This is a genomic window from Aeromonas sp. QDB62, assembly GCF_027705695.1.
Classification (GTDB): Bacteria; Pseudomonadota; Gammaproteobacteria; order Enterobacterales; family Aeromonadaceae; genus Aeromonas; species Aeromonas allosaccharophila.
Genome location: NZ_JAPDCD010000002.1, coordinates 168726 through 215080, shown reverse-complemented (window position 1 = coordinate 215080; position 46355 = coordinate 168726). Strand labels below are relative to the sequence as shown.

39 protein-coding genes and 1 riboswitch (1 of these 40 only partly in view) are annotated in these 46355 nt (G+C 61.8%); of the genes, 22 read left to right on the top strand and 17 right to left on the bottom strand.

Annotated features, from left to right (window positions below; genetic code table 11):
- Positions 1 to 204 precede the first annotated feature (204 nt).
- The 3 genes from glgA to rsmC all read right to left on the bottom strand — a co-directional run bounded on the left by glgA (position 205) and on the right by rsmC (position 4051).
- On the bottom strand, positions 205 to 1665 hold the full coding sequence (glgA, locus tag OKC27_RS02065; RefSeq protein WP_042059551.1) for a glycogen synthase GlgA: 1461 nt from the start codon (positions 1663 to 1665) through the stop codon (positions 205 to 207).
- Positions 1655 to 2872 carry a glucose-1-phosphate adenylyltransferase gene (gene glgC / locus OKC27_RS02060; protein WP_270805904.1) on the bottom strand — a complete coding sequence of 406 codons (1218 nt, stop codon included), beginning with the start codon at positions 2870 to 2872 and terminating at the stop codon, positions 1655 to 1657. The genes glgA and glgC overlap by 11 nt, the downstream gene beginning before the upstream one ends.
- 150 nt (positions 2873 to 3022) lie before the next feature.
- Positions 3023 to 4051 (bottom strand): 16S rRNA (guanine(1207)-N(2))-methyltransferase RsmC, encoded by a 1029-nt coding sequence (gene rsmC, locus OKC27_RS02055; protein WP_234663000.1) that lies wholly within the window; start codon positions 4049 to 4051, stop codon positions 3023 to 3025.
- A gap of 280 nt (positions 4052 to 4331) precedes the next feature.
- On the opposite strand from rsmC, the gene dapA reads away from it, so the two are divergent.
- Positions 4332 to 5204, top strand: coding sequence for a 4-hydroxy-tetrahydrodipicolinate synthase (gene dapA / locus OKC27_RS02050; protein WP_182938712.1), 873 nt, complete (start codon positions 4332 to 4334; stop codon positions 5202 to 5204).
- A 78-nt stretch (positions 5205 to 5282) separates the two neighbouring features.
- Here dapA and OKC27_RS02045 read toward each other — a convergent pair whose 3' ends face one another.
- Positions 5283 to 6251 (bottom strand): CYTH domain-containing protein, encoded by a 969-nt coding sequence (locus OKC27_RS02045; RefSeq protein ID WP_182938713.1) that lies wholly within the window; start codon positions 6249 to 6251, stop codon positions 5283 to 5285.
- A gap of 169 nt (positions 6252 to 6420) precedes the next feature.
- On the opposite strand from OKC27_RS02045, the gene OKC27_RS02040 reads away from it, so the two are divergent.
- The gene (locus OKC27_RS02040; protein WP_042059563.1) at positions 6421 to 7101 is read left to right on the top strand and encodes a TIGR00153 family protein; all 681 of its coding nucleotides are present in this window, start codon (positions 6421 to 6423) and stop codon (positions 7099 to 7101) included.
- Between the two features lie 25 nt (positions 7102 to 7126).
- On the top strand, positions 7127 to 8392 hold the full coding sequence (locus OKC27_RS02035) for an inorganic phosphate transporter (protein ID WP_042658053.1): 1266 nt from the start codon (positions 7127 to 7129) through the stop codon (positions 8390 to 8392).
- Positions 8393 to 8483: 91 nt separating this feature from the next.
- Here OKC27_RS02035 and OKC27_RS02030 read toward each other — a convergent pair whose 3' ends face one another.
- Positions 8484 to 10940: a bifunctional aspartate kinase/homoserine dehydrogenase II gene (locus OKC27_RS02030; RefSeq protein WP_182938714.1), complete on the bottom strand. Its 2457-nt coding sequence runs from the start codon at positions 10938 to 10940 to the stop codon at positions 8484 to 8486.
- On the bottom strand, positions 10940 to 12112 hold the full coding sequence (metB, locus tag OKC27_RS02025) for a cystathionine gamma-synthase (RefSeq protein WP_182938715.1): 1173 nt from the start codon (positions 12110 to 12112) through the stop codon (positions 10940 to 10942). The genes OKC27_RS02030 and metB overlap by 1 nt, the downstream gene beginning before the upstream one ends.
- 210 nt (positions 12113 to 12322) lie before the next feature.
- On the opposite strand from metB, the gene metJ reads away from it, so the two are divergent.
- Entirely contained in the window at positions 12323 to 12646 is a 324-nt protein-coding gene (metJ, locus tag OKC27_RS02020) for a met regulon transcriptional regulator MetJ (RefSeq protein WP_005343046.1), read from the top strand.
- Between the two features lie 75 nt (positions 12647 to 12721).
- Here metJ and OKC27_RS02015 read toward each other — a convergent pair whose 3' ends face one another.
- From OKC27_RS02015 to nudE, 3 genes are all read right to left on the bottom strand, one after another.
- Positions 12722 to 13993, bottom strand: coding sequence for an aromatic amino acid transport family protein (locus OKC27_RS02015; RefSeq protein ID WP_111805985.1), 1272 nt, complete (start codon positions 13991 to 13993; stop codon positions 12722 to 12724).
- Positions 13994 to 14430: 437 nt separating this feature from the next.
- The gene (gene cysQ, locus OKC27_RS02010) at positions 14431 to 15243 is read right to left on the bottom strand and encodes a 3'(2'),5'-bisphosphate nucleotidase CysQ (RefSeq protein WP_042053272.1); all 813 of its coding nucleotides are present in this window, start codon (positions 15241 to 15243) and stop codon (positions 14431 to 14433) included.
- Positions 15244 to 15280: 37 nt separating this feature from the next.
- Positions 15281 to 15889, bottom strand: a complete 609-nt coding sequence (nudE, locus tag OKC27_RS02005; protein ID WP_270805903.1) for an ADP compounds hydrolase NudE — start codon at positions 15887 to 15889, stop codon at positions 15281 to 15283.
- A 147-nt stretch (positions 15890 to 16036) separates the two neighbouring features.
- Here nudE and yrfG point away from each other — a divergent pair, with 147 nt between their 5' ends.
- Positions 16037 to 16717 carry a GMP/IMP nucleotidase gene (gene yrfG, locus OKC27_RS02000; RefSeq protein ID WP_270805902.1) on the top strand — a complete coding sequence of 227 codons (681 nt, stop codon included), beginning with the start codon at positions 16037 to 16039 and terminating at the stop codon, positions 16715 to 16717.
- 99 nt (positions 16718 to 16816) lie between these two features.
- On the opposite strand, the gene OKC27_RS01995 is transcribed toward yrfG, so the two are convergent.
- From OKC27_RS01995 to OKC27_RS01980, 4 genes are all read right to left on the bottom strand, one after another.
- Positions 16817 to 17029, bottom strand: a complete 213-nt coding sequence (locus OKC27_RS01995; protein WP_005348798.1) for a hypothetical protein — start codon at positions 17027 to 17029, stop codon at positions 16817 to 16819.
- A 127-nt stretch (positions 17030 to 17156) separates the two neighbouring features.
- Positions 17157 to 17495: a DUF1294 domain-containing protein gene (locus OKC27_RS01990; RefSeq protein WP_270805900.1), complete on the bottom strand. Its 339-nt coding sequence runs from the start codon at positions 17493 to 17495 to the stop codon at positions 17157 to 17159.
- The gene (locus OKC27_RS01985; protein ID WP_234662995.1) at positions 17492 to 18082 is read right to left on the bottom strand and encodes a sugar O-acetyltransferase; all 591 of its coding nucleotides are present in this window, start codon (positions 18080 to 18082) and stop codon (positions 17492 to 17494) included. The genes OKC27_RS01990 and OKC27_RS01985 overlap by 4 nt, the downstream gene beginning before the upstream one ends.
- 86 nt (positions 18083 to 18168) lie before the next feature.
- Positions 18169 to 19431, bottom strand: a complete 1263-nt coding sequence (locus tag OKC27_RS01980) for an MgtC/SapB family protein (RefSeq protein ID WP_075113854.1) — start codon at positions 19429 to 19431, stop codon at positions 18169 to 18171.
- A 211-nt stretch (positions 19432 to 19642) separates the two neighbouring features.
- Here OKC27_RS01980 and OKC27_RS01975 point away from each other — a divergent pair, with 211 nt between their 5' ends.
- The 11 genes from OKC27_RS01975 to OKC27_RS01925 all read left to right on the top strand — a co-directional run bounded on the left by OKC27_RS01975 (position 19643) and on the right by OKC27_RS01925 (position 29746).
- Positions 19643 to 20644, top strand: a complete 1002-nt coding sequence (locus OKC27_RS01975; RefSeq protein WP_075113855.1) for a sulfate ABC transporter substrate-binding protein — start codon at positions 19643 to 19645, stop codon at positions 20642 to 20644.
- A gap of 63 nt (positions 20645 to 20707) precedes the next feature.
- The gene (locus OKC27_RS01970) at positions 20708 to 21283 is read left to right on the top strand and encodes an RBBP9/YdeN family alpha/beta hydrolase (protein WP_075113856.1); all 576 of its coding nucleotides are present in this window, start codon (positions 20708 to 20710) and stop codon (positions 21281 to 21283) included.
- Positions 21284 to 21554: 271 nt separating this feature from the next.
- Entirely contained in the window at positions 21555 to 22394 is an 840-nt protein-coding gene (gene cysT / locus OKC27_RS01965; protein WP_075113857.1) for a sulfate ABC transporter permease subunit CysT, read from the top strand.
- Positions 22391 to 23281, top strand: coding sequence for a sulfate ABC transporter permease subunit CysW (cysW, locus tag OKC27_RS01960; RefSeq protein ID WP_270805899.1), 891 nt, complete (start codon positions 22391 to 22393; stop codon positions 23279 to 23281). Before cysT ends, cysW begins: the two co-directional genes overlap by 4 nt.
- Positions 23282 to 23304: 23 nt before the next feature.
- Positions 23305 to 24372, top strand: a complete 1068-nt coding sequence (locus OKC27_RS01955) for a sulfate/molybdate ABC transporter ATP-binding protein (RefSeq protein ID WP_075113859.1) — start codon at positions 23305 to 23307, stop codon at positions 24370 to 24372.
- Between the two features lie 123 nt (positions 24373 to 24495).
- Positions 24496 to 25443 (top strand): HTH-type transcriptional regulator Cbl, encoded by a 948-nt coding sequence (gene cbl, locus OKC27_RS01950; RefSeq protein ID WP_270805898.1) that lies wholly within the window; start codon positions 24496 to 24498, stop codon positions 25441 to 25443.
- 195 nt (positions 25444 to 25638) lie between these two features.
- Positions 25639 to 26850, top strand: a complete 1212-nt coding sequence (locus OKC27_RS01945; protein ID WP_270805897.1) for a threonine synthase — start codon at positions 25639 to 25641, stop codon at positions 26848 to 26850.
- Complete coding sequence (locus OKC27_RS01940; RefSeq protein WP_270805896.1) at positions 26847 to 27512, top strand: amino acid ABC transporter permease; 666 nt, start codon at positions 26847 to 26849, stop codon at positions 27510 to 27512. Before OKC27_RS01945 ends, OKC27_RS01940 begins: the two co-directional genes overlap by 4 nt.
- Entirely contained in the window at positions 27493 to 28155 is a 663-nt protein-coding gene (locus OKC27_RS01935) for an amino acid ABC transporter permease (protein ID WP_182938723.1), read from the top strand. Before OKC27_RS01940 ends, OKC27_RS01935 begins: the two co-directional genes overlap by 20 nt.
- Positions 28152 to 28913, top strand: a complete 762-nt coding sequence (locus tag OKC27_RS01930) for an amino acid ABC transporter ATP-binding protein (protein WP_058053905.1) — start codon at positions 28152 to 28154, stop codon at positions 28911 to 28913. The genes OKC27_RS01935 and OKC27_RS01930 overlap by 4 nt, the downstream gene beginning before the upstream one ends.
- The gene (locus OKC27_RS01925) at positions 28910 to 29746 is read left to right on the top strand and encodes a transporter substrate-binding domain-containing protein (protein ID WP_058053906.1); all 837 of its coding nucleotides are present in this window, start codon (positions 28910 to 28912) and stop codon (positions 29744 to 29746) included. Before OKC27_RS01930 ends, OKC27_RS01925 begins: the two co-directional genes overlap by 4 nt.
- Positions 29747 to 29896: 150 nt before the next feature.
- On the opposite strand, the gene gbpA is transcribed toward OKC27_RS01925, so the two are convergent.
- Positions 29897 to 31321, bottom strand: coding sequence for an N-acetylglucosamine-binding protein GbpA (gene gbpA, locus OKC27_RS01920; protein ID WP_182938725.1), 1425 nt, complete (start codon positions 31319 to 31321; stop codon positions 29897 to 29899).
- A gap of 65 nt (positions 31322 to 31386) precedes the next feature.
- Positions 31387 to 31472, bottom strand: a riboswitch (cyclic di-GMP riboswitch).
- A 264-nt stretch (positions 31473 to 31736) separates the two neighbouring features.
- A complete protein-coding gene (locus OKC27_RS01915; RefSeq protein WP_182938726.1) occupies positions 31737 to 33419 on the bottom strand; it encodes a methyl-accepting chemotaxis protein in 1683 nt (560 codons plus the stop codon).
- Between the two features lie 272 nt (positions 33420 to 33691).
- Here OKC27_RS01915 and OKC27_RS01910 point away from each other — a divergent pair, with 272 nt between their 5' ends.
- From OKC27_RS01910 to OKC27_RS01890, 5 genes are all read left to right on the top strand, one after another.
- Positions 33692 to 35536, top strand: coding sequence for a M3 family metallopeptidase (locus OKC27_RS01910; RefSeq protein ID WP_182938727.1), 1845 nt, complete (start codon positions 33692 to 33694; stop codon positions 35534 to 35536).
- A gap of 572 nt (positions 35537 to 36108) precedes the next feature.
- On the top strand, positions 36109 to 38493 hold the full coding sequence (gene pgaA, locus OKC27_RS01905) for a poly-beta-1,6 N-acetyl-D-glucosamine export porin PgaA (protein WP_232093599.1): 2385 nt from the start codon (positions 36109 to 36111) through the stop codon (positions 38491 to 38493).
- Complete coding sequence (pgaB, locus tag OKC27_RS01900; protein WP_270805895.1) at positions 38493 to 40451, top strand: poly-beta-1,6-N-acetyl-D-glucosamine N-deacetylase PgaB; 1959 nt, start codon at positions 38493 to 38495, stop codon at positions 40449 to 40451. Before pgaA ends, pgaB begins: the two co-directional genes overlap by 1 nt.
- Positions 40448 to 41698, top strand: coding sequence for a poly-beta-1,6-N-acetyl-D-glucosamine synthase (pgaC, locus tag OKC27_RS01895; RefSeq protein ID WP_182938730.1), 1251 nt, complete (start codon positions 40448 to 40450; stop codon positions 41696 to 41698). The genes pgaB and pgaC overlap by 4 nt, the downstream gene beginning before the upstream one ends.
- Positions 41685 to 42002 (top strand): hypothetical protein, encoded by a 318-nt coding sequence (locus OKC27_RS01890; protein WP_182938731.1) that lies wholly within the window; start codon positions 41685 to 41687, stop codon positions 42000 to 42002. Before pgaC ends, OKC27_RS01890 begins: the two co-directional genes overlap by 14 nt.
- Before the next feature lie 90 nt (positions 42003 to 42092).
- Here the strand turns inward: OKC27_RS01890 and OKC27_RS01885 are convergent, their stop codons facing one another.
- Complete coding sequence (locus OKC27_RS01885) at positions 42093 to 42482, bottom strand: hypothetical protein (RefSeq protein WP_232093600.1); 390 nt, start codon at positions 42480 to 42482, stop codon at positions 42093 to 42095.
- Between the two features lie 151 nt (positions 42483 to 42633).
- Between OKC27_RS01885 and OKC27_RS01880 the strand changes: the two genes are divergently transcribed.
- A complete protein-coding gene (locus tag OKC27_RS01880; RefSeq protein WP_182938732.1) occupies positions 42634 to 43932 on the top strand; it encodes a ferredoxin reductase family protein in 1299 nt (432 codons plus the stop codon).
- 15 nt (positions 43933 to 43947) lie between these two features.
- Here OKC27_RS01880 and OKC27_RS01875 read toward each other — a convergent pair whose 3' ends face one another.
- On the bottom strand, positions 43948 to 46355 hold the 3' portion of the coding sequence (locus tag OKC27_RS01875; protein WP_270805894.1) for a S41 family peptidase. Its footprint extends 775 nt past the window's final position; 2408 of the gene's 3183 nt are visible here — the last part of the coding sequence; its start codon lies beyond the right edge, outside the window — the gene reads right to left on this strand; the stop codon is at positions 43948 to 43950.

Sequence of the window (46355 nt, the reverse complement as noted above, 5' to 3'; positions counted from 1 at the left end):
AGAGGGACTCGAACCCTCACATCCGTGGGACACTAACACCTGAAGCTAGCGCGTCTACCAATTCCGCCACCTTCGCATCACTGCGGAGGGGGATTCTATAGAGTTTTGGGGGAGCGTCAACAGCCAAAGGGGACTTTTTTCGCTGTTGACGCCCAAAGTGGCGCCAAGGGTACAAAACTTCAGCAATTAGCCGACGTTTGGTGCTCAGTAACGGCCCAATGCGCTCTGATACATCAGCTCATACTGGGTGACAGAGTCAGGCCAGTTGAAGCGGGTCTTCATGGCATTGTGCTGCACCTTGGCAAAACGCTCCTTGTCCTGCAGGAAATAGAGCAAGCTGCGGCGCATGGTATCGAGCAGGATGGCGGCCGTTGGATCGTTGAAGCAGAAACCGGTGGCCCGCTCGGGATCGGCATCCCAATCCACCACGGTATCTTTCAGACCCCCCACGGCGCGCACCAGCGGCAGGGTGCCGTAGGCGAGGCTGTACATCTGGTTGAGGCCGCAAGGCTCGAACAGTGAGGGCATCAGGAAGAAGTCGGCACCGGCTTCGACCAGATGAGCCAGCCGATCGTCATAGGTGTTGATGAAGGCGAGCTTGTCCGGATAATCCCGGGCCATGGTTTGCAGTTGCGTGGCGAGCGCAGGATCGCCAGAGCCGACGATCACCACTTGCACCTGATGGTGGAGGAATTTCTCCAGCGCAGGGAGCAGCAGAGGGACACCCTTCTGCTCGGTCAGGCGGCAAACCATGCCGTAGATCGGGAGATCTGCCACGGCCAGTCCCGCTTCCTGCTGCAGACTCTGCTTGCAGATCTGTTTGCCAGCCATGTTGTCGATGCTGTAGGTCGCAGGCAGGAACTCGTCGAACTCAGGATCCCAGTCCTTGTAGTCGCAGCCGTTGAGGATGCCGCAGAGATCGGCCGCCCGCTGCTGGAAGATGCTGGCCATGCCGTGGGCGCCGAGGTGAGTCAGCAGCTCCTGGGCATAGTTGGGGCTAACCGCATTGATCTTGTCGGCGTAGAGCACCCCGCATTTGAGCAGATTGACGTGGCCGTAGTCGTAGTTGATGCGGCGTTCGTAATCGGCGATCTCGGGCATGGCCCAGAACTGCTCGCGGCCAAACACTCCCTGAAACGCCGCGTTGTGAATACTGATCACGCTGCGGGTCTGCTGGAAGAAGGGGTTCTGAGCATGGCGGGTTTTCAGCAGCAGCGGCAGCAGGCCGGTGTGCCAGTCGTTGCAGTGGACGATGTCCGGGGCGAAGCCGAGCTGCTCGCAGGCATGGAGGGCTGCCGCCGAGAAGAAGGCAAAGCGCTCGCCGTTATCCGGATAGGCCTGATTGTTCTCGGCGTAGAGCTGGGGACGATCGAAATATTGCGGGCAGTCGAGCAGATAGACGCAGACGCCATCCAGCTCCATCTGGTAAATGCGATAACCGATATCCGGCAGCCCCGGATGGGTTGGAAGCCAGCGGGACGCGACCAGTTTGGCCTCATCCCGTCGCTTTATCGTCTTGTAGAAGGGCAGCATGATCCTGACATCATGTCCCTTCTGGGCCAGGTACATCGGCAGGGCTCTGGCAACGTCTGCCAGGCCCCCGGTCTTGACCAGCCCCTCAACTTCCGAGGCAACAAACAGGATTTTCAGTGGGTTAATAGCCAACTCTTGCTCCCTTAGGTACCACCACGATACCGCCTTCGGATACGGTAAATCGCTCTCTATCGTGGTCGAGATTTTCACCGATAACGGTGGCGGGCGCAATTTCAACGTTTTTATCTATGATCGCGCGCCGGATGGAGCACCCTTCACCAATCTTCACATCCCCCAGCAGCACGGATTCACTGATGTGGCTGCAGGGGCCGATATTGCAGCGGAAACCGAGAATGGAGCGCTGGATCTGGCTGCCCTGAATGAAGCAACCGGCGGAGATCAGGGAGTTGGCGATCTTCACCTTGCACTCGTCGCTGTCGATGAAAGTGGCGGGCGGCAGCGCCGGATAGTGGGTGTGTAGCGGCCACTTGCGGTTATAGAGGGAGAAGGGGGGATTGTCGGCTACCAAATCCATGTGCGCCTGCCAGTAGGAGTCCAGAGTCCCCACATCCCGCCAGTAGACGCTCGGTCTTTCACCGGGAATGACGTTGGTGCTGTAGTCGTAGACATAGACGGGGGCGCGCGGGTAGAGGCTCGGGATCACATCCTTGCCAAAATCGTGGCTGGAGTTCTCCTCGGCGGCATCCCGCTTCAGCTCGCGGCAGAGGGCATCGGTCTCGAAGATGTAGTTGCCCATGGAGACCAGCGCCTGTGTCGGATCGCCGGGGATGTGCTTGGGCTGTTTCGGCTTTTCCTGAAAACCGATCATCCGTCCTTCGGTATCCACCTCGATCACCCCGAATGCACTGGCCTCTTCGATGGGCATGCGCAGGGCGGCGACCGTCATGGCGGCGTTCTTCTGCTTATGGAAGGTGACCATCTGGCTCACATCCATCTTGTAGATGTGGTCGGAGCCGAAGATGCAGACGTGATCCGGTTCGGCCCGCTCGATAAAGCCGAGGTTCTGGTAGATGGCGTCGGCGGTACCGTCATACCAGCGTTTGCCCATCCGCATCTGGGCCGGGATGGGGTCGATGAAGCGGTCGGTGATGCCGACGATATTCCAGCCCTTCTTCATGTGCAGATAGAGGGATTGGGATTTGAATTGGGTCAGTACATAGATGCGCAGAAAGTCTGCGTTGACGAAGTTGTTGAGGACAAAGTCGATCAGCCGGTAGCTGCCCCCGAAGGGGACGGAAGGCTTGCTGCGGGTGGTGGTCAGAGGCTGCAGGCGAGTACCTTCGCCACCAGCCAGGATCATGGTCAAAATGCCTGCCATCGTATTTCTCTCCCTGAATGAACCACATGAAAAGGTTTTCAACATCCGGTATAAAAACACCCCTTAAGGGGTGTTTTTATAGTGCTCTTAGTACCTTATCAGATCCCGTATGGCGCTCTCTAGCTGTTTTATTGTGCGGCTTACACTTATTTACACTTTGCTCAGATAGACCTTGAATTTGGCATCACTGCTGATCACTTCAGTCCGTTTGAAGTGTGTCTCCAGTATAGGCTGGTAGCGCAAGAAGGCGTTGGCAACAATGGTCAGCGAGCCAGTTGGCAGCAAAAATTCCGGCGCCCTGGCCAGGAACTGCTCGGTCGCCGCATAGAAGGTTTTGAGACCCGCATGGAATGGCGGGTTGGAGACGATGTGCTGGAAACGGGTGGAGACATCGGAATAGACATCGGAAGGGTAAACCTTGCCCTCTAACCCATTGATCGCCAGGGTGCGGCGGCTCGACTCCAGCGCCAGCGCACTGATATCCACCATGTTGACCTTGAGATCCGGATTGCGCTTGGCCAGCACAGATCCAATCACCCCGGCGCCGCAGCCAAAATCGAGCAGATCGCCCTTCATCGGTGGCACTGCGGCCAGCAGCATCTGGGTGCCGAGATCCAGCTCGGCGGCGCTGAAGACGCCGGGCAGTGCCAGCACGGTCAGTTCGGTATCACCGGCCTTGCATTGGTAGCGGCCAAACCAGCTATCCAGCTCGAACGGTGCGACCGGTTTGCTCAGTTCGCCGTGATAGAGGGAGCAGCGGCGCGCCGAGTCACGTTTGACTGGCTTCTCGCCATAAGGGGCCAGCAGCTTGTCGGCGCCATTGATGCCGCCGCGGTTGTCACCGGCCAGGAACAGGTCGGCACCCGCCTCCAGCAAGGGAGTCATCATGGCCAGCAGATATTGCGCCTCGGCCTTGGCCTTGGGCATCAGCAGTAGCAGGGCATCGAAGCGGGGGGCGCCAGCGAGCTGGTGGTCGAACAGGATGGCCTCGCCGAGGGCGGCCTGCTGGCTGCGGTAGTAGCAGTAATCGGTGGTAAAGACGGTCAGGGTCTGGGCCAGGGTCGCCAGCTGGCGGGGGTAGTCATCCTCCAGCGCGCCACAGACAAGTAGCCGCTTGCCGACAAAGAGGGCTTGGTTTCGTTCCAGCATCTGGCTGACGGCACTGATAGGGCTGCTCATCGGGTCTCTCCACGCAATTTTGGGCGGCCATTATACATAGCCCCTTTCGCCTTGACATTTATGCCGTGTTCCCGAAATATGCCCAGACACCATTTTTTGACCAGAGATGACGAAATGCGGTTCAACGGGTTGAAACGAAAGCACAAAAAAAGCCTGAAATTCGGGCCTGCCGACGTTCGCGCGTAACCTCTCATCCCTGAGAAGCTTCAAACCCCGGTTGCGCACATCGTACCGGGGTTTTTTATTGCCATATGCGCGTCATTTAGGAGAAGGAGATCCCATGTTTCAAGGTTCAATCGTTGCGTTGATCACCCCGTTTCGACAGGGAAAGCTGGATGAAGAGGCGCTGCTGCGTCTGGTGGAGTGGCATATCGAGCAGGGCACCCACGGCATTGTGCCGGTCGGTACCACGGGTGAAAGCCCGACCCTGACCCATGACGAGCACTGCCGGGTGGTGGAGCTGGTGGTCAAGCAGGTGGCGGGGCGCGTGCCGGTGATTGCCGGGGCCGGTTCCAACAACCCGGTCGAGGCCATCGAGTACACCCTCCATGCCGAGCGGGTCGGCGCCGATGCCACCCTGCATGTGGCCGGTTACTACAACCGTCCCAATCAGGAGGGGCTCTACCACCACTTCAAGGCCGTCCACGACGCCACCGCCAAGCCGATCATCGTCTACAACATTCCGCCGCGCGCCATTGTCGACGTGCAACCGGCGACCCTGGCCCGTCTGGCCGAACTGCCGCGCATTGCCGGGGTGAAAGATGCCACCGGCGATCTGGCTCGTCCCTGGACCGAGCGCCAGCTGATCAAAAAGCCCTTCGCCTGGCTCTCCGGTGAAGATGCCACCGCCGTCGCCTACAACATCGGCGGCGGTCAGGGCTGTATCTCGGTGACCGCCAACGTAGCCCCCAAGCTGGTGGCCGAGGTGCAGAACCTCACGCTGGCGGGCAAGTGGCAAGCCGCGCGTGAACTGCAAGACCAGCTCATTCCGCTTCATCAGGCGATGTTTGCCGAGCCGAGCCCGGCCGGTGCCAAATATGCCGCTTCCCTGCTCGGTTTCTGTAGCGAGGAGTGCCGCTTGCCGGTGATGCCGCTGTCGGACGCAACCCGCGAGCGCATTCGCAGCGCCATGCAGCAGCTCAACCTGCTGTAATGCAAAACGGGTGAGCCAAGGCTCACCCGTTTTGTTTCTGGTCTTTAGTTCCGACCTTGGGTTCCTACATAGCCCCGCTCAGGCGGTGTGATGCAGCCAGGCTGCGATGGCCAGCTGCAACTCGACATACGCCGGATAGAGGAAGAGATCGGCCAGCTTGGCAGGCCACTCGTCATGCTCGCCCGATTGGGCTTGCAGATGTGCGTGCAGGCTGGTCAGAGCTGGCAGCCAGGGCGCGGCTTGTGGCAGCGTGGCCGCACTGCGGGCGACCAGATCGATCCCCTGACACAGGGCCGCGAGTGCCTGCCGTTGAACGTCTTCATCCTGCGGATGCTCCAGCCAGAGCTGCTCGTGATGTTGCCAGTGGCGCAGCCCCTCGCTTACCCCCGTTATGCCATCCATACCTTCATGCTCGACCAGCGCTTGCAGGGCCAGCGGTTTGCCAAGGCCTGCCAGTCGATAGCCGCGCTGGGCTTTGGATTGGGCGCCGAGGCGCAACCCGCCGAGCTTGGCGAGGCGCAGGGCCAGTGCAAACAGGGCTGTGGTGGCGCCGGACTTGAGCTCCAGTTCCAGTTCGTTGATGGTGGTGCGGCCCTGACTGCCGACTATTTCTCCCTGATCCCAGGCCAGCTCAATCTCGGCGTTCTCGAAGGCGATCAACCAGTGGCGACGCAGGAAGTCGGTGCGAAACTGGGCGACCAGCTGCTGCTGGATACAGTCGCGCTCGGTCAGGGTCGGCCAAATCTCATCGGGAAAGGACGAGAGAGTCGGCAGATCGCCGCTGACGGGGGCGTTGTACTCGGGTCTGGCGTGCAGGCCGCCCACTACCTGGCCGCGGCATTTGATGGTCTGTTCGGCGAAGGCATCGCAGCGGCGGATCCGCAACCCCATCTCCAGCTGGCGCAGGGCAAGGGTCGGCGTATCGAAATAGACGTTGCCGAGCTGCTGTCGGGACGATTCCTTAATTTCAAGAGAATTCAGCAGGTTGGATAACGCGGTTTGAATGTCGCTGGCGACAAAAAACTTTATCTCGATCTCAGTTTGCATAGTCATTCCGGGCTGGCAGGCAACTTTGGGGGGCAGGATTCGGGTCGCGGGGATATAATGCCCGCGATACAACCAGATTAATTCGCGGTTTAATTGAGTGCGCAGTTCGGTTATCCTGCGCGCCTCATAAAATCGTATCGAGTGTTTTTTCACCGACACAGGTTTGGCCATGCCAGTAAATACTATTTTGGGGCTTTTTGCCAAGTCCCCCATCAAGCCGCTGCAGAAGCATATCGTCAAGGTTCACCAGTGCTCCCAGCAGTTGGTTCCTTTCTTTGATGCCGTTGCCGAAGACCGTTGGGAAGATGCCGAGCAGATCCGGCAGCAGATTGCCCAGCTGGAGAAAGAGGCGGACATCCTCAAGCGTGAAATTCGTCTGAAACTGCCTCGTGGCCTGTTTCTGCCGGTTGCGCGTACCGACCTGCTGGAGCTGTTGACCCAGCAAGACAAGATTGCCAACCGTGCCAAGGATATCTCCGGCCGCATGCTTGGCCGTCGCATGGAGTTCCCCTCAGAAATGCGGGCGGATTTCATGGCTTACCTCAAACGTTGTATTGATGCGACCGCTCAGGCCGAGAAAGCGATCGGGGAGCTCGACGAGCTGCTCGAGACCGGCTTCAAAGGACGGGAAGTGGAAATGGTTGCCGAGATGATCCACCAGCTGGATCTGATCGAGGACGATACAGACACCATGCAGATCGGTCTGCGCCAACAGCTGCAAGCGGTTGAGCAGAAGTACAATCCGATTGATGTGATGTTCCTTTACAAGATCCTCGAATGGGTAGGTGACCTGGCAGATCAGGCCGAGCGTGTAGGCGCCCGTCTGGAACTGATGCTGGCTCGTTCGTAATCGACTGACTGGGTAAACACTATTAATGGACATTATCGCGAATTACGGCACCACTCTGGTGCTCGTGGCGGCCTTGTTCGGCTTTTTGATGGCCTGGGGCATTGGCGCGAATGACGTTGCCAACGCCATGGGCACATCGGTCGGCACCAAATCCCTGACCATCCGTCAGGCGATCATCATTGCCATGATCTTCGAGTTTGCCGGTGCCTATCTGGCCGGTGGCGAAGTGACGGCCACCATCCGTAACGGCATCATCGACAGCAATGCGTTTGTCGACAGCCCGGATCTGCTGGTGCTCGGTATGATCGCCTCCCTGCTGGCGGCGGGCGCCTGGTTGATCCTGGCCTCCTACTTCGGCTGGCCGGTCTCGACCACTCACTCCATCATCGGCGCCATCGTCGGTTTTGCGGTAGTGAGCATTGGCCCGGAAGCGGTGCAGTGGAGCAAGTTCGGCGGCATCGTCGGCTCCTGGGTCATCACCCCGGCCATCTCCGGTGTCATCGCCTACTTCATGTTCATCAGCGTGCAGAAGCTTATCTTCAACACTGATGATCCCCTGAACAATGCCAAGCGCTATGTGCCGTTCTACATGTTCCTGACTGCGCTGGTGATCTGTCTGGTGACCATCAAGAAGGGGCTGACCCACGTTGGTCTGCACCTGACCGATGGCGAGGGCATTCTGCTCTCCGTTGCCATCTCCATCGCAGTGGCCTTTGCCGGCTGGATCTACATTCGCGGTCAGAAGTACAACCCGCAGGATGACAGCAAGATGCACTTCGCCAACGTGGAGAAGGTGTTCGGCATCCTGATGGTGATCACTGCCTGTGCCATGGCTTTTGCCCACGGCTCCAACGACGTGGCCAACGCCATTGGCCCGCTCTCTGCGGTGGCCTCTATCGTGGCTTCCGGTGGCGAGATCGGCGGCAGCTCCCACATCGCCTGGTGGATCCTGCCGCTGGGCGGTATCGGTATCGTGATCGGTCTGGCGACCATGGGCGAGAAGGTGATGGCAACGGTCGGTACCGGCATCACTCACCTGACCCCGAGCCGTGGTTTCGCCGCCCAGCTGGCGACTGCCGCGACCGTGGTGATTGCCTCCGGCACAGGTCTGCCCATCTCTACCACCCAGACCCTGGTCGGTGCGGTGATGGGGGTCGGTCTGGCGCGCGGTATTGCGGCGCTGAATCTGGGTGTTCTGCGCAACATCGTGGTCTCCTGGGTCATCACTCTGCCGGCCGGCGCCATTCTGGCCATCGTCATCTTCTACGTGCTGCAGGCCTGCTTCTCCTAATCGAAGCGCCATTCAGCAAAAAGCCCGAGTCATCGACTCGGGCTTTTTTATTGTGCGCGGGAGCTGAGCTGCTCCCTTTGCATTATCTGCCTTAGAGGCTGGCGCAGATCTGCCACAGATCGTACTGGATAGCTGCTGCGGTCACTTCGCGACCCGCCCCCGGTCCCTGGATCACCAGCGGGTTGGTGCGGTAGCTGTCGCTCTCGATGGCGAAGATGTTGTCGCAGGGCAAGAGGTTGGCGAACGGGTGGTGGGGCTCCAGCGCCTCCAGTCCGACCCGCGCCTTGCCGTCATGTTCAAAACGGGCCACGTAGCGCAGCACCTTGCCAAGCCGCCTGGCCCCTTCGAAGGCGGTCTGGATCGGGCCATCCAGCTCTTTCAGCCGGTCCATGAACTGATCGGCGGTCACCTTGCGCAGCGGGACGGGCACCAGATTCTCCAGCTCGATATCGGCGGAGTCGAGTTCGAAGCCCGCTTCCCGCGCCAGAATGAGCAGCTTGCGGCGCACATCCTGACCGGAGAGATCTTCGCGGGGATCCGGCTCGGTCAGGCCGTGCTGCCACGCCTCATCCACCAGCTCGGAGAAGGGGCGGGTGCCGTCATACTGCTGGAACAGCCAGGAGAGGGTGCCGGAGAAAATACCCGAGACCCCCTGAATGCGGTCGCCGCTCTGGCGCAGCATCTGGATGCTGGACTGGATCGGCAGACCGGCGCCCACGGTGGCGTTGTAGCGCCACTGCACCTGATGGTCGCGGCAGGTTTGCTTGATGCGCTGGTAGAACTCGCTGTCGGCGGCACCGGCAAACTTGTTGGCGGCGATGATGTGAATGCCGAGCTGGGCAAAGTCCGGGTAGTAGCGGCTCACCGTCTCGCTGGCGGTCATGTCCAGCGCAATCAGCGCATCGAAGCCGTGCTGCTCAAGCTGGGAGAGCAACTCCGGCCAGATCAGCGGTTTGGGGTTGAAGTTGTCCTGTATCTTGAGGGGGTTGAGCCCCTCTTCATCCAGCAGGCCCCCTTCCGAGCTGAACACCCCGTAGAGGGTGAGTGCCAGATTGAGTTCATGCTCGAGCCGTGACTTTTCCCGGGCGTAGAGGCTCAGCCAGTGGCCGCCGATATTGCCCTTGCCGAACAGCACCAGACCGACCCGGGTCGGGCGGCTGAACAGGGCGCTGTGCAGGGCGATCAGCAGCGGCTCCAGCACCACCTGACGCAGCACGGCCACCAGACTCAGGCCATCTCGGGCCACCTGGACAAACTCCAGCGGCTGATCTGCCAGCAGCTGATAGAAGCGGTGACACTGCTCGGCGTTGTCGGTGACACCGGCCCCCACCAGCGCCACCAGACTGTACCCCTCTTTCTGGATCAGGCCGGTGAAGCTCCCTTGCAACTGGAAGTCGCGCAGCAGCTCGAAAGCGCCCTGTGCCACTTCCAGGGTGTAGGCGAGGCGCAGGATCCGGCGATCAGGCTGGCGTTGCAGGGTGAGCGGGTTCAGGCGGTGGCGGGCGAGATAAGCCTCGATGGTGGCCACGGTTTGCTCGTAGTTGGTCTGCGGCAGCACTTTCAGCTCGATCAGGGCAATCTGATCCACCGAGGAGACGATGCGGGCGCCGCCGGAGCGCGGCGCACGACGCAGAATATGGGTACAGCCCTCATCCGGGTTGTAGCTGCAGCGCAAGGTGAGGCGCTGGCGGCTGTCAGCCACCGGTTGCAGGGTGCGTGAGTGCAATACCGATGAGCCAAGGCGGGCCAGCTCGTTCGCTTCGGCGAGGCTCAGGCGCTCCAGCAGGCGCGCCTCCTTCACCCGGCGCGGGTCGGCGCTGTAGACACCTGCCACGTCGCTCCAGATGGTGGTGGATTCGCCGTCCGCCAGCAGCGCCAACAGGCTGGCGCTGTAGTCGGAGCCATTGCGACCGAGCAGCAGGGAGCGCCCCTCCATGTCGGCGGCAATAAAGCCGGTTACCACAATGCGCCCAGCATGTTCGGCCAGCCGCGCCTTGAGCAGCTCGCTGGAAAGCGCAGTATCCACCTTGACCAGGGCACCATCCTCGGCGCGCAGGAAGCTGCGGGCATCCAGCCAGATGGCCTTGTCGCCGCGGCTGGTGAGCAGGGCCGCCAGCAGGCGCGCCGACCACACCTCGCCAAAGGCGAGCAGGCCGTTGCGGGCGAAGCGGTCAAACTGCCCCTCCAGCGTCTTGGCGATCAGCTGCATGTCGTCGGCCAGCTGCTTGCTCAGGTCGAGCTGCAGTTCACCTTCCAGCAGGCCGTCGATCAGGCTCTGTTGATAGGCCTGCAGGGCCGAGATGGCCTCGCCAGCGGCTTCATCTCCGGCTTCGGCCAGCTCCACCAGCTGGATCAGCCGGTTGGTAGTCTTGCCGGCGGCGGAGACCACGATCAGTTCATCCCCGCCCACCTGTTGTTCAACGATACTGGCGACCCGGCGATAACAGACCGGATCCGCCAGACTGCTGCCACCAAACTTGTGGACGTGACGTCGCTTCAATCCTGCTTCTGCTGCCACCGCGATCTCTCCTTGTTGCTGCTGTTCCATTACTTCGCTACCTGTTCTGCCTGCTGCGCCTGTTCAAAAGCCTGAGCCAGATCGGCCACCAGGTCTTCACCGTGTTCAATACCGACCGACAACCGCAGCAGCTGGGCGCTGATGCCTGCCGCCTGCTGCGCTGCCGGGGTCATGGCCCTGTGGGTCATGCTGGCCGGATGGGCCACCAGACTCTCCACCCCGCCGAGGGACTCGGCCACCGAGAAGAGGGTGAGGGCCGCGAAGAAGGCGCGGATGCCTGCCTCGCTGCAATCGAGTTCAAAACTTAGCATGGCGCCGAAGCCGGACTGTTGACGGCGCGCAATATCGTGGCCCGGATGGCTCGGCAGGCTGGGGTGATAGATGCGTTTTACCAGCGGCTGCTGTTGCAGGAAGGCGAGGATGCGATCGGTGTTCTCCTGATGGGTGCGCAATCTGGGGGCCAGAGTGCGCAGACCGCGCAGGGTGAGGTAGGAGTCGAACGCCCCGGAGGTGAGCCCCAGACAGTTGGCCCACCACACCAGGGATTCGGCCTGCGCGGCCTCTTTGGCAATCGCCACCCCGCCCACCACGTCTGAGTGGCCGTTGATGTACTTGGTGGTGGAGTGCACCACCACATCGGCACCGAGGGCCAGCGGCTGTTGCAACAGGGGGGAGAGGAAGGTGTTGTCCACTACAACTTGCGCACCCACCTCGTGGGCGGCGCTGGCGATGGCGCTGATATCCACCACCCGCAGTAGCGGGTTGGAGGGGGTCTCGACCCACACCAGTGTCGGCTTTTGTGCCAGTGCGGCGGCCAGTGCGGCCTCGTCACCCTGATCGACAAACTGCACCCGGTAGTGGCCCTTGGCCGCCAGATACTCGAACAGACGCCAGGTGCCGCCGTAGCAGTCGTGGGGGGCGATCAGCAGATCCCCCGCCTTGAGCAGTGCTGTGGTGACCAGATGGACGGCACCCATGCCGGTGCCGGTGACCACGGCGCCTGCGCCCCCTTCCAGTGCCGCCAGCGCGTCCGCCAGATTGGTGCGGGTCGGATTGCCGGAGCGGGCATAATCGTATTGACGGGGCTCGCCAAAGTCGGCAAAGGTGTAGTTGCTGGAGAGATAGATGGGGGGCACCACGGCACCGTGTTGCTGGTCTGTCTCAATCCCGGTGCGAACCGCCAGGGTGGCCTTGTGGGTCATGTCACTCTCTCCTTGAACTGTCTCTGGGCGATGGCTGCGTTGCCTGCGCCACGGCGATCCTGCCATTACTGGCCTATGGTGAACCACCTTACGCCAGCACAAAAAAGCCGTCAACACCTCCAGACGTCTAAATGGCTTTGCTGTTGGATTGCCATTAATTTCCTTAAGGGTTAAAATCCGCGCTCACGGCTAAATGAGAACAGGTGAGTCATGGGAACAGAGTGGAACGGCGACTACGTCAGCCCCTACGCGGAACACGGTAAGAAGAGCGAACAGGTCAAGAAGATTACCGTCTCGATCCCGCTCAAGGTGTTGAAAGTGTTGACCGATGAGCGCACCCGCCGTCAGGTGAACAACCTGCGTCATGCGACCAACAGCGAGCTGCTCTGTGAAGCCTTCCTGCACGCTTTCACCGGCCAGCCGCTCCCTTGCGACGAAGACTTGCGCAAGGATCATCCGGACAGCGTCCCTGCCGAAGCGCGCGCCATCATGGAAGCGCTGGGCAAAGAGATCGAAGATTTCGACAAAGAGTAAGCGATTTGCCATGCACAAGAGGCGACCTTAGGGTCGCCTCTTGTCGTTTCAGCAGCCCCGTTCGCGGGGTGGTGCTTATTTCAGCAGGCTGAAGATCAGCGCCGATACCGCCAGCGAACCGGTCAGCAGGATAAAGCCGTTGGTCCAGCCGTGACGGAAGCGGGCCAGCGCCTCCACCTTGTAGATCGCAATCACCGGCATGATGAACAGGATCATGGCGATGACCGGGCCGGAGAGGGTCTCCATCAGCCCCAGAATGCCCGGGTTGATCACGGCGGCACCCCAGATGGCGAAGAACATCAGGGCGATGCCCAGCTTGTCCGCCTTGGCCAGCGGCAGGCCGGTGGGCTTGGCGATCAGGCTTTTCAGGCTTTCGCGGGCACCGAGGAAGTGGCCGAGGAAGGAGGAGCTGATGGCGATAAAGGCGATCAGCGGCCCCAGAGTCACGATCACCGGGTTGTCGGTGATGTTGGCGAGATAGGAGAGCACCGAGACGTTCTGGGTTTTGGCTTCAGCCAGCTGTGCCGGCGAGAGGCTCAGCACGCAGGAGAAGACGAAGAACAGCACGAAGCCCACCAGCATCACTGTGGTGTTGCGCAGGATCAGGCCGCTCTTGGCTTCGGCTTGCTCGCCATATTCACGGCGCTGCACGTTGGCAAAGCCGGAGATGGCGGCGGCGTGGCTGAAGGCGAACACGGTGACCGGCAGCGCCAGCCAGACGGTATTGAGGAAGCTGACCCCTTCAAACGCGGTCACTTCCGGCCACTGCCACTGGGGAATGAGGTAGCAGGAGAGCGCCGCCAGAATGGCCGCCAGCGGATAGACCATAAAGGCGAAGGCGCGCAGCATCGCTTTCTCACCCGCCAGCATCACGGCGATCATGGCGAACACCAGCACGCCGGAGAGCATCACCCGATCCGGAGCCGCCATGCCGAGCTGGTTGACCATAAAGCTCTCCACCGTGTTGGTCAGTCCGACCCCGTAGATGAGCAGGATCGGGAAGATGGAGAGGAAGTAGAGCGCTGAGATGAGGCGACCGGCCATCTTGCCGAAATGCTCCTCCGCCACTTCAGTGAAGTCGGCGTGGGGACGTGAAGAGGAGAGCACGAAGCGCGCCAGCCCGCGGTGGGCGAGGAAGGTCATGGGGCCTGCCAGTACCGCGACGATGACGAGGGGCCAGATCCCGCCCAGACCCAGGTTGATGGGCAGGAACAGGATGCCAGCGCCAACGGCGGTACCAAACAGACTGATAACCCAGTGGGTGTCGTGACGGCGCCAGCGGGTGGTGCTGGCCGTGGTGGAGCAGGAACCGGATAGCTCCTTGGTAGCCTCTACAGATAAACTCATTACTAATTCACTTTTTGTCAGTGTTTTAATCTGAGTTCATTGTGGTTTATCGGGATTTAATTCTCAAAAAGCGAGACTGAAACATATCACTGCCATTGCAGGCTTTAGCCAGTGAGATTGGGAATGGAATCTGGATCACGGAATTCAACAAAACTAAAACTCATCTATTTTGCAAAATATAAAACCAAAATTTGATCTGGTCTCATTTTTTTATTTTGGCTAATTAGGTGTTTTCAGGATTACATGAAAAATAGCACCATTTCTCACCGCCTGGTTGTGATGTTTCACTATCATTTCGCTGCTTTGCCAGCGTATCACGCTGTTCAAAAGCGCCTTGGGTAGCGGATCACACCGGCCATCACCCCGGACCACGACTCTGAAAAAGCAGGCGGCCATCGGGCCGCCTGCTTGTCTGGTGTGATGATAGCTCTATCCGCCTAGTGGGCTAGAATGCTGCCCCAGGCGAGATCCGGATCCCCCATCACGATAAAGTCCGGGTTCTCCAGCGACTCGGTTTCGTTGTAACTGAGCGGCTGCAACGCCAGGCTGAGGATGCGGCCACCGGCTGCCTCGACGATGCACTGGGCGGCGGCGGTATCCCACTCGCCGGTGGGGCCGAGCCGCACGTAGCAATCGGCTGCCCCTTCCGCCACCAGACAGGATTTGAGGGAGCTGGAGCCGAGCGGGATCAGTTCGTAGTTGATGGCCGGGTTGAGGCGGCGGGTGAGGTTCTCCAGCTTCTGGCGGCGGCTGATGGCCACCACCAGCGAGTCGGGCTGGTCATGCTCGTGGTGCATGGCGCTGATGGGCAGCACCTCGCCATTCACCTCCTTGAAGGCGCCGTAGCCGCGCACCGCCCAGTAGAGCACGTTGGACTCGGGAGCATAGATGACCCCGAGCACCGGCACATTGTCCCGCACCAGGGCGATCAGGGTGGCGAAGTCGCCGCTACCCGCGATAAATTCGCCGGTGCCGTCGAGGGGATCCACCAGCCAGTATTGCCGCCAGTTGGATCGCTGGCTGAAGGGGATGTCGGCCGCCTCTTCGGTCAGCACCGGCACATGGGGGGTGAGCGCCGAGAGCGCCTGTTTGAGGTAGGCATCGGCAGCAAGATCGGCACTGGTGACCGGGGTCGCATCCTCCTTCAGCTGACGCTCGAACTGACCGCCGTGATAGATGTCGTGAAGGATCCTTCCGGCTTCGCGGGCAATCTCCTTGACCCCCGGCACCCAGGCCAACAACTCCTGCATCTCGTTATCCTCTGTCTGTTAACTGCCCGTCTGCGGGCTACTCTGCTTGCTCCGCCAGCCACTTCTGGGCCAAGAGCAGGGCACTGATGCTGCGCGACTCGGTGAAGTCGGGTCGTGCCAGCAATTCGTCGATCCGGTTGAGGGGCCAGGGGATCACCTCGAGGGGCTCAGGCTCGTCGCCGATCCGTTGCTCGGGGAAGAGATCCTGGGCCAGCAGGATATCCATCCGGCTGGAGAAGTAACCGGGCGCCAGCGACACCTGCTTGAGCAGGGTCAGGTTATTGGCGCCAAAGCCCGCTTCTTCCATCAGCTCCCTGTTGCCCGCCTCGAAGGCATTCTCGCCCGGGTCGATCAGCCCCTTGGGGAAGCCCAGCTCGTAGGAGTGGGTGCCCGCGGCGTATTCGCGCACCAGCAGCAGGGTGTGGGCATCGAACAGCGGTACCACCATGACGGCGCCACGATTGCCGCCACGCATCCGCTCGTAAACCCGCTCTTCGCCGTTGGAGAATTTGAGGTGTAGCGATTCCACCTTGAACAGTCGGCTCTCGGCGACGATATCGGCCTTGAGGATCTCCGGCTTGCTCTTGGGGTGATCCAGTTGGTCGGCTGAGATGTGCTCGGGTTTGCTCTTGTGGGGGTCGCTCATCGGACGCTGGCTGCTCGTTAAAAAATCGTGCTTCAAGAGTAAACGACTCTCACACCGAACACCACGGGCCAGGGAGGGCAAAAGGGGAGGAAAAATCCGCTATACTGCCGCTCCATTTCTTCCGTGACACCGAGATCAAGAGGCCAGATGCCACACTCCCGCTCAACCACCTTGCCCTGGCACCAGATAGATACCGTCTTGCTCGATATGGATGGCACCCTGATCGATCTGCATTTTGACAACCACCTCTGGCAACAGCTGGTGCCGGAGCGTTATGCCGAGCGGCGCGGTCTGCCGCTGGATGAGGCAAAGGCGCAGATCGAGGTGCACTATCAGGCGGTCAACGGCACCCTCAACTGGTACTGCGTGGATTACTGGAGCGAGACCCTGGGGCTCGATATTCGCGCCCTCAAGCAGGAGCTGCTGGCGAAGATCCAGTGGCGCCCCCACGCCATCCCTTTTCTGGCCGAGCTGCGCGCCGCGGGCAAGCAGCAGGTGCTTTTCACCAACGCCCACCCCGCCAGCCTGTCGGTGAAGGATGCGCAGCTCGGTCTTGCCGACCATCTGGATTTGATGGTGAGTACCCACGAGTTGGGCTGGTCGAAGGAGAGTCAGCACTGCTGGCAGGCGCTGGCCGAGCGGCTGGCGTTCGATCCGGCCCGCACCCTGTTTGTGGATGACAGCGAGCGGATCCTGCGGGCTGCCGCCGACTATGGCATCGGGTATCAGCTGGCGATCCAGAATCCGGACAGCTGCAAGCCGGAGCAGAGCATTACCGCTTTCCCTGCAATCCGCGATTATGCGGAGCTGCTGCCGCTGGCAATCTGAATCTGCTGAAACGACAGAGGGCTGCATCATGCAGCCCTCTCTCTTTATCTGAACTTTGGTTATCTGAAATTTGGTTATCTGAAGAGTGATGGCGAAAAATCACAGCTCCCGAAACGGGCGTCGTTTCTCTTCCTCGATGACGATCGCCTCCAGATTGGCGACCCGCTCCTGCAGTTCCCGGATGACCAGATCCTGCTTGCCGAGGCGGTCGGTGATGCGGGCATCCCCCATCTGGTAGCGAGCCCGCTTGCCGAGATATCCGAACAATACGCTGATAAATACGATCAGGACTATGCCTGTCCACATGGTCATGTCACGACTCCTTGTCGTTATCAATATGGTCGTCATAAACAGCGAAAACGCTGATGGATCCGCTCTGTTTTCTCATAGCCGCCAATTGGCCGCAATGGGGCCCATTGTCCCTTTGTGATGCAGTTGGCTATTGCTGCCAGAGTGGTCGTCCGACCCAGAGCGCCCACAGGGTCAGGTGCAGCAGCACGATAAACCAGACGACCAGCCGGTAGCTGCGCTTCTGGGTCTTGTGGCGCAGCCACTGGCGGGCTACCAGCGCCCCCGGCCAGCCGCCGCACAGCTCCAGCAGATGCAGGCGGGATTCGGGAATGCGCCACTCGCCCCGCACCGCCTGCCGCTTGTCCCAGGCGTAGGCGGCCACCGTGAGCAGGCTCATGGTCAGCAGTGCGGCCAGCGGCCACCACTGCTGCTCGCCGAGGCCGAGCCAGAGGGCGGCGCCCAGTGGCAGCAGCGCCAGTACCATCACTGGGCCAGCTCCCAGCAGCGCTCCTCATCTTGCTTGAGGGTGCGGATCACCCTGGCCGGATTGCCCACCGCTACCGAGTTGGCCGGAATGTCACGGGTCACCACGGCACCGGCGCCAATGATGGAGCGCGGCCCTATGGTGACGCCGGGGCAGATGATGGCGCCGCCGCCAATCCAGCAGTCGTCACCGATCCGCACCGGCTTGTTGTAGGCAGTCCAGTTGCGCCGCTCCAGATAGTTCATGGTGTGGGTGGCGGTGTAGATCTGCACGTTGGGGGCCAGCAGCACATGGCTGCCGATGTGTACTTCGCCCACGTCGAGAATGGTGACGTTGAAGTTGAAGAAGGTCTTCTCGCCGATATGGATGTTGCGGCCAAACTCGCAGGTAAACGGCGTGCTGATCCAGCAGGAGTCGGGGCAGTGGCCGAAAAGCTCGCGGCAGATCTGCTGGCGCAGAGGGCCATCACCTGCAGGTGAACCGTTGAGTTTGGCCAGCAGCGCCTGACCGCGGATCCGATCGTTGGCTATCTCCTCGCTCTGGCTATCCAGTGCCCCGCCTGCCAGTACCTTGTCCCAGTCGCTCGTCATTGCTACCTCCTCATGCTGCAAGAGGGGGCAGTATACGTGACAAGCGCGAGAGGCGTCAGTCTGTCACTTCTGGCAGATGATCCCCGTCATCCTGCTGGCCAGACGAGGGGCAGGATCAGCAGGGCCGAGACGAAGTAGGGTAGCAGCACCCGCAGCCCGAGACTGCGGCCACCAATGCCGAGGGCCAGCAACCCCTTCACCAGCGAGTTGACCAGCCCGGCCAGCAGGATGCCGCGGGCCGCTACCTCCAGCGCCAGCTCCTTGTGGGAGAGCTGGGAGAGCGACAGTGTGATGGCGTCAACGTCGGTGATCCCCGACACCAGCGCCAGCAGATAGACCCCGGAGTTGCCTACCTTGTCTTGCAGCAGGGTGGCCATAAAGCCGATCAGCGCCAGCAGCAGGCCGAACTTGATGGCGGTGGCGAGATCGAGCGGGTTGCTGGTTTCCGGTTTTACCGGGCCGTCGGTCAGCTCCTCGCGCTGACGCCAGAACCAGAAGGCAAAGCCGTAGACTGTGGTGGCCAGCAGCAACAGGGGGGCGACGAGGCGCATAGCCAGTTCGCTGTGAATGAGCAGCACCAGCACCAGCAGCCGCAACCACATGGTGGCCCCTGCCAGCAGGATGCCGGTGGCCAGCAGTCGCTCCAGCCCGCCCTGCTCCTTGTTAAGGCGGGCAAACTGCAGGGTGAGGGCGGTGGAGGAGGCCAGCCCGGCCAGTATGCTGGTGAGCACCAGCCCGGAGCGGGTGCCGAGCAGCCGCACCGCGAAGTGGCCACAAAACGAGATGCCGGCGATCACCACCACCATCAGCCAGATCTTGAAGGGGTTGAAGGCATCGAGGGGCCCCATCTCCTCGTTGGGCAGCACCGGCAGCAGCACCAGCGAGATAAGCAGAAAACGCAGGGTGGCGTGGAATTCGGTTTCACTCAGAAACAGCATCCCCTGCTGGATCTGCCCCTTCAAGCCCATCAACAGGGCGGCCAGTACGGCGCAGGCGACCGCCTCGCTCGGGCTGAGCAGCACCGACATCAGGCCGAGCAGGTAGGTGAGCAGCATGGCCACCGAGCTGGTGAGGCCGAACTCCCCCTGCCAGCGCTGGGCCAGCCAGACCGAGAGGCCGCAGCCGGCCACCACCGCCAGCAGGCCGAGCAGCGGTAGCCAGGGGCCCAGGGTGGGCAACAGCAAACCGCACACCCCGCCAAGCAGGCCGATAAGGCCGTAGGTCCGCATCCCGGCGATGCGCTGGTTATCCCCCAGCTGGCGCACCTGCCAGCCCCGCTCCAGCCCGATGATAAGACCGATGGCCAGCGAGACCAGGGCTCCATTGACGGGTTCGGCGTTGATCCACATGGCGGCTTCCTTTTCGCGTTGTTGCTGCCTGATCCCATGATGGCACAGGGCGTAAGGAGGCAGAGGGGCGTGGCTCACAGAGTCTGCGTCCGGCTCCCGGTGCAAGTGGCTGATATGAGCAAAAGAGATAAGCAAAGAGTTATTTCTTCCTTCTGGGCATAACAACTCCACGGCATGCTGTTCTCAACCCAACAAGATATGGAGAATCACCATGAAACTGCGAATGACCGCCCTGACCCTGCTCTCCCTGCTGGCATTTGGCCAGGCCAATGCCGCCGAGATCCGTTTGCTCAACGTCTCCTACGATCCGACCCGCGAGCTGTTTCAGGAGTACAACGCCGCCTTTGCCAAGGAGTGGAAGGCGAAGACCGGCGACGACGTGGTGGTGAGCCAGTCTCACGGTGGCTCCGGCAAACAGGCCCGCGCCGTGGTGGATGGGCTGGAAGCTGACGTGGTGTCGCTGGCGCTCGCCTACGACGTCAATGCCGTCGCCAAGGCGGGATTGACCGCCACCGACTGGCAGAGCCGCCTTGGCAACAACGCTGCGCCCTATACCTCTACCATCGTCTTCCTGGTGCGCAAGGGCAATCCCAAGCAGATCAAGGATTGGGACGATCTGGTGCGCAAGGATGTCGCCATTGTCACCCCCAACCCCAAGACCTCCGGCGGGGCTCGCTGGAACTATCTGGCCGCCTGGGGTTACGCCCTGAAGAAGAGCGGCAGTGAAGAGGGGGCCAAGCAGTTTGTCGGCGATCTCTACAAGAACGTGAAGGTGCTGGACTCCGGCGCTCGTGGCGCCACCACCAGCTTTACCGAGCGCGGTCTTGGTGACGTGCTGCTGGCGTGGGAGAACGAAGCCCTGCTGGTGCTCGGTCAGACGGGTGCCAGCGACAAGTTCGAACTGGTGGTGCCTTCGGTCTCCATTCTGGCGGAGCCGCCGGTTGCGGTGGTGGACAAGGTGGCCAGGAAGCACGGTACCGAGGCGGTCTCCAAGGCCTATCTCGATTATCTCTACTCTGACGAGGGGCAGCATATTGTCGCCAAACATCACTATCGCCCTAGCAACCCGGCGATCCTGAAGGAGACGGCGGCGCAGTTCCCGCAGCTTGCTCTCTTTACCGTCAAGGATCTGGAAGGGGATTGGGAGAAGGCCCAGAAGAAACACTTCGCCCAGGGCGGTCTGTTTGACCAGATTTATCAACCGGGTGGCTGAGGCTGACAAGCTCTTACCCCATCTTTAGCACTGGCCCCTGTGCCAGCCGATAGGAGCACCAAGATGAACAAGATCCTCCTGGTTCCCGGTCTGCACAACAGCGGGCCGGATCACTGGCAGAGCCGCTGGCACGATCACTTTCCCCACTGGCAGCGGATGACCGGGCTGCCGTGGGACAAGCCGGACCTCAGGGTCTGGAGTGCCAAGCTGGCGAGCAAGCTGAAGAGTCGCCGCAGCCGGGTCCATCTGGTGGCCCACTCCTTCGGCGCGCTGACCGCCATCGCGGCGGCCCGCTTGCAGCCGGAGAAAGTCGCCTCGATCTTTCTGGTGGCGCCCGCCGATCCCGCCCGTTTTGGCATTGCGGATGAGGTATTGGCCGGGCCACTGCAGGTGTCGGCCCAGCTGGTGGCCAGCCGCAACGATCCCTGGATGAGCTTTGAACGGGCCGAATACTGGAGTCGTCAGTGGCAGGTGCCGCTGTTTGATGCCGGTGAAGCGGGCCATATCAATGCCCAGTCCGGTCATGGGGACTGGCTGCAGGGGCTGCATTTGCTGGGTGCTCTCTATCGCCGTGGCGAGCTGGTGGTGACGCCGGTCAAGGTGGCTTCGCCCCGGCCGGTCGAGCTCGGTTTTCGCTAGTTATCTGTGACGTGGTTGGAGGGGTGGCGAACACGTTGTTCGTTGGCGGCTCCACGCCCCCGCTCTTTGAATGCTCCGCTCCGTATTGCTCCATTTCTTAGGTCTTTTATTTATATAAAAGACCTTTTTTTATTTGGATCGCTCTAAAAGCCTTGTCCTACCGTTGTTAGACAAAAAAGTGATTAGCAAAGTCGCAAACGATGTTTGTTGCTGATTGGAAGAGTGCGCAGAATCACCATATCGAAAATTCTTCATAACAGATGGATGTGTTATGCGATTTGGTTCTTATTCTGTCCTGCCCGGTTTTGGCCCCACCCTGGGGTTCAGCCTGCTCTATCTGGGCCTGCTGGTGCTGTTGCCGCTCTCGGCCTTGGTGCTGTTTGCGGTCAACAACCTCACCGCCGCCGAGTTCTGGCAGGTGATCGGTTCACCCCGGGTGCTCGCCTCCTTTCGTCTGAGCTTCGGCGCGGCCTTTATCGCGGCACTGCTCAACAGCCTGTTTGGCCTGATCCTGGCCTGGATCCTGGTGCGCTACACCTTCCCCGGTCGTCGGTTGGTGGATGCGCTGATCGACCTGCCATTTGCCATGCCGACCGCCGTCTCCGGCATCGCCCTGTGCGCCATCTTCGCTCCCAACGGCTGGATCGGCCAGCTGCTGGCGCCGTTCGGCATCCAGCTCGCCTACAACCCCATCGGCGTAGTGATTGCGCTCACCTTTATCGGCTTGCCGTTCGTGGTGCGGACCCTGCAACCGGTACTGCGGGAAGCGGAGAGCGAACAGGAAGAGGCTGCCGCCAGCCTCGGTGCCGATCGCTGGCAGACCTTCCTGCGGGTGCTGTGGCCAACTCTGGTGCCAGCTCTGCTCACCGGTTTTGCGCTGGCGTTTGCCCGCGCGGTGGGGGAGTACGGCTCCGTCATCTTTATCGCCGGCAACTTGCCGATGGTCTCCGAAATCGCGCCGCTGATGATCATGAGCCATCTGGAGGAGTATGACTACGCCGGTGCCTCCGCCATCGCCGTGGTGATGCTGCTGATTTCGTTCATTTTGTTACTGCTAATCAACAAGTTGCAGGCCTGGAGCTGGTCTCGCATCGGAGGGAGCCGGATATGAGTTCATCTGCTATTGCCATTGAGGTGCCCCCGGTGGAGGCGGCCCCCGTTCGCAAGGCGCCGGTCGTGATCCGTGAACCCCAGTGGGTCAAGTGGCTGCTGATCACGGTCGGTTTGGGCTGGTTTGCCGCCCTGCTCTTGCTGCCGCTGGCCACCGTCTTTATTCAGGCGCTGACGCCTGGGCTCGCCTTCTTCTGGCACGCCATCAGCGAACCGGATGCCCTGAGCGCCCTTGGCCTCACCGCGCTGGTGACCCTGTTTGCCGTGCCTCTCAACCTGCTGTTCGGGATCGCGGCTGCCTGGGCCATCGCCCGTTTCCGCTTCCCCGGTCGGCAACTGCTCATCACCATCATCGATCTGCCGTTCTCTGTGTCGCCGGTGATCGCCGGTCTGATGCTGGTGCTGCTGTTTGGCAGCCGTGGCTGGTTTGGCGACTGGCTGAGCGAACATGACATCAAGATCATCTTCGCCACCCCGGGGATCATCCTGGCCACCACCTTCATTACTGTGCCCTTTGTGGTGCGGGAGCTGCTGCCCCAGATGGAGGCGCGTGGCCCAGAAGAGGAGGAGGCCGCCATCATGCTGGGGGCGAGCGGCCTGCAGATGTTCTGGCGCGTCACCCTGCCCGGCATCCGTTGGAGCCTGATGTATGGTCTGCTGCTCTGTACCGCCCGGGCGGTGGGGGAGTTTGGCGCCGTGTCGGTGGTTTCCGGCCATATTCGCGGCCAGACCAATACCCTGCCGCTGCATATCGAGATCCTCTACAACGAGTACCAGACTGGCGCCGCCTTCGCGGTGGCCAGCCTGCTTGCTCTGTTCGGGATCTTCACCCTGCTGGGTGAAACCCTGTTGGCCCGGTTGCGTGGTCAGCCCACCAAATCTCACTGAATCACCGTATTAAAGAGGCAGCCATGAGCATTCAGGTTCAACAACTCAACAAGCATTTCAATCAGTACGCGGCGCTGGCAGACATCAACCTCGACTTTCACGACGGTGAGCTGGTGGCGCTGCTCGGCCCCTCCGGTTGCGGCAAGACCACGCTGCTGCGGATTATCGCCGGGCTGGAGCAGGCCGACAGTGGCAGCGTCATCATCCGCGGCGAGGACGCCTCGGATCTCCATGTGCGCGAGCGTAACGTCGGCTTCGTGTTCCAGCACTACGCCCTGTTTCGCCATATGACGGTGTTCGAGAATGTAGCCTTTGGCCTGCGGGTCAAACCGCGCAGCGAGCGCCCGGCCGAGGCGGCCATTCGCGCTCGGGTCAAGGATCTGCTGGATCTGGTGCAGCTCAGCCACGTGGCCGAGCGCTATCCGACCCAGCTCTCCGGTGGTCAGCGCCAGCGGGTCGCGCTGGCTCGCGCGCTGGCGGTACAGCCCAAGGTGTTGCTCTTGGACGAGCCCTTCGGCGCCCTCGATGCGCAGGTGCGCAAGGAGCTGCGCCGCTGGCTGCGCGAGCTGCACGACGAACTGCACGTCACCAGTCTGTTCGTGACCCACGATCAGGAAGAGGCGCTGGAGGTGGCGGATCGGGTGGTGCTGATGAATGCCGGCCGGGTCGAGCAGATCGGCACCCCGGCCGAGGTCTACGACCAGCCCGCCAGCTCTTTCGTCCACAGCTTCCTTGGCAGCGTGAACCAGTTCCGCGGTCGGGTGGCCGAGCAGGGGTTCGGCATCGGCGAGCAGTTGCTCGGCGGGCCGTCGGCTTCCCATCTGGCCCACGGCAGTGCCGCCATCGCCTATGTCCGTCCCCATGAGCTGGAGATCCTGCCAGCCGATGCGCCGGGCGGGATCCGCGCCACCATCACCCGCCTGCTGCCCATGGGGCCACGCATTCGGGTGGAGCTGCGCGGTGATGGTGAGACCAAAGGGGCGCACTACGAGGCGGAGCTGACCAAGGAGGCGGCCAAACTGTTTGCGCCGGGTCAGGGGGTGAGGCTGGTGGCCAGACAGGCGCAGTTCTATCCCGATTACCAGATTTGATGCGGTGTTGCGGGCGGTACGGCCGCCCGGTTCAGGCTGTTAGCCGGGCATGATCCCGGCCATATAACAAAAAATGAGGGTGTTGACCAAGCAGTGTCTCCACCCTTCGCAGGAGGCGACAAGGTGAATTTTCAGCAGTTACGTATTATCCGGGAGGCGGCGCGGCGGGATTACAACCTGACCGAGGTGGCCAACGCGCTCTTTACTTCCCAATCCGGGGTGAGCCGCCATATCCGCGAGCTGGAAGAGGAGCTTGGCATCGAGCTATTTATCCGCTACGGCAAGCGGCTGCTCGGTATGACCGAGCCCGGCAAGGAGCTGCTGGTGATTGCCGAGCGCATTCTCAATGACGCCAACAACATCCGCAAACTGGCCAGCACCTTTGCCAACCGCGACTCGGGCCGTTTGCTGGTGGCGACTACCCATACCCAGGCGCGCTATGCCCTGCCGCGGGTGGTGAAGGCGTTTCGCGAGCAGTTCCCGCAGGTGCAGCTGGAGCTGCGTCAGGGCAGCCCGGAGGAGATAGTGCGGCTGGTGCAGACCGGCGAGGTGGATATCGGCATCAGCAGCGAGCAGCTCGACAAGAGCGAAGGGGTGGTGGCATTTCCCTACTACCGCTGGCACCACAACATCGTGGTGCCTGAGCAACATCCGCTGGCTGGCGAGCGGGATCTGACCCTGGCGGCGCTGGCGAACTGGCCCATCATCACCTATCAGGCGGGGCTGACCGGCCGGGTGCGGGTAGACGAGGCCTTTGCCGAGGCGGGCATCGAGCCGCAGATCCTGCTGACGGCGCAGGACTCCGACGTCATCAAGACCTATGTCGAGCTACAGATGGGGGTCGGCATTCTGGCCGATATGGCGTTCGATGCCCAACGCGATCATGGGCTGGTGCAGCTCGATGGCAGCCATCTGTTTGCGCCGCACACCGCCTGGATCGGCCTCAAACAGGGGCAGTTTCATCACAATTTTGCCTGGCAGTTTATCCAGCTCTGCAACCCCGAGCTGGCGCTGGCGGATATTCAGGCCCGCGCCATGGGCAGCGAGCCCGCCCTCGACTTCCAGATTTGAATGGGAAGAGAAGACAAGAAGGGGAGCCAATGGCTCCCTTTCTTTATTGCTGGAAGATGATATTGCTAGCGAAAACAGACGGCTTCATATGAATTTTTTCACTTAGGTTTGCCAGTTAATTTTGTTTGTTATCAGGTGCTTGGGTTGCAGGATGGAATAAGTGACTGACCAAAGTCGACCCATTCAGGATAAAGCATGCCGTATAGCTACCTATCACATCTGCGCTGCAGCAAGAGTGGCGAGATCCATGATGCCGACCAGCCCTGGCAACTGAGCCGGGCAGGTGCACCACTGCTGGCCAGCTACGATCTCGATGCGCTGAAGAGATCCTGGCACCCGGCGGCATTGCTGGGTCGCCCTGCCAGCCTGTGGCGTTATCACGAGTTGTTGCCGGTGCGCGACCCCGCCCACGTCGTGACACTGGGGGAGGGGGTCACCCCGCTGCTGCCACTCCCCACGCTGGGCAAGCAGATCGGTATTCCGGATCTCTGGATGAAAGACGAGAGCGTCATTCCCACCGGTTCCTTCAAGGCCCGTGGTGCTGCGGTGGGCATCTCCCGTGCGCGTGAACTCGGCGTCACTCACTTCGCCATGCCGACCAACGGTAACGCAGGCGCCGCATGGGCGCTCTACGGTGCCCGCGCCGGGCTGCGCAGCACCATCGTCATGCCGCAGGCGGCCCCCGCTATCACCCGGCTGGAGACCTCCCTCGCCGGTTCCCGTCTCTATCTGGTGGATGGCCTGATCAGCGACGCCGGTCGTCAGGTGGCGCAGGCGGTCGCGGAGCAATCCCTGTTTGACGCCTCAACCCTGAAGGAGCCTTACCGTATTGAGGGCAAGAAGACCATGGGGCTGGAGATTGCCGAACAGCTGGGCTGGACGTTACCGGATGTGATCCTCTATCCCACCGGCGGCGGGGTCGGCCTTATCGGTATCTACAAGGCGCTGCGCGAGCTGCAGGAGTTGGGTTGGGTCAAGGGGGCGTTGCCCAGACTGGTCGCGGTACAGGCGAGCGGCTGCGCGCCTATTGTGCAGGCGTGGCAACAGAGAGCCACCGAATCGAGCTTCTGGCCCGACTCCCAAACGCTGGCGTTCGGCATCAATGTACCCAAGGCGCTGGGGGATTTTCTGGTGCTGGATGCCCTCTATCGCACCGAGGGTTGCGCCATTGCGGTGGATGACAAGGCCATCCAGAGCGAGATCCGCCAGCTTGCCTCTCGTGAAGGGAGCTTTGTCTGCCCGGAGGGGGCCGCTGCGTTTGCTGCCGCGCGTCAACTGCGCGAGGCTGGCTGGATCCGTGGGGGAGAGCAGGTAGTGGTGCTCAATACCGGTGCCGGTATCAAGTACCCGGATGCGATCACTGTGCTGCCCCAGCGTCTGCAGCGTGACGGGAGGATCCCGGCATGAATCTGGACTTGCCTTTCATCCTTACGACGCTGCCCGCCTTCGGCAAGGCGGTCTGGGTCACCTTGCAACTGGGAACCCTGGTGATCCTCACCTCGCTGGCGGTCGCCCTGCTCAATGTGGTGCTGTTGAGCCTGCACAAGCGGCCGCTCAGCGCGCTGATCCGCGGGTATGTCGAGCTGGCCCGCAACACGCCGCTGCTGATCCAGCTGTTCTTTCTCTATTTCGGACTGCCTGCGCTGGGCTTGTCGCTCTCCGGATTTGCCACTGCGGTGATCGCCATGACCTTCCTCGGCGGGGGTTATCTGACCGAAGCGCTGCGTGCAGGCATTCAGGCGGTGCCCGCCAGTCAGCTGGAGGCTGGCCGAGCCATCGGCCTCTCTCGCTGGCAACTGCTGCGCTACGTGCAACTGCCTCAGGCCTGGCTCGCCACTCTGCCCGCGCTGTTTGCCAACTTCATCTTCCTGCTCAAGGAGACGACGGTGGCTTCGGCAGTGGCGGTGCCAGAGCTGCTCTACACCACCAAGAATTACATCGCCCTCTACTACAAGACCTACGAGATGCTGGCGGTACTGACATTGATGTGCGTGCTGATTTTTCTGCCGCTGTCGCTTGCTCTGCGAGTCGTTGAAAGGAGGCTGCAACATGGTCAGTTCGGTCACTGAGCTGCTAATGCAGGCACTGCCACTGCTGGCGGTGGGCGCAGGCCAGACCCTCACCATCTCGCTGCTGGCCATCCTGTTTGCCACCCTCGGCGGAGTTGCTTACGGCGTGCTGGCGCAACAGGGCGGTCGGTTGGTGCGGGGGCTGCTGCGTCTCTATCTCGAGCTGTTTCGGGTGGTGCCGGTGCTGGTGTGGCTCTATCTCTTTTTCTTCGGGTTGCCGATCTTTTTCGGCCTCGATATGCCGGCCTTCTGGTGCGCCGTGCTGGTGCTCGCCCTGTGGGGGGCCAGCGAGGTGGGGGAGGTGGTGCGTGGTGGTCTGGGGTCCCTCGCCCGTGGTCAGCAGGAGGCCGGGCTGGCGCTCGGGCTCTCGACCTGGCAGCTCTATCGCCATGTGTTGCTGCCGCAGGCGTTGCAGCGGCTGACGCCGCCGACCATCAACATCTACACCCGCATCATCAAGACCAGTTCGCTGGCGGTGTTGATCGGGGTGGTAGAGGTGATCAAGGTGGGCCAGCAGATCATCGAGCGTACCTATGGCTCGGTGCTTATTTACGGTCTGCTGTTTCTGTTCTTTTTTCTGGTCTGTTATCCGCTCTCGCTCGCCTCGCGCTGGCTGGAGCAACAATGGGGTAATGCGGTATGACACCTCTGCTTGAACTCGGTTCTGTCAGTAAACAGTTCGGCCCGAATCGGGTGCTGGATCGGATCAGCCTCAGCGTGCGCGCCGGGGAGGTGATCGTCATTCTGGGGCCGAGCGGCTGCGGCAAGAGCACCTTGCTGCGCACCCTGAACGGGCTCGAGCCCATCCAGGGGGGCGAGATCCGCTTCGATGGTGTGTTGCTGGATGGTGCCACCGACTGGCAGCGGGTGCGCCAGCGGATCGGCATGGTGTTCCAGAGCTATCACCTCTTCCCCAACCTGACGGTGCTGGAAAACGTGCTGCTTGGCCCGCTGCAGGTGCAAAAGCGGGAGCGGGCAGAGGCGCTGCTGCAAGCCGAGCAGCTGCTGACCCGCATCGGCCTGTGGGAGCGGCGCCATGACTATCCGCGCCAGCTCTCCGGTGGTCAGCAGCAGCGCATCGCCATCGTGCGGGCGCTGTGCATGAACCCGCAGGTGATGTTGTTTGATGAGGTGACCGCTGCGCTGGATCCCGAGATGGTGCAGGAGGTGCTGGAGGTGATCCGCGATCTCGCCGGCAGCGGCATGACCCTGCTCATCGTCACCCACGAGCTGGCCTTCGCCCGGGCGGTGGCGGATCGCATCGTCTTCATGGATGGCGGCCACATTTTGGAGCAGGCCGCACCCCACCAATTTTTCGACAATCCCGGGAGCCAGCGTGCGCGCCAGTTCCTCGCCAAGTTTTCTTATACAAATGTCATCAAACGAAAGGAGTCAGCATGAAAAAAATCACCTCGGTTCTGTTCAGTGCCTTGTTGGGGCTGGGTCTCGCCAGCGGCGCTGCCCATGCGGCGGACGGTTCCCTCGACAAGATCAAGGCGCGGGACAAGCTCATCGTCGGCGTCTTCACCGACAAACCACCGTTTGGCTATGTGGACGAGAAGGGGAACTATGTCGGTTTTGACACGGATCTGGGTCGCCGCTTCGCCAAGGACCTGCTGGGGGACGAGAACAAGATCGAGTTCGTGGCGGTGGAGCCCGCCAGTCGCATCCCCTTCCTGCAGAGCGACAAGGTGGATCTGATCCTCGCCAATATGACGGTGACCCCGGAGCGGCGCGAGGTGGTGGATTTCACCAACCCGAACCTGCGAGTGGCGGTACAGGTGCTGGTGCCGGAAGGGAGTCCGGCCAAGAAGCTCGACGATCTGGCCAGCAAGACCCTGATCGTTACCACCGGCACCACGGCCGACATCTGGCTGACCCGCAACCACCCGGAGTGGAAGGTGCTCAAGTTCGAGAAGAATACCGAATCCTTGCAGGCGCTGGCCCAGGGTCGTGGCGATGCCTATGCCCAGGACAACCTGGTACTGTTCAGCTGGGCCAAGGAGAATCCGGGCTACCGGGTGCTGCCCGAAAAACTGGGCTCGGAAGATCCCATCGCCCCGGCGGTGAAGAAGGGCAATATCGAGCTGCGTGACTGGGTCAACGATCGTCTCGCCAAGCTGGGGGAAGAGAAGTACCTGCTGAAACTCTATGACCAGTATGTGCGTGACAAGCTCAGCCCTGATACCGATCCGAATGATGTGATAGTCGAAGGAGGAAAATGGCAGGGTTAATGGACAAACCCTGTTTCGAAGAGTGTGTTGAGTGTGTGAAGTAAGTGAAGAGTGAGGTCTTGGTTCCGTTGGTATGCAAACCGCAAGGTTTGATTTTTCCGGGCGTCCCCTGCTAGAGAGGACGCCCTTTTTTATGTGCCCAAGCGTGGATTAGTGCACTTCATCCCACGCCATCTGCCAGTGGGAGCCGATGCCCGGCTCGTACTGGGTCGCGGTGGTGGTCCACTGCTGGCAGTAGCCACTGTAGGGGAAGGGCTTGCACTGATAGATCTTGCCGTTTTTCGGCTGCAACACCCTGGTACCGGCGGTGTAGGACTTGATGTCGTTCGGGAAGCGGAACTGGTAGTCGCCGCCACTGCTCTGCTCCTTGAACATCAGATCCATGGTCTGCTGGAGGGTCTCGCCGCCCGCTTTCGGGGTGGCCTTGATCACCAGCTGGTGGTGACCTGCCGTGAGCCCTTCCAGCGCCATGCTGAAGGTGTGGCTGCTGTCTTTGATATCTGCACGGCTTTCACCCTTGGCGACGCCGCCGTGATCATAGAGGGTGTTGGAAACGGCCAGATCGCCCTGTGCAGTGACGGTAAAGTCGAGGGTTGCCTTGCCGTTGTCCAGCACATAGTCGCTGGCCAGACCGCTGACGCTGATGCTGTCCACCACAGGCGGTTGCAGCTGTTGCAGGTCAATCTCGACCCGCTCCAGTTTGCTGTCACGCTTCAGATAGACGGGGTTCATGCCGTAGACAGGATTGAACTGGCCATCGGCCCCTTGCTGACCGGCGCGGATCTGGCTCTGTTCGGCGTTGATCTTGCTGGCGAGGGCGTGGGCCCAGTTGTTCTTCTGGCCCTGCTCGGCAGTGGCGATGGTCAACACGGTTTGCAACTCGGGGCGCTCGCCGTTGGCATCGAATACCCGGGTCATCGCCTTGTCACCCACCGCGAGGTCGATGGAGGGGTAGATAGTGCCTGCCTGGCTCCACTCCAGCGGCGGCTGGCTGCCATCTTTGAACTTGGCATCGATGATGTTGTAGAAGCTGTTGCTGGTGTCGCCCACTTCCCACACGCCGAGGATCAGTTGATAACCGCTGCGCTCCGGCAGGGTACAGTTGTGGGTCACCTGCTTGGGCGGTTGCACCATGTTGCCGTCGATGACGCAGAAGGGGGTCAGGTCGAACGAGGCGCGGGTGAGCGGCTGGTTGGGGTTCCAATCCTGCTTGGTGAGGTAGTAGCGCCAGTTGCGGGTGACGTGGTTGGCGGTGAAGGTCCAGCTGATGGCGAAGGGGCCGGGTTGTACTTCGCGCTTGGTCCAGCGATCGCTGGTCTGGATGTTCAGCTCGCTCCAGCGCGGGCTGCCCGCCGAGGCGATTTGACCATCCTGCGGGCCGCTCTGCGGAAAGCCGGAGGGACCCTCTACGCTTTGCGGTTCCCACTGCACGCCGCCACACTGGCTGTTGCCGCCGGTGTTGCACAGGTAGTTGCGGCTCTCGGGCTGCTTGATGTAGCCATGCGCAAGGGCGCTGCCGCTGGCCAGCAGGGCTAGCACTGCGGCGATGTGATTGAGTTGGATTTTTGCTGCCATACATTCCTCTGTTCGACAGATGTGGGCAGTCAGTTGGCCGGGGAGTTCCCCGATGCACACTGGCGTGTGGCAACCCCGCTATCCTGGACAACATGTCTGTAGACCGGAGGCTTTGCGTCCCGACCTTTCGGTCGGTTTGCCAAATGACTGGATGGGTATTGATGGGCCACATGTTCGGCCATCAGCATTGTGCACCTCATTGATTAATTATTTGAAGTTAAATGTTTAAATACACCGTCAAACGGAGTGCAGCCAATCCTAACCAGTTGTTTTTAAATCGTTCTCTTGTTGGTGAACTGTGCCGATCCCCGTTGAATATGGCGATAAGATGCATGCTGATTGCGTGTTGTTGGCGCAAAAAAACCTGCCAGTCGGGCTGGCAGGTCGGGTGACAAGGCGACACGGGTTGACGCCGTCAGTGACGGGCGCGCTGCTCGCCTGAGGTGTGAGGTACGGGCGCCATCATCGGGGCTGCGGTTGACGCCTTGCCCAGTTTGAATACCGCAAGCCGCTCATCCAGGCTGCGAGAGAGACCGGCCAGCAGCTCGCTCTCCTGCGCCAGTTGCGAGGCGGATTGGGACATCTCCAGCGCCGAGTCATTGATACCGCTGACGTTGCGGTTCATATCCTCGGCGACCATGCTCTGCTGTTCGGCGGCGGTGGCAATCTGGGTCGCCATGTCGCTCACATGCTGGATGCGGTTGACGATCAGGGTGAGATCCTGCCCCGCCTGCTGCGACTGGTTGACGCTGCTCTCCGCCAGTTTGCGGCTGGTATCCATGGCGTTGGCGGCGGTGACGGCCCGTTGCTGCAGTTGGGCGATGGTGCTCTGGATCTCTTCGGTAGACTGGCGAGTGCGGCTGGCCAGTTGGCGCACCTCGTCGGCCACCACGGCAAAGCCGCGGCCCTGTTCGCCAGCCCGGGCTGCCTCGATGGCGGCGTTGAGGGCCAGCAGGTTGGTCTGCTCGGAGATGGCGCTGATGACGGCGGTTACCTCGCTGATCTGCATCACCCCCTCCTTGAGCTGATTGACCTGCACGGTGGCCTGTTCCACCTCGGTGGCCAGCGCCCTGATGCCGTGCACGCTGGCGTGAACGTCGCGGTTGCCGAGCCCGGCTTCACCGGTGGCCTCTTGAGTATCCCGCGCGGTATTTTCGGCGTGACCGGCCACATCGGAGATGGTGGTGCTCATCTCGTTCATGGCGGTGGCGAGCTGGGCCAACTGATCCCGCTGGCTGGTCACCGCCTGATTGGTCTGCTCGGCAGAGGCGGCGATGCGCAGGGCGGCATCGGCCACGTTGCGAGCCCCCAGACTGGCCTCCAGCAGGGCATGGCGGATGGCATCGAGACTCTGGTTGGTGCAGCGGGCGACCACCCCCAGCTCATCCTTGCCCTGTACCGGAATGCTCACCATCAGGTCGCCCTTGGCGACCCGCTGCATGGCGTCGTTGATCTGGCCGAGAGGGGCGACGATCGAGTGGGTGATGCGCCAGCCCAGCAGCCCCATCAGCAGGATGGCGATGGCAGTGGCGGTGCCCATCTTCATGTATTGAGCCCAGATGGTCTGCTGAATATCTTGCAGCAACATGCCGGAGCCGAGGATCCAGCCCCAGGGCTGATAACCGGAGACCATGGAGAGCTTGTCAGCGGTTTCGCCCGACGGGCCGGTCCAGACATATTGCAGGGTGCCCTGTTTGCCCCCCTTGGCGATATCCACCATCTGGAACCAGAACTGCCCGGCGGTGGCCGCGCCACCTTCTCCCATTTTCTGACCGACCAGTTCGGGGCGGATGGGGTGAACCAGCATGGTGCGGTTCTCGTCGATGACAAACAGGTAGTTGTTGCCATCAAAGCGCATGTGGGTCAGCAGCTTGCGCGCCTCCTGCTGGGCCTGCTCCGCCGGCAGGGTGCTGGCCAGAAACTGGATCTGGCTCATGGCCTGGCCCAACACCGCATTGAGCCGCGCCTCCCGCTCACTCATCAGATTGAGTTTGAGCGCGTTGGCCGAGATGAACAGCAGCGAGACAAAACCGACAAACGCCAACGTGAGCAGCAAGATCAATTTGCGGCTCACGGTGATATCACCGAGCTTGAACATGATTAAACCCTCGTTATCCCGTTTTATGGTGGCTCTGTACCGCTGCAGCCAGTTTGTCAAAGTTAACAACTCATTTACTTTCAGCCGTTTGCCGACCTTTTCTAATGAGCGTTTGAACAACAGTATAGCCAGCAGACAGAGCGCCCCACTTTTTGGTAGCGTGTTCATGCGCATCCCTGCGCAATTTTTGCCGAAGAGTGTGAATGATTTGGCATTTCATCAAAAAAAGGAGTGGGCCCCGCTCTGGGTGATCCCATCACAAGAGGGAATTTATGAGTTCCATTGCCAGGAATTACTTCAACCAGCTCAACGCCGACTACCTGCAGGTACACAGGCGCAAGGAGGATCTGTTCTGGTCCACCTATATGGGCACCAGCGATGATCAGGCCGGTTTCACTGCGGCCGAGCAGACCTACAAGGCGTTCTGTGCCAATCCGGCCCGCCTGCCCGCATTGCGGGAGATGCTGGCGCAGGCCGATGAGGATGATCTCAAGCACGGTCTGCAAGGCTGGATCGCCTTCTTCGAATGCAATGTCATCGAGGATCCGGCCGCCGCCGCCCTGATGGACGAGCTGGTGGCCGCCGAGGCGGAGCTGTTCGCCCGCCGCAAGGGGCTGAAACTGACCCTGTTGGATGAGCAGGGCCAGCAGGTGGCCGGTAGCCTGCCCGCCGCCAGCACCTCCCTTGCCGCCAGCCCGAACGAGGCGGTGCGCCAGAGCGCGCTCGCCATGTTCCACACTCTGGAGCAGTGGGTGGTCGACAACGGTTTTCTCGAGGTGGTGGCGATCCGCAACCGCTTTGCCCGCGCCATGGGCTATCGCGACTACTTCGACTACAAGGTGCGCAAGAACGAGCAGATGAGCCCGGAGCAGCTGTTCGCCATCCTCGACGACTTCATCGCCCGCACCGACGTCCGGCTGCAACAGAGCCTCGCCGAGCTGAAGGCCGCCAAGGGTGAGGCTGCACTGCTGCCCCACAACCTGCGCTATGCCATCAGCGGCGATGTGACCCGTCAGCTCGACCCCTATGTGCCCTTCTCGCGGGCGCTGAAGGATTGGGTCGAGAGCTTCCGCCGTCTCGGCATCCAGTATCGCGGGGCGACCCTGACGCTGGACTTGCTGACGCGGGAGGGGAAATACGAGAACGGCTTCTGCCACGGCCCGGTGCCGAGCTTCTTCCAGCAGGGGGAGTGGGTGCCGGCGGTGGTCAACTTCACCAGCCTGGCCGACCCGGCGCAGGTGGGCAGCGGCTGGAACGGCCTCAACACCCTGTTCCACGAGGGAGGGCATGCCGCGCATTTTGCCAATGTCACCGGCAACGCCCCCTGCTTCTCACAGGAGTTTCCGCCCACCTCCATGGCCTATGCCGAGACCCAGTCGATGTTCTGCGACAGCCTGCTGGACGATGCCGACTGGCTCAAACGCTACGCCAGAAATGCGGCGGGAGAGGCGATCCCCGATGCCCTCATCAAGGAGATGATCGCCGCCCGCCAGCCGTTTCGGGCCTTCAACGAACGCCAGATTGCGCTGGTGGCCTACTTCGAGCGGGATCTCTACGCCATGGATGAGGCCAAACGCACCCCCGAGGCAGTGCTGGCACTGGCCCGCCAGTGGGAGCGCAAGATTGTCGGGGTAGAGAGCCCGCGCCCGCTGCTGGCCATTCCGCACCTGCTTAATCAGGAGTCGGCCTGTGCCTATCACGGCTACCTGCTGGCGCTGATGGCGGTGGAGCAGACCCGCGCCTTTTTCCTCAAGCGTGATGGCTACCTCACTGACAACCCGCGCATCGGGCCGGATCTGGCCGCCCATTACTGGGGGCCGGGTAACGGCATGAGCCACGATGAGACCCTGCGCAGCCTGACTGGTGAGGGATTCAGCGCGGTGCCGCTGGCCGAGGCATGCAACCTGAGCGCCGCCGACGCATGGCAGCTGGCACAAGCCTGCATGGCCGCCGCGCAGCAGCGCCCCGCCGCCGGTGAGGGTTCCCCGCTCGACGCCCATATCCGGGTGGTACACGGCGCGGAGCTTATCGCCGACAACAGCGAATCAGAAACCCGCATGCTGGCCGATTTCGAAGCGTGGATCGTTAACCATTACCGACGAGCGTCAGCTGCGTAATTCACGGTGCTCCCGGCGATCTGGTCGGGAGCATCGCTTTTCGTGGCTATTTGTTGTCGCAACAGCGTCTGGTGTTGCCATTTTGCGGGTAGGTTGCGACGTGCCCTGTCGCTTTGTAGATTGGGACTGCAATCTTTTCATCAGATATGTATTCGTATGAACATGAATACGAATAGTGGGTGGCACTGTCATGGAGCCCGCAATCCACACGGTTTTGCCTAATTTATCAATAGTGTTTTTTGTAGCTATCTTTGTGCATAAATATCAAGCAGACCAATCCATTTGATAACCATTCCCATTTTTCCGGATTGACTAAATTGTCCACAACGGCAGAATCGCCCGTCTTGCCACTCCCGATGTGAATCGGGTTCGGAAAGCCTCAGATCTCCGCCCGGAGATGGCTGGGCCGCACATAGGAAAGGTGCTGGCCCACTGCCCGCCTTTCACCCTCGAAATCAGCACACAAGTCAGGAAGCCCTCTTGCTCATCAGGCAGGAGCGGACGGGTGTGTATATCCGTATGGCCGTGCAGGGACGATACGACCAGCGTTTGTTATGGGTGGTATGTTGCGAATGAATCGCATCTTTTTGATGTTTGCGCTGTTGCCCCTGCTGGTGTGTGCCAGTGAGGTGGACAGGGCGCGCGAAGCCTGGGTGATCAAGGCCCGGGCGGGAGAGCTGGATGCGGCGGCGCACGGGCTGAGCGGCCTCTATCGCCAGAGTGGTGATGGCAAGGTGCTCGATGACCTGATCGCCGTGCAACTGTGGCGGGGGGATCGCAAGGGGGCACTGGCCGCCTGTGAGCCGTGCGAGTTCAGCCCCATCAGCAACAGTACGCTGGAAGGGGTGGCTCGCGCCGCCCGCGACGAGAAGCGCTACTCCGAGGCAATCAGCTATTACCGCATCCTGCAGGGGCGTGATCCCGCCAACCCCAATGGCTGGCTCGGGCTGTTTCTCACCGCCAGCGATCAGGGCAACCGCGAGCTGGCCCGCAGCGCAGCGGCTGATTATGAAGCCCGTTTCGGCCGCGATCAGGCGATCCTCGAAGCCCGCATCTATGCCGCCCGTCAGGGTGACGATCCTATGGGTGAGCTGCTGGCCCGCCAGCAGTGGCTGGAGCTGGAGCCGGACAACCCCGAGCAGGTGCTGGCGCTCTATCGGGTGGCGGTGAGCCTGGGGGCGGGGCCTGCGGCGGCGGAGCTGATGGACCGTTACCCCAAGCTGTTCAAACCGGTCGACCGGCTCTGGCTCGACTACTACCAGGCGGTCAACCTGCTGCGGATCTCGGCCCAGACCGAGGATCCGGTGCTGGCACGTCGTTCCCTGACTCGCACGCTGGCGTTGCAAGACAGGATCCTGGCCCGCGCGCCACACGATCATGTGCTCTACATCAGTGCCCGCCGCGATGTGGTGGTGACGCTGGTAGCCCTCGGTGATTTTGTCCGGGCCGAGCAGGAGTCCGCCGCGCTGCAGGCCGAGGGGCCATTGCCTGACTATGTACTGGAGGCGCGCGCCGATGCGCTGGCCGGGCTGGGACGGGTGGATGAGGCCTCCGTGATTTACCAGCAACTGGCGACGCCGGCCCGCGCCAAAGACAAGCGGCTGCTGGAGAGGCGCTTCTACGCCTACAGCGACGGCGAGCGCTATGGCGCGGCGCAGGGGCTGCTGGACGGTTGGCAGGAGCCACCGACGCGCTGGGATTTCACCGGCAATATGCGGATGGCCAACGACGACTACGAGAAGGTGTTGCAGCTGAAAACCCTGCTGCAGGCCTGGCGTGGTGAGGCAGGTGCCGCAGAGGCGCAGTTGGAAGGGTGGCTGCAAACCGCGCCAGCCAACCCCTGGCTCTGGTTGCAACTGGGGGATATCCGCCGTTGGCGTGGTCATCCCGACGGGGCCGAGCAGGCTTATCAGCAGGCGGTGCGCTGGCTACCTGCCGGTCGCACCGTGCTGGCCGAGCCCGGTCGCCTCAATGCCCGGCTCGACAAGGGCGATTGGCAGGGCACGCCGCAGGCCGTGCGCTCCCTGGGCAACCTGACCCGTGATCGTCAAGAGTTGCAGCAGCGGCTGACTCTGGAGCAGGCCCCGCAATTGGTCACCGAGGTTACCCACGGCCGCAACGAAGGGGGCTCGGTGCAGGCCAGCCGTGACTGGAGCTACGACAGCCGCCTCTACAGCGCTCGCACTGATGGTGGCGATCGGCTGTTTGTCCGCCGTCAGGGCAGCTTTGGTGAGTTCGATCAACAGCCCGAGCGCGCCGCCTATACCGGGCTGGGGGCCGAGCTCTCCTTCTACCCGCTGCAACTGACGCTGGAGGGTGGCACGGGTAGCGAGCTCAACCACAAAGGCTATCTGTGGAGTCGCCTCGACTGGCGGCTGGACGATCGCTGGACGCTGGGCACTGCCATCAACCTCAATAGTGCCGACACTCCGTTGCGGGCACTGGCGCGCGGCAACTACGCCGATCAATACCAACTCGATCTGGGCTGGCGTCAGGATGAGACCCGCGAGGGGGCGCTGCGGCTGGAGCGGATGGATATCAGCGATGGTAACCGGCGGCTGACCGCCTCCGGCTGGCTGCGTCAGGATCTCTGGCGCCGGGATCGCTGGTGGTTCGATACCACCTTGCGTGGCGCCACCTCCCGCAACGAGGCGGTGGAGGTCGACTACTTCAATCCCCTGCAGGATCGCAATCTGGAGCTGGAGCTGGCGGGGCGCTACCGGCTGCCGCTGGATGGGCGTCGCTCCCTGCTGCAGAGCCTGATCATCAGTGGCAATCAGTACTGGCAACAGGGCTATGGCAGCGATCAGGGGTGGCAGCTCAGCTATCGCCACGACTGGATACTCTCTCCCGCCCTCAGCCTGGGTTATGGCCTTGGCCGCCGTCAGGCCATCTATGACGGCAATCCCGAGTTCGGAAATTTCATCTTCGCCAATCTGCAATGGAGTTTCATGTGATGAGACGCTGGCTTGTTCCTTTTGTTGTGCTGCTTGCACTGCTGCCTTCGCTGACGCAGGCGGCCCGGCAACCCGACGACTATGTGGTGCTCTGCTACCACGATATCGTCGATCTGAAATTGACCCCCAACCTCAAGCTCTATCCCCAGACCATCCGGCGCGACACCCTGATCCGCCACTTCAACTGGATCAAGCAGCAGGGTTATCACCCGGTCAGCTTCCAGCAGATCCTGGATGCCAAAGCGGGCAAGGCACCGCTGCCGGAGAAGGCGATCCTGCTCAGCTTCGATGATGGCTACGAGAGCTTCTACCGGCTGGTCTATCCGCTGCTCAAGCTTTACAACTACCCGGCAGTGTTTGCGCTGGTGGGCAGCTGGCTGGATGTGGCGGATGACCAGATGGTCCCGTACGGCAATGACAAGCTGCCGCGCAGCTACTTCGTCGGCTGGCCGCAGATCCGCGAGATGCAGGATTCCGGGCTGGTGGAGCTGGCTTCCCACACCTTCACCTCCCACTACGGGTTGCTCGCCAACCCGCAGGGCAACGTGCAGCCGGCGGTGACCACCGCAGGCTGGAGCCAGCATGGCTACGAGAGCATGGCCGACTACCGGGCCCGGATAAAAGCCGACTTCGATGCATCGGCCAGTCAGCTCAGGGAGCAGACCGGTCGGGCACCACGGATCCTGGTCTGGCCCTACGGCGCCTTCAACCAGACTGCGCTGGAGCTGGCCAGTGCGGCCGGGATGCCCTACACCTTCACGCTGGCCGAAGGGCTCAACAAGCTGAGTGACTCGGGCAGCACGGTGCGCCGCTATCTGCTGGAGGAGGACACCAGCCTCGAAACCCTGGACGAGATCATGGGAGGCAATACCTGGGAGCGGCAGGTGGAGCGGCTGGTGCATGTGGATCTGGACTATGTCTACGACAAGGATCCGCTGCAGATGAACAAGAACATCGACATGCTGCTGGATCGGATCAAGGGCTACGGCATCACCACCGTCTATCTGCAGGCCTATGCCGATGACAATGGCGACGGGGTGGCGGAGGCGCTCTATTTCCCCAACCGTCATATGCCGGTCAAGGCGGATCTCTTCAACCGGGTGGCCTGGCAGCTCAAGACCCGGGCCGGGGTCAAGGTGTTCGCCTGGATGCCGGTGATGGCCTACGACATGGGACCAAACCACGCCTATGTCACCGACAGCCGTACCGGCGCCCCCGCCAAGGGGCAGTATCTGCGCCTCTCACCCTGGGATCCTGCCAGCCGTCAGCTGTTGCTGGATATCTATGAGGATCTCGGCTTTTACACCAAGTTTGATGGTCTGCTGTTCCACGATGACGCCTTCCTCAGTGACTACGAGGGGCCGATGCCGCTGGCGCGTACTCCTGACGCGCTGCAGGCGCAGGGGGAGCAGAAGACCGATCTGTTGATCGACTTCACCATGGCGCTGCGCGATGCCGCCGCCCGCTATCGGCAGGGGGGCGCCGACGGGCTCAAGACCGCCCGCAACATCTATGCGGCGCTGGTGACCGAGCCGCAATCCCAGCAGTGGTTTGCCCAGAGCATGGCGGCGTTTGCCAAGGCCTATGACTACACCGCCGTGATGGCCATGCCCTATATGGAGCAGGCAGAAAACCCCGATGAGTGGCTGGCCAGGCTGGCGGAAGATTCACTGGCACAGGTGCCGGCCAATCGGCTGGTGTTCGAGCTGCAGAGCCGCAACTGGCGCACCGACCAGCCCATCCCCGATGCCGAGCTGGCGCGCTGGATGGAGATCATTCAGCGCAAGGGGGTGACCAACTTTGGTTACTACCCGGATGATTTTCACAACAATCAGCCGGATCCGGCCGTGCTCAAGCCGGTCTTCTCGGTGCAGACCCAGCCTCAGCCGACCCAGCTGCCAGCCACGCCGGTTGCAGCCAGCGCCGCCACGGCGACCCACGGGGAGGCGCTACGGTGAAGGATCTTCTGGAAGGCATCGCCATCTTTACCCTGGCCTATCCCAGCCTGATGGCGATGGTGTGGGTCTGTGGCGGCCTCTATTACTACTTTCAGTGGGAGCGGCGGGATATCGCGCTGGCCAAGCAGGGGCTGGAGCTCCCCTATTACCCCAAAGTGACGTTAATGGTGCCCTGCTACAACGAGGGAGCCAACGTCGAGGAGACCATCGGCCACCTGCTGCGCCAGCGTTATCCCGATTTCGAGGTGCTGGCCATCAACGATGGCAGCAAGGATGACACCGGCGCGCGGCTGGATCGGCTGGCGCAGCAGGATCCGCGCCTGACCGTGATCCATCAGCACAACCAGGGCAAGGCGATGGCACTCAACAACGGGCTGGCCGTGGCCAGCGGGGAGATCCTGGTCGGCATCGACGGGGATGCGGTGCTGGACTATGACGCGGTGCGCTGGATGGTGAAGCACTTCATCGAGAGCCCGAGGGTCGGGGCGGTTACCGGCAATCCGCGGGTGCGTACCCGTTCCACCATCATCGGCAAGATCCAGACTGGCGAGTTCAGCTCCATCATCGGCCTCATCAAGCGGGCTCAGCGGATCTACGGCACCGTCTTCACCGTCTCCGGGGTGGTGGTGGCCTTTCGCAAGCAGGCTGTCGAGGCGGTCGGCGGCTGGAGCAATGACATGGTGACCGAGGACATCGACATCAGCTGGAAGCTGCAGCTGGCCGGTTGGCTCATCCACTATCAGCCGCAGGCGCTCTGCTGGGTGCTGATGCCGGAGACGGTGCGCGGCCTCTACAAGCAGCGGCTGCGCTGGGCGCAGGGGGGCGCCGAGGTGTTTTTGCGCTACGGGTTGCAGGCGATGCGCTGGCGCAACCGCCGCTTCTGGCTGCTGCTGCTGGAGTATCTCTCCAGCGTGACCTGGTGCTACAGCATGTTGCTGTTGGCGCTGATCTGGCTGATGGAGCCGAACCTGAGCGGGTTGGCGGTGGGTCACCTGTTCCAGTGGACCGGGGTGATGATGACCGCCATCTGCCTGCTGCAGTTCGGGGTCAGCATCTTTATCGACCACCACTACGACAAGAGCATGGCCCGCAGCTTTATCTGGTGCGTCTGGTATCCGCTCATCTACTGGCTGCTCAATCTGGTGACCGTAGTGGTGGCAGTGCCCAAGGCGATCCTGCGTCGCCGTGGCCAGTTGGCCGTGTGGGAAAGTCCTGACCGAGGAGAGTCGTTCCGTGACAAAACATAAGCTGGCGAACGAGATGATCATCAGCAACGGCACCCGGCGCAGTTGGAAGTACCGGCTGCGGGATTTGTTGCTTCTGCTGGTGACCTGGAGTGGCTGGTTGTTTCTGGCGCTGCAACCCTGGCTCAACTATCTGGAGACGGAAGAGAATCAGAGCTTTATCGGCTCGCTGGATGCCGTCGAGGTGGGGCAACTGTTTCTGGCCCTGCTGTTCGGCATCTTCCTGCTGATCCACTCCTGGGCGAAATACAACAAGCTGCTGTATCGCTTGATGCGAAAGCGATCCACCGCGACAAAGTCATCATAAGGGGCCGGTTGGCCCCTTTCTGTTTTATTACCGGTCACTCACTGCGAGGCGGGCAGTACACGGTAACGTGTCTTTTTTGGTCATTATTGGTCATTCATCAATGACTTTATTTCCGCATTTTTCACAGATGGCGTGGCGTTCAAAGCGATCCATGTTGGCCAGAAAGGGGCCCGCCGCCCAGCCGGTAATGAAGTCCTTGATAAACGCTTTGCGCTTTTGCTCCGGTGTCGGTTGTTTGCCAAAGGATTTGTCGACCAGCACCACGACATGGGTGGTCTCGCGCTGACAGCTGGGGCAGAAGCGTTGTTCGGTGGATGCAAGCAAGGGGGGCTCCTTGTCCGGAAGAGTGGGCTGCAGGTTTTCCGCCGCAGATATGCAGTGTCCCCATTTGATTCCTTTTGCTGGCAGGTCGTCAATCACAGCGGAGGTGGATTGTGCGCCATCTCCTATGAAGAGAGGCAAGCCAGCAAGCGTGATCATAAGGGGCCAGTCGGCCCCTCTTTTGTTTCCGTTTGTCACACATTGCCACACAACCTTCCCCCTCAGGCAAAGTCTTGTGACCGGATGGGAGTGTAATGGCGCCATGAGCAGGGAGATGAGGCCCTGCAGCGATGGAACCAGGGAGAATGTTATGACGGATAAACGGGTTTGGTGGCTGTTGCCACTGCTGGCGGTCGGGGTCTGGTGGCTGGGTTATGCGGGGGATGCCAACGGGGTGTGGCCCTGGCGCCATGAGATGTTGTTGCTGACCGGCCTGCTGGGGATGACCTATATGGCGATTTCGCTGTTGCTGGCGCTGCGCTTGCCGCAGCTGGAGCTCTGGTGTGGCGGTCTGGATCGGATGTTGCGATTGCACCGTCAGACGGCCATCGGCGGTGCATTGGCGCTGACCGCCCACTGGCTGCTGGTGGAGGCCCCCAAGTGGGCGGTCTCGGCAGGTTGGCTGAGTCGTCCCGCGCGGCGTGGAGCCAGCGCTGCCGAAGTGGGTGCCGGAGCAGGCAATGGCATCTCGCTCCATGCCCTTGGCAATACCCTGGGGGAGTGGAGTTTCTATCTGCTGATCGCGCTGGTGGTGCTGAGTTTGCTGGCGCTGGTGAGTTATGGCCGTTTTCGACTGATCCACCGGCTGGCCCCGCTCATCTATCTGGCGGGCTGGTGTCACGGGCTCTGCTTGTTACCTCAGGTGGGGGTCATGACCCCGGTGGGGGTGTCGATCTGGCTGGTCGGCGGGATAGGTGCCATTGGCGCCCTCTACTCCCTGTTGGGGCAGGTAGGGGCGCGGGATCGCCATCCGGGCCGGGTCATTGCGGTGCGGGCGCTGGCGGATCAGACCTGCGAGCTGACCATGCAGCTGGAGCGGCCGCTCGCCCATTACCGCCTAGGCCAGTTTGCCTTCTTCGAGTTTGACGCCAAGGAGGGGCCGCACCCCTTTACCCTGGTGCGGGTGTCAGCGGATCGGCGCCAGCTGGTGATCGCGGTGCGGGCGCTCGGGGATCATACCCGTCAGCTGGTGGCAAAGGCGCGCGCCGGGGATGGGGTGGTGGTGACCGGGCCCTATGGCGCCTTTGTCGCGCCGCAGGGAGGAGGGCGAGCCCTCTGGCTGGGGGCCGGGATCGGCATCACGCCGTTTGTGGCCTGGCTGGAGGGGTTGGCTGCCCGTGGAGAGCGCAGCGAGGGGATCACCCTGATCCAGTGTGCGCCGGATCTGGCAGGCGCCGTCTACCACCGGCGGTTGGCCGAGCTCTGTCATCGCACCGGCGTGCGCTATCAGCTGCATCTGGACAAGGCTGCCGGGCGGCTGGATCTGGCCCGCATCGCGCAGGATGCCCCCGAGCAGGTGTGGTTTTGTGGGCCGGAGGGGATGGCAGATGCCCTGACCCGGCTGTTGCCGGACGGGCATCTGCATCGCGAGCTGTTTCGCTTTCGTTGAGCTCGATGAACGCCGTTACCTGGCGCTGGCAGGCAGTTGCTTGAGGGCGGCTTGTACCGCCGCCTCCAGCTGCGGGTCGCGCCCGGCCACCATGTCGGCGGGGGTGAGTGGCACCTGAACGTCCGGGATCAGCTCCTGATTTTCGTAGAAGGTGCCGTCCGGTTTGCGCAGCCCCAGGGTCGGAATGCCGTAGGCGAGCCCAGGGATCAGCCGGGAGTCGTGGTTGTAGACCATGGTGCCGGTGCCGGGCACCGGATCGCCGACGATGGGGCCGACCTTGAGGGCGCGGTAGTACTCGGGGAAGGCGGAGCCTTCCGAGTAGCTGGCGGCGTTCACCAACACCACCGACGGCTTGGTCCACTGGCGGGTGGCGGCGTCGGTTTCACCCTTGCCCTGACGGGGCCAACTGCTGGCCATCCCCTTGGTGCTGCCACTGCCGGTCAGAAATTCCACCAGGGTATTGGCGAGATAGCCGCCGCTGTTGAAGCGGACATCGACGATCAGCGCGTCGCGATTGCGCTGTCTGCCGAGGGCATCCGCCACCACCGCATCGTAGACCTCGCTATTCATCGCTGGCAGATAGACGTAGCCGACCCGTCCTCCACTCAGCCTGGCCACCTGCTCCCGCCGTTTCTCAATCCAGCTAGCCTGTTGCAGCTGGTACTCCTGCTGCTTGTCGATGGCGGTGAGCACCACCTCGTCAGTTTGCTTGTTGCCCGCCAGCTGGAAGGTGAGGGCGAGCCTAGCACCGGCCTGATGGTTGAGGGCCTGATCCAGCTCGGCCAGATTGGCAATCGGGCTGCCGTTGATGGCGAGCAGGCGGGCGCCCGGGGCGATATCGCTCTCCTGATCCAGCGGGCCGCCAGAGAGCAGGGCAGTGAGCATCACTCCTTGCTCGCCATCCTGCCAGTAGCCGCCAAGGCTGGCGGTCTCGTCCGCCATCCGCGGGAAGGGGGCGGGGCCGTTGCCCCAGGTGTGGGAGACATTGAGCTCACCAGCCAGCTCCGCCAGCAGGTTGCCAAAGTCCCGCGGGTTGCCGATGCCCGGCAGCAGGCGGCGGTAAGCGGCGACATAGCTGTCCCAGTTCACCCCGTTCATATCGTCCAGATAGAACTCATCCCGGGTGAGCCGGGCGATCTGATCGAAGGCGGCGGTCATGCGTGCCTGCCAGCGGCCGGTGGGCTGCAAGGCGAAGGGGGCGCTGGTGGCTTCGCCGGAGTCGAGGTGGATGCGGGTGATCTCCCCATCCCGCACCAGGGTGGCGAGGGTGCCTTGTTGGTTGAGGCTTGCCAGCGCGGGGCCGGGCTGTTCACCAAACAGTTCGCTGGTTTTGCCTTTGCGCAGATCCAGGCTGTAGCCCTTGATCTCGCTCTCGCTGTTGACCCCCATCTCCTCCACCAGATAGATCAGCTGGTCGCCGATGATGCGGCTGGCGAGCAGGGTGCCGGAGGGTTGCAACAGCAGCGCTTCCCGATGGTTGAGGCGATCGCTCTCAAAGCCGTATCCCCCTTTCGGCGGCTCCAGTTCGGCAATCGCATCGGCTCTGGCGGCGCGGCTGCTGTAAATGCCGAGCAGGTTGGTGACGAGGGGCTCGCCATCGGGCCCCAATGCGCCAAACCGGGTCGATTGCCAGTAGAGAATGGCGCCATCCTGACTCCAGCTAGGTTGCCCATCCTGATAGCCGTTGAGGCTGACATTGACCGGTTTGGCCTTGGGATTGGCCGTATCGATCACCGCGATCTCCTGCTCTGCCGCATCGGGGCGGAAGGTGATCGCCAGATGGCGGGAGTCGGGAGCAAAGGCGAGATGCACCTCGTGGCGCGACGGGTTGAAGCTGGCAGGCACCAGCTCCCGCTGCTTGTTGCTCGCCAGATCCAGCAGATGGATGGCCTGGCCATCCACCACGAAGGCGAGCTGCTTGCCGTCGGGGGAGAGCACCGGACGGCTGATCCCCTTGCCGGGAATGCCCAGCAGCAGGCTCTCGGTCAGGGTACCCGGATCGCTGAACAGCAGATCCGGATCCCCCTTGCGCAGGCGATAGAGGGCGGCGTGCCCCCGCTGCTCGGACAGATAGATGAGGGCGCGCCCCTGCTCGGCGAAGAGGGGGCTGGATTGCTCGCTCGGATCGCGGGTTAGCTGGCGCACCCGCTCCCGCTCGGGGTCGACGGCAAACAGGTTGCCCTCGCTCACCAGGATCAGCTCGTCCGCCTCTTCGCTGACCAGCGCTTCGTCTGCCAGGGTCAGGGCCTCGCTCGCCTCATCCGGTGCGCTCGCCACTTGCGGGGTGAGGATCAGCTTGCGTGGCTCGTTGCTACCGGCATCGAGGCGATAGAGTTCACCCAGCCATGACCAGACCAGATCCCCGGCTCGGGAAGCGCTGAGCCCCCGCACCGGATGGCCCTGATAGTGGGTCAGCTGCTGCT

What these genes read in the sequence shown, in the direction of transcription:
- glgC (WP_270805904.1), bottom strand. Translation starts at nt 2,872, where the DNA reads ATGGCAGGCATTTTGACCATGATCCTGGCTGGTGGCGAAGGTACTCGC.
- rsmC (WP_234663000.1), bottom strand. Translation starts at nt 4,051, where the DNA reads ATGAGCAGCCCTATCAGTGCCGTCAGCCAGATGCTGGAACGAAACCAA.
- dapA (WP_182938712.1), top strand. Translation starts at nt 4,332, where the DNA reads ATGTTTCAAGGTTCAATCGTTGCGTTGATCACCCCGTTTCGACAGGGA.
- OKC27_RS02045 (WP_182938713.1), bottom strand. Translation starts at nt 6,251, where the DNA reads ATGCAAACTGAGATCGAGATAAAGTTTTTTGTCGCCAGCGACATTCAA.
- OKC27_RS02040 (WP_042059563.1), top strand. Translation starts at nt 6,421, where the DNA reads ATGCCAGTAAATACTATTTTGGGGCTTTTTGCCAAGTCCCCCATCAAG.
- OKC27_RS02035 (WP_042658053.1), top strand. Translation starts at nt 7,127, where the DNA reads ATGGACATTATCGCGAATTACGGCACCACTCTGGTGCTCGTGGCGGCC.
- OKC27_RS02030 (WP_182938714.1), bottom strand. Translation starts at nt 10,940, where the DNA reads ATGGAACAGCAGCAACAAGGAGAGATCGCGGTGGCAGCAGAAGCAGGA.
- metB (WP_182938715.1), bottom strand. Translation starts at nt 12,112, where the DNA reads ATGACCCACAAGGCCACCCTGGCGGTTCGCACCGGGATTGAGACAGAC.
- metJ (WP_005343046.1), top strand. Translation starts at nt 12,323, where the DNA reads ATGGGAACAGAGTGGAACGGCGACTACGTCAGCCCCTACGCGGAACAC.
- OKC27_RS02015 (WP_111805985.1), bottom strand. Translation starts at nt 13,993, where the DNA reads ATGAGTTTATCTGTAGAGGCTACCAAGGAGCTATCCGGTTCCTGCTCC.
- cysQ (WP_042053272.1), bottom strand. Translation starts at nt 15,243, where the DNA reads ATGCAGGAGTTGTTGGCCTGGGTGCCGGGGGTCAAGGAGATTGCCCGC.
- nudE (WP_270805903.1), bottom strand. Translation starts at nt 15,889, where the DNA reads ATGAGCGACCCCCACAAGAGCAAACCCGAGCACATCTCAGCCGACCAA.
- yrfG (WP_270805902.1), top strand. Translation starts at nt 16,037, where the DNA reads ATGCCACACTCCCGCTCAACCACCTTGCCCTGGCACCAGATAGATACC.
- OKC27_RS01995 (WP_005348798.1), bottom strand. Translation starts at nt 17,029, where the DNA reads ATGACCATGTGGACAGGCATAGTCCTGATCGTATTTATCAGCGTATTG.
- OKC27_RS01985 (WP_234662995.1), bottom strand. Translation starts at nt 18,082, where the DNA reads ATGACGAGCGACTGGGACAAGGTACTGGCAGGCGGGGCACTGGATAGC.
- OKC27_RS01980 (WP_075113854.1), bottom strand. Translation starts at nt 19,431, where the DNA reads ATGTGGATCAACGCCGAACCCGTCAATGGAGCCCTGGTCTCGCTGGCC.
- OKC27_RS01975 (WP_075113855.1), top strand. Translation starts at nt 19,643, where the DNA reads ATGAAACTGCGAATGACCGCCCTGACCCTGCTCTCCCTGCTGGCATTT.
- OKC27_RS01970 (WP_075113856.1), top strand. Translation starts at nt 20,708, where the DNA reads ATGAACAAGATCCTCCTGGTTCCCGGTCTGCACAACAGCGGGCCGGAT.
- cysT (WP_075113857.1), top strand. Translation starts at nt 21,555, where the DNA reads ATGCGATTTGGTTCTTATTCTGTCCTGCCCGGTTTTGGCCCCACCCTG.
- cysW (WP_270805899.1), top strand. Translation starts at nt 22,391, where the DNA reads ATGAGTTCATCTGCTATTGCCATTGAGGTGCCCCCGGTGGAGGCGGCC.
- OKC27_RS01955 (WP_075113859.1), top strand. Translation starts at nt 23,305, where the DNA reads ATGAGCATTCAGGTTCAACAACTCAACAAGCATTTCAATCAGTACGCG.
- OKC27_RS01945 (WP_270805897.1), top strand. Translation starts at nt 25,639, where the DNA reads ATGCCGTATAGCTACCTATCACATCTGCGCTGCAGCAAGAGTGGCGAG.
- OKC27_RS01940 (WP_270805896.1), top strand. Translation starts at nt 26,847, where the DNA reads ATGAATCTGGACTTGCCTTTCATCCTTACGACGCTGCCCGCCTTCGGC.
- OKC27_RS01935 (WP_182938723.1), top strand. Translation starts at nt 27,493, where the DNA reads ATGGTCAGTTCGGTCACTGAGCTGCTAATGCAGGCACTGCCACTGCTG.
- OKC27_RS01930 (WP_058053905.1), top strand. Translation starts at nt 28,152, where the DNA reads ATGACACCTCTGCTTGAACTCGGTTCTGTCAGTAAACAGTTCGGCCCG.
- OKC27_RS01925 (WP_058053906.1), top strand. Translation starts at nt 28,910, where the DNA reads ATGAAAAAAATCACCTCGGTTCTGTTCAGTGCCTTGTTGGGGCTGGGT.
- gbpA (WP_182938725.1), bottom strand. Translation starts at nt 31,321, where the DNA reads ATGGCAGCAAAAATCCAACTCAATCACATCGCCGCAGTGCTAGCCCTG.
- OKC27_RS01915 (WP_182938726.1), bottom strand. Translation starts at nt 33,419, where the DNA reads ATGTTCAAGCTCGGTGATATCACCGTGAGCCGCAAATTGATCTTGCTG.
- OKC27_RS01910 (WP_182938727.1), top strand. Translation starts at nt 33,692, where the DNA reads ATGAGTTCCATTGCCAGGAATTACTTCAACCAGCTCAACGCCGACTAC.
- pgaA (WP_232093599.1), top strand. Translation starts at nt 36,109, where the DNA reads ATGAATCGCATCTTTTTGATGTTTGCGCTGTTGCCCCTGCTGGTGTGT.
- pgaB (WP_270805895.1), top strand. Translation starts at nt 38,493, where the DNA reads ATGAGACGCTGGCTTGTTCCTTTTGTTGTGCTGCTTGCACTGCTGCCT.
- OKC27_RS01885 (WP_232093600.1), bottom strand. Translation starts at nt 42,482, where the DNA reads ATGATCACGCTTGCTGGCTTGCCTCTCTTCATAGGAGATGGCGCACAA.
- OKC27_RS01880 (WP_182938732.1), top strand. Translation starts at nt 42,634, where the DNA reads ATGACGGATAAACGGGTTTGGTGGCTGTTGCCACTGCTGGCGGTCGGG.